Origin of the sequence: Rhodonellum psychrophilum GCM71 = DSM 17998, from assembly GCF_000381545.1 — a bacterium.
Lineage (GTDB): Bacteria > Bacteroidota > Bacteroidia > Cytophagales > Cyclobacteriaceae > Rhodonellum > Rhodonellum psychrophilum.
Window position 1 is genome coordinate 115,343 of the sequence record NZ_KB906682.1, and the last position, 57,671, is coordinate 173,013.

Annotated in this window: 44 protein-coding genes (2 of these 44 running past the window's edge); 16 read left to right on the forward strand and 28 right to left on the reverse strand. The window is 41.0% G+C overall.

Features of this window, described 5'->3' with window-relative positions; genetic code table 11:
* The 3 genes from F824_RS0115485 to F824_RS0115495 all read left to right on the forward strand — a co-directional run.
* On the forward strand, positions 1–366 hold the 3' portion of the coding sequence (locus F824_RS0115485) for a hypothetical protein (protein WP_019598832.1). Its footprint begins 192 nt before the window's first position; 366 of the gene's 558 nt are visible here — the last part of the coding sequence; its start codon lies beyond the left edge, outside the window; its stop codon occupies positions 364–366.
* A gap of 64 nt (positions 367–430) precedes the next feature.
* Entirely contained in the window at positions 431–754 is a 324-nt protein-coding gene (locus F824_RS0115490; protein ID WP_019598833.1) for a DUF3817 domain-containing protein, read from the forward strand.
* Positions 755–764: 10 nt separating this feature from the next.
* Positions 765–1,787: a hypothetical protein gene (locus F824_RS0115495; protein ID WP_019598834.1), complete on the forward strand. Its 1,023-nt coding sequence runs from the start codon at positions 765–767 to the stop codon at positions 1,785–1,787.
* 96 nt (positions 1,788–1,883) lie between these two features.
* Here the strand turns inward: F824_RS0115495 and F824_RS0115500 are convergent, their stop codons facing one another.
* The 7 genes from F824_RS0115500 to alaS all read right to left on the reverse strand — a co-directional run bounded on the left by F824_RS0115500 (position 1,884) and on the right by alaS (position 11,794).
* The gene (locus F824_RS0115500) at positions 1,884–4,331 is read right to left on the reverse strand and encodes a leucine-rich repeat domain-containing protein (RefSeq protein WP_019598835.1); all 2,448 of its coding nucleotides are present in this window, start codon (positions 4,329–4,331) and stop codon (positions 1,884–1,886) included.
* Positions 4,318–5,157: a hypothetical protein gene (locus tag F824_RS0115505; RefSeq protein WP_026333744.1), complete on the reverse strand. Its 840-nt coding sequence runs from the start codon at positions 5,155–5,157 to the stop codon at positions 4,318–4,320. The genes F824_RS0115500 and F824_RS0115505 overlap by 14 nt, the downstream gene beginning before the upstream one ends.
* The gene (locus tag F824_RS0115510) at positions 5,154–5,732 is read right to left on the reverse strand and encodes a hypothetical protein (protein WP_022582219.1); all 579 of its coding nucleotides are present in this window, start codon (positions 5,730–5,732) and stop codon (positions 5,154–5,156) included. Before F824_RS0115510 ends, F824_RS0115505 begins: the two co-directional genes overlap by 4 nt.
* Before the next feature lie 27 nt (positions 5,733–5,759).
* A complete protein-coding gene (locus tag F824_RS0115515; RefSeq protein WP_019598838.1) occupies positions 5,760–6,227 on the reverse strand; it encodes a hypothetical protein in 468 nt (155 codons plus the stop codon).
* Positions 6,228–6,494: 267 nt separating this feature from the next.
* Positions 6,495–7,607, reverse strand: a complete 1,113-nt coding sequence (locus F824_RS0115520) for a TlpA disulfide reductase family protein (RefSeq protein ID WP_026333745.1) — start codon at positions 7,605–7,607, stop codon at positions 6,495–6,497.
* Positions 7,608–7,612: 5 nt separating this feature from the next.
* The gene (gene gatB / locus F824_RS0115525) at positions 7,613–9,073 is read right to left on the reverse strand and encodes an Asp-tRNA(Asn)/Glu-tRNA(Gln) amidotransferase subunit GatB (RefSeq protein ID WP_019598840.1); all 1,461 of its coding nucleotides are present in this window, start codon (positions 9,071–9,073) and stop codon (positions 7,613–7,615) included.
* Positions 9,074–9,169: 96 nt separating this feature from the next.
* Complete coding sequence (gene alaS / locus F824_RS0115530; protein ID WP_019598841.1) at positions 9,170–11,794, reverse strand: alanine--tRNA ligase; 2,625 nt, start codon at positions 11,792–11,794, stop codon at positions 9,170–9,172.
* Between the two features lie 118 nt (positions 11,795–11,912).
* On the opposite strand from alaS, the gene F824_RS0115535 reads away from it, so the two are divergent.
* The gene (locus F824_RS0115535; RefSeq protein WP_019598842.1) at positions 11,913–12,890 is read left to right on the forward strand and encodes a M23 family metallopeptidase; all 978 of its coding nucleotides are present in this window, start codon (positions 11,913–11,915) and stop codon (positions 12,888–12,890) included.
* A gap of 497 nt (positions 12,891–13,387) precedes the next feature.
* Here F824_RS0115535 and F824_RS0115545 read toward each other — a convergent pair whose 3' ends face one another.
* The gene (locus F824_RS0115545; RefSeq protein WP_026333746.1) at positions 13,388–15,139 is read right to left on the reverse strand and encodes an ABC transporter ATP-binding protein; all 1,752 of its coding nucleotides are present in this window, start codon (positions 15,137–15,139) and stop codon (positions 13,388–13,390) included.
* 368 nt (positions 15,140–15,507) lie between these two features.
* Between F824_RS0115545 and F824_RS0115555 the strand changes: the two genes are divergently transcribed.
* From F824_RS0115555 to F824_RS0115575, 4 genes are all read left to right on the forward strand, one after another.
* Positions 15,508–16,062 carry a DinB family protein gene (locus F824_RS0115555; protein WP_019598846.1) on the forward strand — a complete coding sequence of 185 codons (555 nt, stop codon included), beginning with the start codon at positions 15,508–15,510 and terminating at the stop codon, positions 16,060–16,062.
* Positions 16,059–16,616 carry a sugar O-acetyltransferase gene (locus F824_RS0115560; RefSeq protein WP_019598847.1) on the forward strand — a complete coding sequence of 186 codons (558 nt, stop codon included), beginning with the start codon at positions 16,059–16,061 and terminating at the stop codon, positions 16,614–16,616. Before F824_RS0115555 ends, F824_RS0115560 begins: the two co-directional genes overlap by 4 nt.
* 477 nt (positions 16,617–17,093) lie before the next feature.
* On the forward strand, positions 17,094–17,672 hold the full coding sequence (locus F824_RS0115565; RefSeq protein ID WP_019598848.1) for a YciE/YciF ferroxidase family protein: 579 nt from the start codon (positions 17,094–17,096) through the stop codon (positions 17,670–17,672).
* A 796-nt stretch (positions 17,673–18,468) separates the two neighbouring features.
* Positions 18,469–19,599: a hypothetical protein gene (locus F824_RS0115575; protein WP_201769064.1), complete on the forward strand. Its 1,131-nt coding sequence runs from the start codon at positions 18,469–18,471 to the stop codon at positions 19,597–19,599.
* A 294-nt stretch (positions 19,600–19,893) separates the two neighbouring features.
* On the opposite strand, the gene F824_RS0115580 is transcribed toward F824_RS0115575, so the two are convergent.
* From F824_RS0115580 to F824_RS0115600, 3 genes are all read right to left on the reverse strand, one after another.
* The gene (locus F824_RS0115580; RefSeq protein WP_022582218.1) at positions 19,894–20,991 is read right to left on the reverse strand and encodes a glycerate kinase; all 1,098 of its coding nucleotides are present in this window, start codon (positions 20,989–20,991) and stop codon (positions 19,894–19,896) included.
* Position 20,992: 1 nt separating this feature from the next.
* Positions 20,993–22,339 carry an alanine/glycine:cation symporter family protein gene (locus tag F824_RS0115585; RefSeq protein WP_019598851.1) on the reverse strand — a complete coding sequence of 449 codons (1,347 nt, stop codon included), beginning with the start codon at positions 22,337–22,339 and terminating at the stop codon, positions 20,993–20,995.
* A gap of 316 nt (positions 22,340–22,655) precedes the next feature.
* Positions 22,656–24,275 carry a beta-N-acetylhexosaminidase gene (locus F824_RS0115600; RefSeq protein WP_026333747.1) on the reverse strand — a complete coding sequence of 540 codons (1,620 nt, stop codon included), beginning with the start codon at positions 24,273–24,275 and terminating at the stop codon, positions 22,656–22,658.
* 305 nt (positions 24,276–24,580) lie between these two features.
* On the opposite strand from F824_RS0115600, the gene F824_RS0115605 reads away from it, so the two are divergent.
* Positions 24,581–26,050, forward strand: coding sequence for a Gfo/Idh/MocA family protein (locus F824_RS0115605; protein ID WP_019598855.1), 1,470 nt, complete (start codon positions 24,581–24,583; stop codon positions 26,048–26,050).
* A gap of 527 nt (positions 26,051–26,577) precedes the next feature.
* On the opposite strand, the gene F824_RS0115610 is transcribed toward F824_RS0115605, so the two are convergent.
* From F824_RS0115610 to F824_RS0115640, 6 genes are all read right to left on the reverse strand, one after another.
* Positions 26,578–27,963, reverse strand: a complete 1,386-nt coding sequence (locus F824_RS0115610; RefSeq protein WP_019598856.1) for a TolC family protein — start codon at positions 27,961–27,963, stop codon at positions 26,578–26,580.
* On the reverse strand, positions 27,960–29,315 hold the full coding sequence (locus F824_RS0115615; RefSeq protein ID WP_026333748.1) for an HlyD family secretion protein: 1,356 nt from the start codon (positions 29,313–29,315) through the stop codon (positions 27,960–27,962). The genes F824_RS0115610 and F824_RS0115615 overlap by 4 nt, the downstream gene beginning before the upstream one ends.
* 12 nt (positions 29,316–29,327) lie before the next feature.
* Positions 29,328–31,028, reverse strand: a complete 1,701-nt coding sequence (locus F824_RS0115620) for a peptidase domain-containing ABC transporter (RefSeq protein WP_022582300.1) — start codon at positions 31,026–31,028, stop codon at positions 29,328–29,330.
* On the reverse strand, positions 31,018–31,698 hold the full coding sequence (locus tag F824_RS0115625; RefSeq protein ID WP_026333749.1) for a TetR/AcrR family transcriptional regulator: 681 nt from the start codon (positions 31,696–31,698) through the stop codon (positions 31,018–31,020). The genes F824_RS0115620 and F824_RS0115625 overlap by 11 nt, the downstream gene beginning before the upstream one ends.
* Before the next feature lie 158 nt (positions 31,699–31,856).
* Positions 31,857–32,222, reverse strand: a complete 366-nt coding sequence (locus tag F824_RS0115630; protein ID WP_019598860.1) for a DUF2237 family protein — start codon at positions 32,220–32,222, stop codon at positions 31,857–31,859.
* Between the two features lie 248 nt (positions 32,223–32,470).
* Positions 32,471–32,863, reverse strand: coding sequence for a DUF983 domain-containing protein (locus tag F824_RS0115640; protein WP_022582298.1), 393 nt, complete (start codon positions 32,861–32,863; stop codon positions 32,471–32,473).
* A 171-nt stretch (positions 32,864–33,034) separates the two neighbouring features.
* On the opposite strand from F824_RS0115640, the gene F824_RS26900 reads away from it, so the two are divergent.
* Entirely contained in the window at positions 33,035–33,352 is a 318-nt protein-coding gene (locus F824_RS26900) for a hypothetical protein (RefSeq protein ID WP_139189862.1), read from the forward strand.
* Between the two features lie 52 nt (positions 33,353–33,404).
* A complete protein-coding gene (locus F824_RS0115650) occupies positions 33,405–34,292 on the forward strand; it encodes an HAEPLYID family protein (protein ID WP_019598864.1) in 888 nt (295 codons plus the stop codon).
* 35 nt (positions 34,293–34,327) lie between these two features.
* Here the strand turns inward: F824_RS0115650 and F824_RS0115655 are convergent, their stop codons facing one another.
* From F824_RS0115655 to F824_RS0115680, 6 genes are all read right to left on the reverse strand, one after another.
* Positions 34,328–34,540 carry a hypothetical protein gene (locus tag F824_RS0115655; RefSeq protein ID WP_019598865.1) on the reverse strand — a complete coding sequence of 71 codons (213 nt, stop codon included), beginning with the start codon at positions 34,538–34,540 and terminating at the stop codon, positions 34,328–34,330.
* Positions 34,541–34,548: 8 nt separating this feature from the next.
* Positions 34,549–35,055 (reverse strand): DUF4920 domain-containing protein, encoded by a 507-nt coding sequence (locus F824_RS0115660; RefSeq protein WP_019598866.1) that lies wholly within the window; start codon positions 35,053–35,055, stop codon positions 34,549–34,551.
* Between the two features lie 92 nt (positions 35,056–35,147).
* On the reverse strand, positions 35,148–35,804 hold the full coding sequence (gene msrA / locus F824_RS0115665) for a peptide-methionine (S)-S-oxide reductase MsrA (RefSeq protein WP_019598867.1): 657 nt from the start codon (positions 35,802–35,804) through the stop codon (positions 35,148–35,150).
* A 42-nt stretch (positions 35,805–35,846) separates the two neighbouring features.
* Positions 35,847–36,098, reverse strand: a complete 252-nt coding sequence (locus tag F824_RS0115670) for a DUF3253 domain-containing protein (protein ID WP_019598868.1) — start codon at positions 36,096–36,098, stop codon at positions 35,847–35,849.
* A gap of 10 nt (positions 36,099–36,108) precedes the next feature.
* A complete protein-coding gene (locus F824_RS26030) occupies positions 36,109–38,322 on the reverse strand; it encodes a DUF4838 domain-containing protein (protein ID WP_019598869.1) in 2,214 nt (737 codons plus the stop codon).
* A gap of 4 nt (positions 38,323–38,326) precedes the next feature.
* Positions 38,327–38,869, reverse strand: a complete 543-nt coding sequence (locus F824_RS0115680; RefSeq protein WP_019598870.1) for a class I SAM-dependent methyltransferase — start codon at positions 38,867–38,869, stop codon at positions 38,327–38,329.
* Positions 38,870–38,962: 93 nt separating this feature from the next.
* On the opposite strand from F824_RS0115680, the gene F824_RS0115685 reads away from it, so the two are divergent.
* Complete coding sequence (locus F824_RS0115685) at positions 38,963–40,990, forward strand: LTA synthase family protein (protein ID WP_019598871.1); 2,028 nt, start codon at positions 38,963–38,965, stop codon at positions 40,988–40,990.
* 161 nt (positions 40,991–41,151) lie between these two features.
* Here the strand turns inward: F824_RS0115685 and F824_RS0115690 are convergent, their stop codons facing one another.
* The 5 genes from F824_RS0115690 to F824_RS0115710 all read right to left on the reverse strand — a co-directional run bounded on the left by F824_RS0115690 (position 41,152) and on the right by F824_RS0115710 (position 47,023).
* The gene (locus F824_RS0115690; protein WP_019598872.1) at positions 41,152–42,351 is read right to left on the reverse strand and encodes a hypothetical protein; all 1,200 of its coding nucleotides are present in this window, start codon (positions 42,349–42,351) and stop codon (positions 41,152–41,154) included.
* Positions 42,351–43,592 carry a YaiO family outer membrane beta-barrel protein gene (locus F824_RS0115695; RefSeq protein WP_019598873.1) on the reverse strand — a complete coding sequence of 414 codons (1,242 nt, stop codon included), beginning with the start codon at positions 43,590–43,592 and terminating at the stop codon, positions 42,351–42,353. Before F824_RS0115695 ends, F824_RS0115690 begins: the two co-directional genes overlap by 1 nt.
* A gap of 20 nt (positions 43,593–43,612) precedes the next feature.
* Positions 43,613–45,064, reverse strand: coding sequence for a glycosyltransferase family 2 protein (locus tag F824_RS0115700; RefSeq protein WP_031327211.1), 1,452 nt, complete (start codon positions 45,062–45,064; stop codon positions 43,613–43,615).
* Positions 45,057–46,487 (reverse strand): hypothetical protein, encoded by a 1,431-nt coding sequence (locus F824_RS0115705; RefSeq protein WP_139189866.1) that lies wholly within the window; start codon positions 46,485–46,487, stop codon positions 45,057–45,059. The genes F824_RS0115700 and F824_RS0115705 overlap by 8 nt, the downstream gene beginning before the upstream one ends.
* Before the next feature lie 173 nt (positions 46,488–46,660).
* Positions 46,661–47,023, reverse strand: a complete 363-nt coding sequence (locus F824_RS0115710; RefSeq protein ID WP_019598876.1) for a response regulator transcription factor — start codon at positions 47,021–47,023, stop codon at positions 46,661–46,663.
* 237 nt (positions 47,024–47,260) lie between these two features.
* Here F824_RS0115710 and F824_RS0115720 point away from each other — a divergent pair, with 237 nt between their 5' ends.
* The 4 genes from F824_RS0115720 to F824_RS0115750 form a co-directional block, all read left to right on the forward strand.
* On the forward strand, positions 47,261–48,922 hold the full coding sequence (locus F824_RS0115720; protein ID WP_019598878.1) for an amidohydrolase family protein: 1,662 nt from the start codon (positions 47,261–47,263) through the stop codon (positions 48,920–48,922).
* 11 nt (positions 48,923–48,933) lie between these two features.
* A complete protein-coding gene (locus tag F824_RS0115725; protein ID WP_019598879.1) occupies positions 48,934–50,316 on the forward strand; it encodes an amidohydrolase family protein in 1,383 nt (460 codons plus the stop codon).
* A gap of 33 nt (positions 50,317–50,349) precedes the next feature.
* Positions 50,350–51,651, forward strand: a complete 1,302-nt coding sequence (locus F824_RS0115730; RefSeq protein ID WP_019598880.1) for an amidohydrolase family protein — start codon at positions 50,350–50,352, stop codon at positions 51,649–51,651.
* Positions 51,652–53,227: 1,576 nt separating this feature from the next.
* On the forward strand, positions 53,228–57,671 hold part of the coding region annotated (locus F824_RS0115750; RefSeq protein WP_211218921.1) for an MBG domain-containing protein (this coding region is incomplete at its 3' end). 5,326 nt of the annotated region lie beyond the right edge of the window; 4,444 of 9,770 annotated nt are visible.

Below are 57,671 nucleotides of genomic sequence, written 5' to 3' on the forward strand. Positions count from 1 at the left end.
GGTAATTTCGAAAAAGGGATCTTAATCGTCTACCAAGGAGACCACTTGGAGAGCACACATCGAGAATTTTTGTTTAAAATCCTTCAAGCTGTCAATTGTTCTTTGAAAGATATTGCTTTGAGTTCTTCCGAAATGGTGGAAGAAACCAAATTATCTTCCATTCAACAAATGAATCCAAACAAGATTCTGATATTTGGGAAGCTGAGGCATGACTTGATGAAAATCATGCAGCACAAATATGAAATCCTGAATGAAGATGGCGTTGAATATTTCTTCGCAGACGACTTAAGGGAGATTTCTGAAAATGTTGAACTGAAAAGATCGCTCTGGAATAAACTCCAAATCCTATTCGGAATAAAAAAATAAGGTAAATATTCAAATTCAAAATACGCTTCCGAAATTGATTTCTGAAGTCTAAAAACAACTTTTAATGATTCAAAAAGAAGAAAAAATAAAATGGTTGAAGCGGTTCAGAACCATTAGTTTTATAGAGGGAATATCCTTTTTGGTACTTTTATTCATCGCCATGCCACTAAAATACACGATGGATTTACCCATGGCGGTGACAGTGGTTGGCTGGATTCATGGAGCCCTATTTATGGTTTACATCTATGTGATTTTTCCAACCGCCTATAAATTGAAATGGAATTTCAGCAAAACCTTTTTAGGTTTGATTTGCTCCATTTTACCATTCGGCCCTTTTATTTTTGACAGAAACCTCAAAAAGGAAGAGAAACAAATGGCGGAACTCTAAGCAATCATCCATGGCCCTGATCAGTAAAAAGAAAATCATTTATCCCATCAGTTCAGGATTGAGAAAATACCTGAACAAATATGATCGGGAATCGGATTTCCCCATTCACTACAGTGATTTGATCAGGTACAATGGTTCCATTCCCCTTTATGACTTCAAAGGCAATGACACGCTATGGGAAACTGTATTGTTCAATGAATATGATCGGGAAGAAATCCATTACAGCGTCAAAAAAATATATGCCCTTCTGAAAGCAGAAGGAGATTTGTCGGTGATGAAGCATCTTTATGTGGACAGAATTGACCTTTGTGTTTATGGAAATACCCAGCCTTTTCGTGTTCGGATCGTCAATCGGATCAATGATAACTTTGATTATTTTTATGTCAAAAATGCGGACGCTTCAAGGGTCTATGGTCTGGAATTGGAGCACCTGCTTTCCCCAAACCGAATCAGCTACCTGGTCCATCAAAACACGCTGATAGAGGAGCATATTGCTGGAATTCCAGGTGAACAGTTTATGCGGCAACAAATCAATGATCCAATGCTCAATCCCATTCGGCTTGCAAAGGAATTCGTGAAGTTCAATGAGCGGTGTTTTGTCAGACTTTTGGGGGATATGCATTCCTCAAATTTTGTGGTGGATGTGACTCCGGATTTTGAGGAAACCCATTATAGAATCAGGGCGATCGATTTTGACCAACAATCTTATGAAGGCAAAAAATCCATTTATCTTCCGCAATATTTCAAGCAAAACAATGCTTTGATCCAAATGGGAATCACACATATCACTCCGGAGTCAATGGTCCAATACCAAAGAGAGGAACGTGCCTTGATCGCGACCAGACTTAAATCTTCGCACAGGGAAATTGAAGATTTACTCAGAAGCATGGAGCATGATACGATCTCCACAAAAGAAAACATTGCATTGCTGAAAAAGGAACTTGCCTACCATTATAAAAACGAAAAATTTCTTTCCTGCAAAAACATGGGAGCCATCCTTAGGGAGAGTTTAGAGCAGGTGATCAAAAGATAGCCTACAATTTTTAGAATGGGTTTTCAATAACAATTGATTTTAACCCAAAAAAACCGACTTTCGTCGGTTTTTTTGGGTTAAAATGGTTTTGATTACTCAATAGTATCGAACATCACATTCCGGATTTGCTTTCTTAAAGCTGGCCACTGCCCTACTGTTCAATCTGGTATTGAAGCAAGCCAGTTTTTTCAAGTTAGACAATCCCTGAACTGGTCTAAGAGACCTTACATTGGTACTGGCTACATCGAGATCTTTCAATGCATTCAAGGTTTCCAATCCTCTCAAAACCTTGATATTGGTTCCGGATAGATTGAGCACCTCAATTTTAGTCAAACCTCCCAAAGGCCTAAGATCCTCAATGCCTGTATTGGAAAGATTCAGCGAAACGAGCTCCTTCAAATTTGAAAATACAGACAAATCACCAATCGGAGCTTGTGAGATTTTCAATTCTTCCAAAAGAACCAATTCATTGATTGCCGACACATCCATAAGTGGGACATCGAATACAGACAGTTTCCTCAGGTTTACAAAAACCAAAAGCGGTTGCAAATTGGATATGGATATTTTTTCGATTTTCAATTCAGGACTTGCTGCTAGCTTATGTAGCATTTCGGTGTTTGGATCACTCTCCATATCGAATTGATCCATAAATATCTTTTTCCAATTATTGTCCAGCATTCCCCACCAGCTTTCAAGCGCTGCTGTCCTATAAATGATATTGATTTCCGGATTGGTGTGAAGAAAATCAGGGATTTCAGTGGCATTCATTTCGGAAGAATCAACATTGAGATACGCTAATGCTTTCAGATCCCGGAGCATTTCAATTCCTGAGATAGGACTTCTCTCAAAATTCAAATGCGTGATTCCTTGAAGATTTACCAAAGGTTGTAGCGATTTGACTTGTGTATTCACTCCGGAAATTGAGGTCAAGGTGTTCATCTCCGTAAGGGGAATAAGATCCTGAACCCCAGTGTTATCGAAGGAAATATGGTTGATTTTCTTAAACTTCAAAAGCGGACCCAATGCATTGATTTGGCTGTTGGAAAGATCAAGGGAATCGACGCTTACCAAGCTGGAAAGATCCTCGATATTTGGGTTGAAAGGATCAAGCGAGGGATTTTTGGTAATCAAAACCTCTTTCCATGTTTCGGGTAATTCGGTCCACCATGTTTGAAGATTTTCTACATGGTGAATCAACAAAACCCTACGGTTTTTTCTGGAAAATTCGTTTGCATTGTCCTCCGATATTTCAGTTCTATCTGCATAGACACGTTGGAGCATTGATTTACCATTCAAAGGCGAAAGATTCTCTACCGTAGTTTGGTTTAAAGAAACAACCTTGAGACTGTTCAATGTAGCCAAGGGTGAAAGATCAGAGATATTGGTTTCATTCAAATTGATTTCCTCCAAAGCCTCAAGCTTGCCAAGCAAATCAAAATTGATAAGAAAATTCTTACTGATGTCCAAGCGCAGCAAGCCTTTCAATTCCTGAATGTTTTCAAGGTTATTGAATCCACTTTCACTCAAGTTAATAGACTTCAATGCCGAGAAAGAATTCAAAACTTCAAAACTCATCACCGGTGTTTTCACTGCTTTCAGTGTATGCAATTGCTTGAGATTGCCCAGCTCACTGAGATCTTGAATATTTGTTCCTGAAATATCCAAGTATGTCAATCTATCGGAATATTTGATAAATTGAATATCCTGCGTTGGCGTATTGGCGATGTTCAAATAAGTCAGAAATGTCACATTGCTGATAGGGTTCAGTTCTACTATTTGCGTATTGCTGATATCCATATATTTCAAATCCCGCAAAACTTCAATGGGTTCCAGGTTTTGAATGATTTGGTTTCCCGAGATATTGATGGAATCCAAAGTGCTGATTTTATAGAGTTGATCAGCAGTTAAAGTATCATTTGTGAAGCCGAATTTCCCTCTAAAATACGATGCCCATTCCAAGGAAATTGAACTCCACCATTCCGCCAATTCTTCGTCTCTGCTCAATTTGGTCGTATAAATACTGGCAATTTTCAACTCATTGGTTTTTTTATCCATGTTGATTTCCACGAATCGGGGCTTGGTATTGGATATTTTCTCCTTATTCAAACCTGTAGCCGTAATCGTTCTGTCCATGGATACAACAAAGGACAATTCTCCATTATCCCTCAGGAAGGGTTTAACTTCCCTCACCTTGAATTTAAACCCCGCTTCTTTGAAGAAAAATTCAATATCTTTCAGATAAGCGGTAACATCCTTGTTGGTGATTACTTTTCTATCCAGCAACAGGTCATCTTCCACTTGGACCTTATCATCTCGGAAAATCTTTTTATAGCTTTCCCTGATGATTACATCTTTGTCTCTTGCGGAAGTTTCCTTACTGCCCAGGGTATTTAGAAAATACTCCAAAAACCGGATTTGATCATCAACTTTTTGGGAAAGTTCTTTGATCTCCTGTTTGGAATAATCGCCAATATTTTGAGAATATCCTTCAGAGGAAATACCCAACATCACGAAAAAAAGAAAGAAGTATTTATTTCTGGTCATAGATATATTTCAAAATTGCGTTTTTGTCACCAGGCTTTAGTCTCACCAAGTTACTGATCAACCAGCCTGTATTGTTGCCAGGTCTGTTGAATTGATTAAGCTCAAAATACCAATTGTTGATTTGGAAGAAATGGAATTTGACATTTTTAATCGTTTCAAACTTGAGGGAACCTTTCTTCATTTCGTAAAGAAAAATCGTCAGGTAATCCGGTTCATACTCTTTTGCTGTATAGGCTTCAGGCGTATTGGAATCCTGAAAAGCTCTTCTTAAATTCATAAAGCCCAGTTCGTGGCTCAAAGGATGTAAAAATCCTTTGTCATTGCCTTCGGGTTTATTGAAAATATCTTTAAATGGTGCAAAATTTACCTTATCAATCACCCATTCATAACCCAGTCCTTCGGGTTGGAGTTTTAGGAAAAGAGTGACGTTTTCTTGTTTGCCTTTATAATTGAAAATGGCATTTACCTCAGAAAACCATCCTTCTTTGTGGAAATTTAAATACTGAGGTAATCCTTGGGCAAGTACTTCTTTTGCAAACTCAGATTTGAGATCATTAGAAACTGAGGAAGTTTGATTGTCGAACAATATGCTTAGAAATTGACTTCTCAATTGTCTATCTCTAAATAGAGGATCGCCTTCATAAAAGCGCTTGGAGCCATCAACACTTTCCTCTGCATTGAACCTTCTAAAAAATTGATTGACTTGTTTGGTGGAAGCGGCGAATCTTCCGTCATCCTTAGGTTGGCCGGGGCTGTATAAACCTTGCCCCGGTACCAACTGTAAAGATGTGATAATAGTTAATAGTACTAAAATTATTTTTCTCATGCTGCGGTTTCAGTCACACGGATATCGCCAAGCATCACATCCCAGAATTCGATGGTTCTACCTGCAATTTGTGTTTGCTTCTTCTCTACATAAATGGTGATATCTTTTTTAGTCGTATCTTTGTAGTTTAAGCCACTTTCAAGGGATGTCCCTTCAAATCTTTGGTAAACTGTTACTACACCTACGTATCTGCCATCAGGCTGTCTTTCCAAATCACTGATATAGTGAATGTCATACCAGCTGATGTTCACGCGGTCATAGTTCAAAGCCATCAATCTTTCGAAATATCTTCTCACTTTGTAATAAGCGATTTCAGTTCTGTTAATTGAGGAAACACCCATCTCAGCGTCTGGTGCAAATAGCTCTTCAGCCCTGTCCATTACACGGTTTGCTTCAGAAAATTGCGTCTCTTTGCTTCCGATGATGCTGATGTATTTGCTCAAATCTTTTACCTTTTCCAAAGCCAAAGAGTCAATTGCCTGCTTTCTGGCTGGGCTGATGTTATCGGATTGTGCTATTGATAGCGTGGCAGTTGCCAAAAACACAATCAGGAAAAGAGGAATATATTTTGTCATGATCTCTATTTTTATCTTATTGAGTGATTATTTACGACGAAGTTCAAGTTCTGAAACCCTTCCGTTACCATCAAGTCTGATATCACTGATGAAATTAAGGTTCTTTTTGGTGTCCTTCAGATAATTCAAATATTTCGCAATAGTGGTCGGTTCATCATAATCCTTGATTCCGCTTTCTTCGTGAATAACAATAAGAATAGGAGTTTCCTGATTTGAGAACATGCTTAATGCTTCCTGAATAGAGCTGTTTGCCATTTGTACATTACTGGAATTGGCAATGCTATTGAAATAATTTTCAAGTTTACTTACAGCCAACTCTTCAGCTGTGGCCACTGGGGCAACGGGTCTGGCAGGTTCAACTCTTTCTACTGGAGCAGGCTCTGGTGCAGCTACAACAGCCTTCTTCTTGCTCTTACAAGCACCCATGGCCAAAAGGCCAAATAATGCGATGGTAAGGATCCTTGTTAGGGGTGATTGGGAGGTTCTTTTTTTCATTTTCTGTTTTTATAGATTAAGTTAATTGTAAACTGCTCGAAAGGTGAAACAAAAAGCATTCCACATAGGTATCTTGAACGAAATTTATTTTTTTTAAATTTTGATTCGTAACATGCCCATTTGTTTAAATCCCTGTATTAAAGGCGCAAATCTAAATTAAATTCTTAACATTAAATTCAAAATATTTGCATTGACTTCAATATTATTTTACATGATCTACATTCCCATAAAAATCATGAAACAAAAGTGGTTATTGGCGAAACGAAATTAATCAAATAACTCCTTGAGTTTATTTTCCAAACTTGGACCTCTTAAATCTTTGGCGATAATGTTGCCTTCTTTATCGATGAGATAAGTGGCCGGAATGGCATTGATTTGATAAGTGGCTGCGGCAGCGGAATTGAAATATTTGAGATCAGAAACATGCGTCCAAGTCAATTCATCATCTGCGATTGCCTTTACCCACGCCTCCTTAGTTCTATCCAATGAAACCCCAAAAACTTCGAATCCCTTATCTTTGTACTGATTATACAATCGAACTACATTTGGGTTTTCCTCTCTGCAAGGTTTGCACCAAGCGGCCCAAAAATCGATCAGTACATATTTTCCTCTCAAATCCGAAAGATTCACCATTTCTCCGTTTGGATCAGGAAGGGATATTTCCGGGGCGATTTGACCGATTGCCAATACCCTCATGTCTTCCAATTGCTGCATTAAAGTTGAAATGATCTTGGTATTGGGATAATCTGTGTTGAGTTGAGTCACCAAATTGTCCATGAATTGAAAATCATTTTTGGGGTTCAACATGCCGATTGCTGCCAAAGCCGCAAAACTCCCATCCATTTCCGTGATCACAGTTTTTACTTTTTCTCCATGATTCTGTTCCAGATGCATTGCCTTTTCTTGTATTGATTTTATGGCTGCCTGGTCTTTATTGGTCATGGCCTCATAATACGCAGAGTTCAATTGATTGATTTCCTCTTGGTATTCCTCCATCAGCAATTCCACCTTCAGCATGTTTTTTGAATCTTCTGACCCTTCGATTTTTAGGCTCTCAACATCATTGAAATCAAAATCCAACTGCACATCTTCTTTGAAAAGAGCTAACCTCACCACCTTTTTGTCCATTAAATTCAACTCATAGAATTCAGGACTATCCGAAGCAAGTACGTAATTGAAGACGCCATTGCTGTTCATTTCCAAAGTATCGACCACTTCGGACCTGTCTTCCACAAATTTTGATAGCGTGATGATTCCTGTCGGTGCATTGCTCAATTTCCCTGAAATATTCACAGTTCCATCGAAGCTATCTGAACCATTTTGACAACCAAAAACCGCAAAAGCAAGCAGGATAAAGAACATATTTTTTAAAGTTTGCATTGTTATCAATTGTCTAATAATTCCATTAATATTTTAGTCGCTACTTTTGGATCCGCTTTTCCTTGGGATTTTTTCATTACCTGCCCCATAAACATCGCCATTAACCCTTTTTTGCCGGATTTGTATTCTGCTACTTTCACCACATTCTCAGCCAAGACACTCTCGACAATTGGAATCAAGGATCCTTCATCACTGTCCTGGATGAGATTCAACTCTTGGGCAATTGCCAAGGGAGTTTTCTCAGCGTGAATCAACATTTCAGGGTAGACCTTTTGGGTGGCAACGGAAAAATTCACCTTCCCGTCATCGATCAATTGAATCAATTCCGCCAATCTCTTTGGACCAATTGGGAAATCAGAAATGTGTAGGGTAAGTTCATTCAAATAAGACTTTACAGGACCCATCATCAAATTGGACGCAGCTTTATAATTGCGGGTAAGCGTACACAACTCCTCAAAATAAAGCGCGATTTCCTTGGAATCGGTCAATACACCGGCATCGTATTCAGGAAGCCCGTATTCATTGACAAACTTATGGTGGAGTTCCCTCGGTAAGGAAGGCATCGCTCCTTGGATACTGGACAACCATTCCTCTGAAACGATGACAGGGCTCAAATCCGGTTCAGGAAAATACCTGTAGTCATTCAAATCTTCTTTGGTCCGCATGCTTGCCGTCAAGCCGGTGGCCGCATCAAATGTCCTTGTTTCAGAAATGATTTCCTCTCCGGACTCAATCAACAAAATCTGCCGTTCAAACTCATGCTCAATTGCCCTGGCTACATTCCGGAAAGAGTTCATGTTTTTCACTTCTACTTTCTTGCCATATTCCTCAGCACCCCAAAGACGCGCCGAAACGTTGGCATCACAGCGCAAGGAACCTTCTTCCATATTGCCATCACAGATATCCAAATATTTCACCAGTTTTTTGACTTCAGAAAGAAACACATAAGCTTCTTCAGAGGACCTCATGTCTGGTTCAGATACAATCTCGATCAAAGGAACACCGGCACGGTTGAAATCCACCAATGTATCCACTTCACCTGCAAGGTGCATGGATTTGCCCGCATCTTCCTCCATGTGAATCCTAGTCAGGGCAACTTCTCTTTTGGTCCCATCCGAAAGGGTTATGGGCACATTTCCACCAACACAGATCGGATTTTTGTCCTGCGTGATTTGATATCCCTTTGGAAGATCTGGGTAGAAATAATTTTTTCGGGCAAATATGTTTCGCCTGGTGATCGTCGAATCACAAGCCAATCCCATTTTAATGGCGAACTCAACAGCTTTCCTATTGACTTTTGGTAAAGTGCCGGGATGCCCCAAAGTGATGACAGAAATATGGGTATTGGGGAGATTTCCAAATTCGGTGGAATCGGAAGTGTACATTTTACTTTTTGTCAGCAATTGGGCATGTACTTCCAAACCGATCACCAATTCATATTTACTCTTAACTTCTGCAGAAAGCATATATATTTATTCTTCAGCTAAATAAAATTATTTTTTGACTCAAAAATGGCTTAGAAATCACCTAAAACCAAATCTGTATGTATAAAACCTTCAATCTCATGAAAACATCTCCTTGGCTTTTTGGATTACGCTCGGCAATCCACCAAGATTCTTCCCTCCTGCAGTGGCAAAGAAAGGTTGCCCTCCCCCACCACCTCCGATTTCTTTGGCCAGTTCCCTGACCATATTGCCCGCGTTCAATCCTTTTGAAGCGATCAATGCTTCATCGATCGTCACGGCTATTTGTGGCTTCCCCTCAATATCAGCAGCCAAAACCACCAATGCATTGCCCAATTCATTTTTTATTTCAAAGGACAATTTCTTCAAGGCATCAGCAGATGGTACTGAGATTTGTGCGAAAACACAATTCATTCCATCAATCGAAATTGCTTTTTCAAGTAATTCTTCTTTGAGTGCTCCTGTTTGGCGGTTTTGAAGGACTTCGACTTCTTTCTTCAACTCGTTTCTTTCCTTCAACAAAGCTTCCACTGATTTCTTCAAATCCTTTGGGTTTTTAAGCATTTCCTGAAGATCCTTCACCAAATTCAGCTGTGCGTTCAAAAAGGATTCCGCAGCATCCGCAGTGATGGCTTCAATCCTTCTGACACCTGATGCAACCGAACCTTCAGAGACGATTTTGAAGAACCCGATCACACCTGTGGAAGGTACGTGGATGCCGCCGCAAAGTTCGACGGAAAAATTTTTGTCAAATGTGATCACACGCACGAATTCGCCATATTTTTCCCCAAAAAGCGCCATAGCTCCTTGATTTTTAGCCTCTTCGATAGGCACGTTTCTTTGTTCGATCAAAGGGATGTTTGCCCTTATTTTTGAATTGACGATGCTTTCTATTTTGGCAATCTCCTCATCCGTTACTTTCGCGAAATGGGAGAAGTCAAAACGCAGCAACTGATCATTGACCAAGGAGCCTTTCTGTTGAACATGGTCTCCCAAAACTTGTTTCAGGGCTGCCTGCAAGAGATGCGTAGCCGTATGGTTGTTGATGATCAGCCTTCTTTTTTCACTTTCCACTTTACAGTGGAAAGTCATTTCAGGAGCTGATGGAAGTTTGTCTACAAAATGTACGATCAGGTCATTTTCTTTTTTGGTATCGAGTACCCTGATTTTTTCCGCCCCTGAAATCAGCCATCCCTGATCACCGACTTGCCCACCACTTTCCGCATAGAAGGGGGTTTTGTCCAGAACCAACTGAAAGCGATCTCCTTTTTTATCCGTGATCAGACGGTATTTGATGATGTTGCTTTGGGATTCCAAATGATCGTAACCGATAAAATCCACGCCCTCATCTTCATGCACCATCACCCAATCGCCGGTTTCATGCTCCGCCGCAGCTCTGGATCTGCTCTTTTGCTTTTCCATTTCTATTGCGAACCCTTTTTCATCCACTGAAATCCCGTTTTCCCGAGCAATCAGTGAAGTAAGGTCCAAAGGAAAACCAAAGGTATCATAGAGTTCAAATGAAGTCTTGCCATCGATGATGTTTTCATTTTTCTCCTTCAAATCCAATTTTATCTGATCCAGGATCTTCAGGCCGTTGTCCAATGTTCTTAAAAATGAAGCTTCCTCTTCCTGGATCACCTTGGAGATAAAATCCTGCTGCATGGCAATTTCAGGAAAAATCTCACCGAAATTCTCGGCAAGCAAGGGTAGCAACTCAAAAAGGAAAGGCTTTTGCAAGTCCAAAAAAGTATAGCCGTATCGGACGGCTCTTCTCAATATCCTTCTGATCACATAGCCAGCTTTGTTATTGGAGGGCAATTGTCCATCAGCAATCGTAAAGGAAATGGCCCGGATATGATCCACGATAACACGCATCGCAATATCCGTTTTTTCATCTTCACCGTACTTTTTACCTGATTTTTTTTCAATGGCCTGGATGAAAGGCATGAAAACATCCGTATCATAATTGGATGATTTGTTTTGGACAGCCCTCACCAGACGTTCAAACCCCATACCGGTATCCACATGCTTGGCGGGAAGTTCTTTCAGGCTTCCGTCGGAAATCCTGTTGAACTGCATGAAAACAAGATTCCAAATCTCGATTACCTGTGGATGATCATTGTTGACAAGATCATATCCTGATTCCTTTTCCCTTTCTACATCTGTCCGCAAATCCACGTGGATTTCGGAACAGGGACCGCAGGGACCTGTATCACCCATTTCCCAAAAATTGTCCTTTTTGGAACCGAAAATTATCCGATCCTCTGAGACGATGTTTTTCCAAATGTCAAAAGCCTCATTGTCCCGATCCAATTGGTCCCCTTTGTCCCCGCCAAAAACAGATACATAGAGTCTATCTTTTGGCAGTTGATAGACAGTCGTCAATAATTCCCAAGCCCATTCAATCGCTTCTTTTTTGAAATAATCACCAAATGACCAGTTTCCCAACATTTCAAACATCGTATGATGGTATGTATCCACCCCCACTTCTTCAAGGTCATTGTGCTTACCGGAAACCCGCAAACATTTCTGGCTGTTGGCCACTCTTTTTGCTTTAGGAACCTCATTTCCAAGGAAATAATCCTTGAATTGATTCATGCCCGCATTCGTAAACATCAAGGTAGGATCGTTTTTTACCACGATCGGTGAAGAAGGGACAAACTGATGTTGTTTTGACTCAAAAAATTCAATAAAAGTACTTCTGATTCGTTTGGCTTCCATGTAAGCTTTTGACTATGTTCGGATTATATGTTTTTATGACTATATTTGCAAACTTGAAACAGAAATTTCCAAGTCCATCAAGGGCTACAAAATTATAAGATTTACCCTGCAAATTGTAATGAGTAGAATAAAATATTACTACGACCCCAAAACCTGCAAATACGAAAGATATACCCGGAGCAAATGGGATATCCTATTGAATACCCTTGGATTCCTTTCTTTGGCCTCCATCCTATCCGTCGGTATTTTGATTGTTTTCAATTTGTATTTTGACAGCCCAAAGGAATTGCTCCTGAAACGTGAAAACAAAGAATTGACCTACTACTACAAAATGCTTGAGGAGCAGGTTGGCAATATGGACCAAATGCTTGCCGATTTGCAGCAACGGGATGATAACCTGTATCGGGTTATTTTTGAAACAGAACCCCTACCTCTTGCCATAAGGAATGCTGGAATCGGAGGAAGTGATCGTTTTAGTGAAATCAAGCAGAAGGGCTTAAATAAGGAGAAACTCATTGTCGATGTTACCGGAAAGGTGGAAAATCTTAAAAGAAAGATGTATGTTCAATCCGTTTCCTATGACGAGGTGTATCGACTCGCCTCGAGCAAAGATGAATATTGGGCTTCAGTTCCCGCCATACAACCTATTTTCAATGAAGATTTGAACCTTCTTGCATCAGGATATGGAAATCGTCTCCATCCGATCCTTAAAGTAATCAAAATGCACAATGGAGTTGATTTTGCAGCTCCCAAGGGAACTCCGATTTATGCCACAGGTGACGGAGTCATTCAGAGTGTCAAAACGGAATTTGGAGGTTATGGAAAGTATATTGAAATCGACCATGGTTTTGGATTTGTGACCAGGTACGCCCACATGAATGATTTCAAAGTGAAAAAAGGACAAAAAGTCAAACGGGGTGACCAAATCGGTACCGTCGGAAACACGGGGTCTTCCACCGCGCCTCACGTGCATTACGAAGTGATCAAAGACAATATCTTCATCAACCCGGTCCATTATTTTTACAAGGATTTGGATCCAAAAGAGTATGATAAAATACTGGAATTGGCTTCCCGGGAAAACCAATCTCTTTCATAAATTTTCTTTGTAGAGTTCATCAAGAATGCGAAAAGGTGCAAGCCAGAGGGGAAATTAAAGTCCCATTGGTTTGCACCTTTTCTTATACCCCAGTTTTTGAAAGATTGTGTCCTTCTTTTGCATTTCCAACTGGAATACATCCTGAATGAATATGGTATCAGTCTTTGTTTGTAGTTTTCGAATTTACCCTATCGGTAATACGCCTTATTCACCACATAACCTGATTTTTTGAGGTGTCGATCCCTTCAAAAACACAATGCATATTTCGGATTGAACTGATTTATGGTTTATGGAAATTCGTTTCCTTATCAATCATTGCGGCATGGATTAAACTCGTTTTTTGCTTTACAGACTCAATCCAATATTGTAATTGACTGACAACCAACTGTATGTTGACTATTCTTGATTTCACCTTATTGGTGTCAGGAATTATTCTTCCAATAGGCTGATTTCCTTTCAGTTTCAATCCCATTTGGAAACCTATTGCATGTTTCGGGTTAAATCCTGGCTTGGTAGGTATAGAGTTGATAATAGCGCCCTTGTTTTTGGATAAGCTCCTCATGTTTTCCTTGTTCGACAATCTCTCCCCTCTCAATGACCAAGATTTGATCTGCTTGCCTGATCGTACTGAGTCTATGTGCGATCACAAAGGTGGTTCTCCCTTGCATCAATTTCTTCAAACTCAATTGTATAAGTGATTCACTTTCAGTATCTAAATTAGACGTCGCTTCATCCAAAATCAGCACTCTTGGGTCTGCCAAAACCGCTCTTGCAATCGCAATTCTTTGCCGCTGACCACCTGAGAGCTTCACGCCCCTTTCTCCTATCAGCGTGTCCAATCCATCCTCAAACCTGTCCGTGAATTCCTGCACGTGTGCAGCGTGAACTGCCTGTTCCAATTGCTCGGCAGTGGCATTGGGTCTGGGGAAAAGGATGTTTTCCTTGATCGTGCCTTCAAACAAGAAATCATCCTGTAATACCACCCCCAACTGGGAGCGGAAACTTTCGAGTGAGATTTGCTGGAGATCGTGCCCATCTACCGTGATCAATCCTGAATCAGAGTTCAAAAATGAAGCTGCCAATCCAGCAATTGTTGTCTTTCCGGATCCTGAGGTTCCGACCAGAGCAGTCACGGATCCAGCAGGTGCCTCAAAACTGATTCCTTTCACCACTTCTTTTCCTTCCTCATAGGCGAAGGATACATTGTCAAAGCGGATATCACCTTTTATATTCGGCAAACGAAGGGTTCTTTTTCCACCAGCATCTTCCAATGGAGTATTCATGATCTCTTCTGTCCTATCCAATCCTGCAAAAGCTTCAGTCAACTGACTTCCGATATTGCTCATCTGAACGATTGGCGCAATCATAAATCCCAGATAAAGCGTAAAAGCAAGGAAATCCCCAAAGGTCATTTGATTGTCCATAATCATGTATCCCCCCATTCCCATGATCCCGGCAGAGGCTAGACCCAGCAATAAAGTCGCGGCAGAGGTGACGAAACTGGTAGAAGTCAAGCTGGCTTTCACATTTAAAAACAAACGTTCCACACCTTCTTCAAATGTTTTTATTTCCTGGGCTTCTGCGTTGAATCCCTTGATCACCCTGATTCCTCCGAGTGTTTCTGTCAATCGACCGGTAACTTCAGCGTTGATTTTCCCCCTTTCCCGAAAGATTGGGCGGATTTTACTGAAAGCTTTCAGCGAAATAAAACCAAATACGATCACAGGCAACAGCACATATAGCGTCATGAGTGGACTGATGGCGATCAACAAACCAAGGGAAACCGCGGCTGTAAGCACTCCACCAATCATTTGGGCGAATCCCGTACCGACCAAGTTTCGGACGCCTTCCACATCTGTCATGATTCTGGATACCAATTCCCCTGTTTTGGTGTTGTCAAAAAATCTGATGGGAAGCTTGATAATGTGGCTTTGAACCTGCGCCCTAAGCTTCGATATCAAGTTTTGGGCTTCTACACTTAGAATCTGGGTCAATGCATAGGAAGTTGTGGATTGAATCACAATGGCGGCCACAACAGCTAAGATCAGCCATTTAAGCATTTCCAGGTCATTGCTGGGGATTACGTCATCAATAAGGTACTTACTCGCCCCAGGAAGAATCAATCCCGAAAGTCTACTGATAATGATCAGGAACAAGCCAAGAAACAATTGTTTTCTCCTTGGCCAAATGATGGTTTTAAAAACGGAGGCCATCGTGACTCTCTTTTCTGCCGTATTCTTCTTGGCCATGTTGTGTTGGTGGTTTTTATTCAAAAGTTTTACGACAACACCCATTGGTGACGGATAAGTTCTAATTTCAAATATCTTTTTGGAAACCAAGAACAAAGGGCCTTTAAAAACATAAAGGTTCTTTTCCGAAACCAATATTCGGTGGGACTTGCACAAAACATGATTGTACGAAAAAAATGGTGGTCACTTGTCACATTCAGAATTAAATATCTGTGGTTTTTTGGGAAATCCGATCCCAAAATGGCGCTGCTCCTTGAGATTAACCAAAACTCAGGGAGAGCTAATATCAAATCCCACTTTATCTTGGAAGAAAAACTTCCTAAAAAATCATTATTGTAGTAACTTGGCCAAAACACAGGAATAAAATAATGGATAAAAAAAACCGTTGGATCAATGAACTGAATGCAGTTACCGAAGCTGTAACAAAGGATTTTGGAATACTTTCATCCGAAATCCTTCTCCTCAAAGCCAATCCAAATGAGTGGAGTATCTCGGAAAATCTAGATCATCTGATCAAAGTCAACAGCAGTTATTTCCCTATTTTTAAAAAATTGAAAAACGGGACATTTAGAGGCGCATTCATTGGGAAATTTGGCTTTTTCACCAAAATGTTTGGGGATATGATTTACAAATCAGTTTCCGATGGAGGCAAAAAAAAGATCAAGACATTTCCACTTTGGGAACCAAATTTGGCAACTTCTTCTGGAAACATCCTTGATCAATTCAAAAGCCACCAAGCAGAATTGATCGACTGGATAACGCAAATGGCCCCCTTTATTGACAGTAAAGCCATCATCCATTCACCTGCCAATAAGCTGATTGTCTACACATTGGAAAAAGCCTTTGAAATCATCGTTGCCCATGAAAAAAGACATCTTGAGCAAGCAAAACGAGTACTGACCAAAATCCAAGACCAAATATGAAATCAGAAAAACAAAAAATGCTTGCCGAAGAGCTCTATCTCGCAGCTGATCCCGAGCTCAGTGAGGAGCGGCTGAAGGCTAGAAAATTGATCAAGGCATTCAATGATTCTCAACCGGATGCAAATGTAGAACGTGCAGCGCTATTGAAGGAATTGTTGAGAAGGACAGGGAAGAATTTTTGGATTGAACCTCCATTTTTTTGTGATTATGGTTACAATATCAGGGCTGGAGAAGATGTTTTTTTCAATTTTAATTGTGTTATTTTGGATGTGATGCCCGTCACATTGGGAGATCGGGTTTTGGTGGGACCAAATGTTCAAATCTATACAGGAACCCATCCAGTAGAATTTAAAGTTCGAGGGTCCTTGTTGGAGTTTGCAAAACCTGTAGAGATAGGTTCAGATGTTTGGATTGGAGGAGGAAGTATCATCTGCCCGGGAGTAACGATTGGAGACCGATCTATCATCGGAGCCGGATCGGTGGTGACGAAAGACATTCCGAATGATGTATTGGCGGCCGGAAATCCCTGTAAAGTGATTCGTACCTTGAATTGATTGGATTTTAGGTAATGATTGTTGAGAGGTTTGCTTTCAGCATGCTCTTTTTTTTTCAAATTCTAAAGATTTTTTTGAATAACGAATATTTTTAAATCATAAATTAAGTAAATAATTTCTCAAAATATAAATATTTTTTTCATTTTATTTCGTTATAATGTTGTTATTTAACTTTAAACATGCAATAGGTTTCCCAATGGGATTGAAACTGAAAGAAAATCAGACTATTTGGAGAACAATGTGTTTTCCAAAATGGTGGAGTCAAAAACAGTCAACAACCAACTGATCATTAGGTAATTTCAGACCGGGTTAGAATTGGTAATGCATAAAACGGGTTCAACATTTTCGAACCATCAAGGATTTTACGAAGACAACTGATTCAAAAATCAACCAGGAAATCCGATGACCTTTTATAATTTGAAATCCAAGAGGCAATGGAATCAAAAACGAATGATTAACAACTAAACCACATCAAAAATGAAAACATCAAAATCAAATACAGGAAGCAGTCATTCTGCTGCCAGTTACACAACGAGTGTTTCAGGCAAAAAAGAGTTGCAATCCTCACAACTCATGGAATTATTTGAGGACGAGTTGAAGGATATATATTGGGCTGAAAAAGCGCTAACCAAGGCCATCCCCAAGATGATCAAAAAGGCGACATCCGAAAAATTGGTGAAAGCACTGACCACACACCTTGAAGAAACCAAAGAGCATGTGACAAGAGTGGAAAAGGTTTTTGAAACCTTTGGCAAAAAAGCCAGTGCAGTGAAATGTGATGCCATGGAAGGCCTGATAGATGAGGCGGAAGGAATTATGGAAGAGTGCGAAAAAGGAGCCATGTGCGATGCTGGGATCATTTCGGCTGCTCAAAAAATTGAACACTACGAAATTGCGAGTTACGGAACACTGCGTCAATTTGCAGAAACGCTTAAGTTGACCGAGGCTGTTACCTTATTGGAAGATACATTAGAGGAAGAAAAAGCCTCGGATTCATTGCTCACCGAAGTGGCTGTTTCAGCAGTAAACAAACAAGCGGCAACAGAGAAAGCATAAACCATTGGCCTTCATTTTCAGAAAGTGCAGCAATTTTCATTGTTGCACTTTCTTTTATTTCTACCCCTTAATTGGAAAACAAGGGGATATCCTGATTAATTTAAACCCTTAATAATTGAATATGACTTCTAATATGTTTCCTGCCAATAGTTTTCTAACATCCTTGAGAATGCCCTGCATTTGGAGAGTATGACATCAAGTAATTTATACATAAATAAACATAAGTTACTTTTATTTAATAATTTATAAAACTTTAAAACGAAGCAACTCGGAACAAGGCCATTTCCACCTTGTTGGCGAAAAATGATTCCGCAATTACCCTAAATATGCCTTAAGCTTCCTGGTTAAAATAAAATCAATTTCAAATTTTCAGCATTCAGGAGAATTACCTGTTAGGTTGATTATTTCATAAGATCCATTTGGGAAATAGATCGCATTTCGGAAAAGAGCATGAATCTTTGGGGGAAAACCTTCTTTTTTCAACCGAAGAAAACATCACAGATTAAACTTTTGAAACAATCTTGATTTTCCCGAAAAATTCACTCTGATTTCTGAAAACAAATGAAGCAGGTTTTCCGTACTTGCAACATGTAATTATTCCTAAACGGATAGTGATATATGGATATGGCTTATTGAATCCATTTATTGTGCCTTAAGAGAATACATTGACACCCATTCACCATTTCTACCGCAAATGAAATCCGTTTTATTTTCACTCCTCATTATATGCTCAGCATGGGAAAGTTTTGCTCAAAGCGAAACCGACTCCAGCAAAATCGTCCTCATAAACAAAGAGATGGAGTCTTTGAGGAATGACAACGAGGCATTGCTCAACAGCTTGGATCTTACCAACAGAACCCTAAATGACCTGATCACGGACAAAAAAGTTTCTGATGAAACAAAATGGGAAACCATAAAATCCAATATAAACCATTCCACACAACTTTATAAAGTGCTCAGCGATGACATCATAGATTTGAAATCCAGGCTTACCGATGAAGATTATCAGGGATTTATCAAATCGCTTAGCAGCATCCAGGAGGGACCACTTGGCTTTTCTTTTCAGGACATCATCATTGAATCTGCCAACAAAATCGTGCTGTTTCCCACCAAAACCCAAATGGATCGGTTTATTGATATTTCAAAAAGTATCATCAGCAGTCCTATCATCGCAAGCATTCCTTTTGTTTCCAATGCTGTATCAGCATCCAGTTCAATCCTCAACATCGCCTACAGTTCATCCCTAACGGATAAAAAAAGTGATCTCGGGAAATTAAAGACTTTCGAAGGAGAACTCAACCGATACATTTCCTATTACACTACATTGGACAAAGCCAATGTCCTGAATCAAACTTCCAATAGTGACAGAAGAGTTTTATTGGAAAACCTTCAGTTGGATCTACTGGCCAAATTGAAAAAAGATGCTCCCAAATTGAATTTCACTGTGTCCGACAGGTACGATGGAGAAACCATTGACAGTTATTTCAATAGAATTTTAGGCAGCTTCAATAGGGACTGGAGTGAAAAATACCTGAGAGATTTAGAAAGAAAATTCCAAAACAACCGAGGAGAAACCAATTATTCAGCGCTTCTCCAGAAGGAATTCGATGTGAAGTATTACAACAACAATGTGAATGGCTTAGTCGAAATCTCCAAAAAATACTTGTTGTATTATGACAATTTCTTTGAGATTGCCAACAACTATCAGTTCAGGATCATCGAAGCCGTTGACCTCGCAAAAGCGAACGGCATCATCAAATCTAAAAAAGCAAATGGTGGAGACCTTTCTCCAAATCAAGTGTATGAGGGAATCGTGAAAAGTCTTCATGACAAGAAAAACGCAAGAGACAATGGGATCATCAACAGCATCAATATAGGAGAACTCAAACAGCAAATAGAAAGAGTGATGGATTACAAAATCATCTGATTTGGTTTTGGGCTCTTCATTTGAAAACTTGTTTTCTTTTCAAGAATGCCCTTCGGAAATATCAACAATACAGAAATGAAATGTATAAAGTTTATATATCCCGAAACACACGTTCCGTTCATTTAAGGGGGTTGAAACTGCAAACAAAAATAGACTTTTTGGAGAAGAAGGCGTCCGACCGATAGGGTAAAGTCAAAAGCAATAGGCAAAGACTGATTATTAGGAGATATCAAACAGGAATGAAATTGGCAATGGTTAACAGGAGTTTAAACCCCTATTTAATGACTTTAATACTTACAACTTAAATGCATTAAGCACAGCATCATATAAATAGTTTTTTGCTTCGGAAACAAAGGTCGGTTCGTTGAAATTGAGTTCTGGAAGGTGTATGACCTGATCGAAACCACTGCCATCTCCCCCATTCCCGGAGGTAATCAATACAGTGTGTTTCCCGAATTTTTTGGCCATTTGAAGCAATTCATAACTACCCTTTCCTCCTGCAGATTGGCTGTCATATCGTCCCTCCCCTGTAATGATCAAATCAGCATTCTTGATTTTGCCCTCCATACCTGTTTTTTCAAAAAACCAATTGGCTCCCATTTTTAGGTCCATGGGAAAGAAAGCAGACAAGCCAAAGGCAATTCCCCCAGCAGCGCCAAAGCCCTCTTGGTCAAGGATGGTCTTTTTGGATTTTTTCTCCAAGTGACTGGAAAAATGTTTGCAGGCATTTTCATAAGGAATAATTTCGGTTTCCTTCAATCCCTTTTGCGGGCCAAAAACGGGAATGGCGCCCTGGGAACCCCAAAAATAATTGTTGACATCACAAAGACAGGTGAATTTGATATCTGGCTTTGGGATGGGATTCTGGATATGGGCAATTTTTCCCATGATACCTTCAGAAAACATTGAGATTTCTCGACCTTTTTTATCCAGAAAAATAAAACCCAAAGCCCTTAAAATCCCCAGGCCCATATCCATCGTCGCGCTGCCACCCAGACCCAAAACGATATGCTTTGCCCCGCCATCAATGGCTGACCGAATCAACTCCCCCGTTCCATAGGTACCTGTAGTCCATGGATTTAATTCGTAAGGTTTCAAGTTTTTTATACCAGAGACTGTGGAGACATCGAGGTATGCCGTTTGGTGTTTTACATCCAAATAATAAAACCCAAGGATAGGTCGACCCAAAGCATCCAGAGCCATTTGAAATGTTTGGGGCAATCCCATTGCCTTTCCCAATAAAAAACAAGTCCCATCGCCACCGTCGGCAATGGGACTCAAAATGCTTTCAAAATCCGGTCTCACTTCTTTCAAAGCCAGTCCAATAATGACGGATGCCTCATCCGCTTCCACGGTCCCTTTGAATGCATTGGGAGCAATGAGCACCTTCATCTTATTCGTTTTTGAATCTTTCAAAATAATCCTTACTGGCAGCCTTCACTTTTGGCGCCAAATAAATCGTGGAAATCATAGTTGGAATAGCCATAATCGCATACATCCCATCTACAAAACTCACGACAACTTCCAGGGAAACCACAGCCCCAGCCACAATGGTCAAAAGATAAAAATAATTATAGTAATCCGCTTTGTCTGCCCCAAAGAGATAATTGAAACACTTGTGCCCATAATAGGAATAAGTGAACATGGTCGAAAGTGCAAATACCAAAACAGCCAACATCAACAAGTATTTCCCAAATCCAGGCAGCGCCATTTCAAAAGCGGAAAGTGTCAATCGAACGCCATCGTTCTCGGTGGTTTCCCAAACACCAGTCAATAAAATCACCAAAGCCGTCAAGGTACAAACCACGATCGTATCGATAAATGGACCCAACATAGCGATCAGACCTTCACGGATGGGCTCATTGTTTTTGGAAGCCCCGTGAACCATCGGTGCTGTTCCGATTCCTGCCTCATTTGAGAAAGCAGCTCTTCTGGCGCCGATTACGATCACTGCTCCAACAGCTCCTCCCATGACGGCATTACCGGTAAAAGCATCTTCAACAATCAGCCAAAGCGTTGCCGGTACTTCTCCTAGGTATTGAAAAACAATAATAACAACCGTAATAAAATACAAACCCACCATAAAAGGAACCAAGCGGGAAGCTACTGCGGCTATCCTTTTGATACCACCCAAGATCACCACTGCGACGATCAGCATCATGCTGATTCCCAATATCCACTTGGTGCTTTCACCCTGATCCCATCCATTGGGTTGGAAAATGACGGATCTGAGCACAGCCGTCAATTGGTTTGCTTGGAAAATGGCCAGAAGGCCGAGAATTCCCGCTACTGAAAAAAGAACTGCAAGGGGTTTCCATTTTTTACCCATTCCCTCCTCAATCACATACATGGGACCTCCTTGGATTTCTCCAGAACTGTCTTTTCCCCTGTACATGATCGCAAGGCTACAAGTGAAATATTTGGTGGCCATACCCACAAATGCGGACATCCACATCCAAAAAATGGCCCCGGGACCACCCATATTGATCGCAATGGCAACTCCACTGATATTTCCCAGTCCAACTGTAGCTGCAATGGCTGCTGACAAAGCCTGTCGGGAAGAAATCTGTCCAGGAAGATTCTCATCGTATTTGCCACGCACCACCTTTAGCGCATGGCCAAAACGTCGGAAAGGAACAAATCCAGAATAAACAAATAAAATCAAACCGCCTCCCATCAACAACCCCAACATTGGGGTATCCCAAATCCAATTGCTAAAACCAATGATGTATTCTCCCATTCTGTATGCCTAATTCGTATTTTAAAAGAAAGAGCATATTAACAGCATTTTTCGGTAAAAACAAAATCCCAACCAGTCAGGATTCATGAAATTCATGATTTGGTCGAATTTGCTTCGGGAAATTTAGGGAATCATTTTTTTCAATTTTCTGAAATCCCAGAATTTCCTTCTCAAAAAAAAAGCCTTGGGTTTGACCCAAGGCTTTAATGCTCAAACAAATTGACTTTTTTATTCAAAAATCCAATTTTCATAAAGCCTGAAACAACAAAATGCTTTTGACTTAAAAAATGGTATTTGTTGCGGTGGAGCTTCCTTTTTATTTTCCCCAATCCACCAAAGGAGATTTATAGTAGTTGATACCCATCAATTCCCATCTTTTCCCATGATCGATGAGCCTTTTCTTGTAGGAATCCCAATCTTTCGACTCTTTCGGAACCCAAGCAATCTCAGCAATGGCGGTGATCCTCGGGAATACCATGTACTCCAATTCTGATCGGTTGGTGATCGTCTCGGTCCAAAGTGGCGCCTCAATCCCCAATATATTTGACTTCCCTATTCCATCCACCATTGCGGTCGGTTCCCAATTGTAAGCGCTATCCAACTCGATGTAAGCAGCCCAATGAAGTCCCAAAACCGTCGTAGAATCATATTGCATGTCAAGATAAGCCTTGGTTGCAGGAGACATGATGACTTGCGCACCCTGATCCACCGCCATTTTGGCATTTTCCGCCACTGCCCAATACTGCGCAACACTTCCGGGAAGCAAGGTCGCATGTGCAATTTCATCCCATCCAATGGAAGTTTTTCCGTATTTGGCTACAATTTCCTGAGCCCTATTGATAAATGGAATGTAATCCTTCATTTCCGTCACGTGGGACTCATCTCCACCGATGTGGATGTATGGACCTGGGGTCATTTCTGCCAATTCCCGGATCACATCATCCACGAATTGATAGGTAATTTCCTTGTCCGTGGCCAAAGTACTGAATCCAACCACAATACCTGTGTAAAGCTCACTGGCCAATGGATCCAATCCTTCCACTCCTAAGGCAGCTCGGTCCACTTTGACGCTGTGTTCTTTAGGAACCGTGATCCCTGGGTTCAATTCACCGTAAGACGCCAAAGCTGAATTAGTATGGCCTGGCATGTCGATTTCCGGAATGATGGTGATGAACCTCTCCTGGGCGTACGCTACAATGTCTTTGTATTGTTCTTGGGTATAAAAGCCACCCTTTCCTCCCCCTACTTGGGTGCTGCCACCTATTGTCGTCAAGTTTGGCCAGGATTTGATTTCTATCCTCCAGCCTTGGTCATCGGAAAGATGCAAATGCAACATGTTCATTTTATAGAATGCGAGGAGGTCAATGTAATGTTTGACATCTTCTACGGAGAAAAAATGTCGGGCAACGTCCAACATGGCGCCTCGGTAAGCATATTCGGGAGAATCCGTGATGATTCCAGTCGGGATTCTCCATTTCACGCCTGAAACTTGGCTCTTGATTTCCAACTCGGCCGGAAATAATTGTCTAAGGGTTTGGATTCCAAAAAACAAACCTGCTTCTGAACTTGCCGACAATTTGATGCTTTGCTTCGTGATGTCCAATTGATATCCTTCGTTTCCCACGGAAAGCGAAGGATCCAAAGCCAACACAATCGCTCCTTCACCCGGTTCTGTTTCTGTATTCGTTTGGAGGTCAAATGAGGTAGCGTTTTGAATTAATTGTTGAAGATATGCGGAGATCTGTGTCAATTGTGCACTGTCTCCTACCAGATGGATTTGGGTATTTTCAACCAACTCAAAAGAATCTCCCGTTCCAACAACCGAAATCGGCTGAGGAATAATGGCATAATCTGTCATATTTGGTGTTTTTTCTTTGGAACAAGAAGTGAACAATATCGCCAATAAGGCGAAAAAAAGAAAAGGAAACGATTTCATAAAATTCAAATTTTGGGAAAACAAAGGGAATATTATCAAGTAAACTTAATTAAATTTTTCTGCTATGTGGCAAATCTTTTTAGAATAGTTTAGGAATTGAAGAAACAAAATCAAAAATTGCATATCCGTAATAAAAATTACACTCAAATCCTTTCATGAAAATATTGGACACCCATTTATCCCATTAAAAATCCATTCTCCCTAAAGAACAATTGAAAAAACCAGAAAACTATTTAATTTGAAGAATAGAAAAAAGAGTGCATTTTCTGAATGAATCCATACAATTAAACCTAAAAATATACCTAATGAAAAAGAAAGATTTACCCGGGAAGCCAAATGCCAGAAGGGATTTTATAAAAACCTCGGCGACGGCTCTTGCTGGGTTTTATTTTGTACCAAGACATGTAATTGGGGGACCTGGATTCATTGCTCCCAGTGACCGATTGAGAATTGCCGGAATAGGTGTTGGAGGGATGGGCCAAGGCGATGTCCGTGGGGTTTTCAACAGTGGCAAAGTGGATATTGTGGGCCTTTGTGACGTGGATGACACCAGGGCAAAGGCCAGTGTAGAGGCACATCCAAAAGCCAAGTACTACAAGGATTTTAGGATTATGCTTGACAAGGAGCACAAAAACATTGATGCGGTGACGGTTTCCACGCCCGACCATAACCATGCCGTCCAAGCCATGGCCGCGATGCAATTGGGCAAGCACGTGTATGTCCAAAAGCCACTCGCACATGACATCTACGAAGCCCGAATGTTGACCCAGGCTGCTGAAAAATACAAAGTGGTGACTCAAATGGGGAATCAGGGTTCCTCAGGTGATGGAGTAAGACAAATGATGGAATGGTACAATGCCGGCCTTATCGGCGAAGCTACAAAAGTACATTGCTGGACCGACCGTCCTGTTTGGCCACAAGGTCTGCCTTGGCCAACACAAGCCGCAACACCTCCGGCTGATCTGGACTGGAACCTTTGGTTGGGAACGGCACCCTACAAAGATTATGTCCCAAATCTACTGCCCTTCAACTGGAGAGGCTGGTGGGATTATGGAACGGGAGCATTGGGCGACATGGCCTGCCATATTATAGAACCTCCATTCAGGGTTTTGGGACTCGGGTATCCCGATTCCGCAGAATGCAGTGTTGGATCCGTTTATGTCGGGGAATTCAAACGTGGGTATTTCCCGGAAAGCTGCCCTCCTTCTTCCCATATCACTTTGCGATTCAAAAGGGAAGGAAAAGAAGAACTGGAATTCCATTGGATGGATGGAGGAATTCAACCTACCCGTCCGATTGAATTAGAAGCAAATGAAATCATGGGCGATGGTGGAAATGGTGTCATCATTGAAGGAACCAAAGGGAAAATGATGTGTGGTACCTATGGCGTAAATCCAAGATTGCTCCCCACTTCCAGAACCGCTGAAGTTTCTGTACCACAAACCCTCTACCGTGTACCGAATGGAGACAGGGGGCATTACAACAATTTCGTAGAAGCTTGTATTGCAGGTCACGGCAGCAAGGAATTCCACCAATTGAGTTCCCCTTTCTCAGTTGCAGGTCCATTGACTGAATCCGTATTGATGGGTAATTTGGCCATCCGAAGCTACGACTACCGTGAACCAAGAGCTGGCGGGAACGAAAACCAATTTGACTATCCCGGTCGGGGGATCAAATTGCTTTGGGATGGTGCCAATATGAAAGTGACCAATTTCGATGCTGCCAACCAATTTGTCAAACGGGAATACCGTGAAGGCTGGACTTTGGGCATCTAAAAGAATAATCCCCAATTGGTAGGAGAAATTTCTTGCCAATCACAATGGAGCATGTACACCAAATCCTGTTTTAGGATTTTGGAGATAAAGAAGAAATACCCCCAGAAAGTATCTGGGGGTATTTCTTCTTTTAACCCTTCCTATACCTCATCAATTTTATTTCAGCTTTTAACCCGTTTTATGCAAAGCGGATTCAACTCAATATTGTAATTGACTGACAATCAATTGGGTGCTGACTATTTTTGATTACACCCTATTGGTGTTAGGAATTATTCTTCCAATAGGCTGATTTTCTTTCCGTTTCAATCCCATTTGGAAACCTATTGCATATTGCGGGTTAAACTACTTAATAATCTGTCGGTTGTTTGCCGATTTTGACTGCATCATATCGGCAATTGACCTTATTTTATAAAAGTCTGATTTTCGTGCAGTTTCAAGCCCTATCTGCAAATGCAACGCCTATTTCCATCTAACTTACCTTAAGTTTGATGCTTTACGTTACTTTTCCGCTGTCTTAGAATTCGGACTTAAAAGTCAAAACCCAAACCAGCAGCATTCAGCATTTTGGAATAGGCTATTTTTCTATTGGCCTCCAAATCATTCAGGATCAATCTGGAATCCAAAAGTGTCACCTCCCTTGCATTGATCAGGAAAAGTGAGCTTTCCCCCATTTGAAAACGGGTTTGCTCGCCTTCTAGAAGTCTGGTCAAACCCAGAATATTGGCGTTAAAAACGCCAAGCTGTCGCTGCAAGGTTTCAAATTTGTTGATTTCACTTTCCAACTTTGTCCTGAGCTGAATCGATTTCAATTCCCTATCCGACTGTTTAAAATCAAGTTTTGCCTTGACCAATCCCAATCCTCCTCGTTCTTTTCTTAAAAACAGGGAGGTTTGGAAAGTGAAACCCCATTTGTAATTGTTTTCAAAGAAGGGAGAGGCATTCAGAGGTCCAACCGCTTCAGAAAGGAAATTATAATTGACTTTCATCACCGGCTTTAATTGTTCCGCTTTCCATCTCCTCTCGATCTCCAAAGTATTCAATTCAAAATCCGCCAATCTCAGCAGAGGGTGATTGTTGATCAGCGCCCTCATCTCTTCCTTGTCAAAATCCAATTCGATGAACTCCAGAACATTTTGTGGAACTGAATTTTCCGCAATATCCAAGGGGACATTTTCCGGATCCCACAAAAACGTGTTCAGTTCCTGGGTGGCATTGAAATACGCAATTTCGGCGGATTGAAGTCTAAAAGCTCTGTTAAGGACTTGTGTGTAGGCTTCTATCGTATCAATGGCCGCCAAACTTCCTTCAAAAAAACTTTCCTTCACTGCCTCAAAACGAATTTCTGCCAACACAACACTTTCTTCCAACAGATTTTGGTTCTGAAAACTAGCGGCCCAATACCAATAAACTTGTGTGGCCTCCAAGTAAAGATCATTGAGGATCTGCTGTCTCTCAGCTTGCGTAGCATCGATATAAACCTCTGCTTGGCGCAATGCAGCCCTTCTTTTGTCTATAAATAGTCCTTGACCCAAATTTACTGAGGCTCCAGCGGCAAGCAAACCATTCCCGGGAACAGTTCTCTCGGCATTGAGGTAAGTACCAGTGTTTTGTTCAAAAACACCTTTCAGTTCGACCCCGCCAACGGTGGGAACAAGAAGACCTGCTTCCTTTTTACGATAATATTCAGTTTCGCTGAACTCTTTTTGGTCATAATTACCATACAAAAGAGGATCAAACCCCCCTCTCGCAATTCTCATTTCCTGCTCCCCAAAACGCAAGGTAGTTTCTGCTTGCTTGGAAACAGGATGAAAATCCTTCACCAACTCGAGGAAATATTCATAGGTAAGCAACTCCTGCCCAATGGCCCCAAAAGAGAAGATTAAGCACAAAACAGTCAATGAAATTTTTCTCATTTCTTGCTGTCTTTAATGGCCTGCTGTTCCCTTCTGGTATAATAATCAGCTGGAAAACCGTTCAATTGCCGCCAGATTTCATACCAAATCGGCACATCGTTTAATAAGGCAATGCCATCGGCACCGGAGCCGATTTTAAGTGCATCAGGCCATGGATGCTCTTCTGGATCTTCTACCACCAAAACGCGATATCCATCTGAAGTACTCGTAAATCTATCTATGGCTACCACAACGCCTCCAAAAGTCCCGTTCGAAAGCTGTGGCCAACCCGAAAATACAATCGCTGGCCAGCCGTCAAAAATAAACCGAACCCTATTCCCTTCTTTTACCAAAGGCAAATCTACGGGAGCAACGTACATTTCAACAGCCAGTTTAGCATCGGCTGGTAGGATACTGATAATTTCGGCACCTTCACTGATGGTTTCTCCGATTCCTACCCGTATGGCTTTGGTGACATATCCGGTTTGAGGTGCAAGTATATATCTGTAGCTACTTCTAACCTCATAGTTTGAGAACTGGTTTTCCAACTGTGATGCTGTAGCCTCGGCATCGTATTGAGACGACATTGCCGAATACATATCGGCCTCGGTTTTAGCCATTTTATCCCTAAAATCATTGTCGATCGCCTGCAACTCAATTTTGGCAGAAATAAATTCATTCTTACTGCTCAAGAGCGTATTTTCTGCTGAAATCAAACCGGATTGAACTTCCTGAAATCTCAATTTCCTTGTTTCAAAATCCGTAAGCGAAGTCAAACCTTCCCTATAAAGGTTTTCTGCCCGCTGGAGTTGCTCGACCCCAACCTGGAAATTCACTTTGGACTGTTCAAACCGAATGCTATCAGATTTCACCTTCAACTCTGACATTTTGAGTTTGTTTTCCGCCTGCTCTTTCCTGAGAATATTATTGGCCCTAAGAGCCTCAAATTGATTCTTTTGGGCCACTACCCTCCCTCCATAGGATTTTGCGGCCATGTTTTTGGCATCTACCTGAAGTTGGGTCCTTTCCAATAAAAGTGGATCAAAGAAATTGTCCTTGATTTCAGAAACCTGCAGAATGGTATCTCCTTTCTGCACATAATCCCCTTCAGCCACATACCATTCTTCAATCCTTCCCGCGATGATGGAATTCACCGTCTGGGGCCGCTGATCGGGTCTCAAGGCTGTGACATATCCATAGCTTCTGACATTTTGAGTCCAAGGCAAAAACACAAACAATACCGCCGCAGCCAGCAACCACAACAATACCCTGATCCGGTTTTTCCTTTCATCTTCGGGCAAGGTCATTCGATAACTCTCGTAACCTTCAAATGACAATTTTCTCCCGATCTTATTCTTCGAAATGTTTAACATACCTTTAGAATTTTAGGAGTTTTTTAATCGTAAATAATCTTGACTACTTCCGTCGAAAACGACTTTTCCTTTTCCCAATTCGATAACCCTTGGAAAAAGTTTTATAATCTCATTGTCATCAGAGATCATCATCACTGTCCATAATCCAGCAGAGATATATTGCTTTACCCGTTCTTTGACTACTGGTGAAAAATCTGAAAACAAAGCCTCTAAAAACAAAACCTTAGGTTTACCAACCAGACATCTTGCCATGATAAGACTACTCACAACGGCCTTGCTTAGCCCTTTTCCTTCCGGCATTAGTTCAGTATTCAAATCGGCTGGAAGTTCATATACAAATGTGTTCAAGCCCACTAGGTCTACAATCTCCCTTAGAAAATTCTCTTCTATATCCCGGCCAAGCACAATGTTTTCCCGAATGGTACCACTGAAAATGGATTCATGGGTAAGACTGTCACCCACAAAGCTCCTGAACTTTCCTAAATCCATGGTGTCGATCGGCAAACCATTGACAATAATTTTCCCTCTATACTCCGAATAAAGGCCAGCCATTAAATTCATCAAGGTACTTTTTCCACTTCCACTTTCTCCAGTAAGCACCACCTTTTCTCCAGGTTGGAGGGAAAGAGATACATCGTTCAAAATTTCTTCTTCAGAACTCCTTGCCCTAAACCTCAGGTTTTGAATGTCAAATTTCAACCCTGTTTCTTCGGGACTGAGAGATTTTTCGGTTCCAGCTTGCATTTCCATCGGCAAATCCATGATTTGACCTATTTTCTCAAAAGCAGTTAGGGTATCATAAACGGTTTCCAAGGACAAAATTATTTTTTCTACCGAATTCACCACCAGAATAATGATGATCTCAGCGGCTACAAATTGGCCAATACTGATCTCATTGTTGATCAACAACAAACTTCCTGCTACCAAAAGGGAGGAGACAATCAGTACTTTGAACACGATCAGGATTTTGTATTGGAACACCAACACCCCAAAATGCTGATTCCTGTATTCCACATATGATTTGAGTAATTTATCCACCTTGATAAAAGGTAGATTTGAATTTCCCGCCAACTTAAAAGTGGCCATGGTTCTGCCGATTTCCTCCAACCAATAGGCAACCCCATATTTTGCTTTTGATTCATTCAGAGAGGTTTCCATTCCCTTTGGGCTTGTATAATAAAAAATCAGAAACAAAATTATGATCAGAATAAGCCCAAAAATGATGAAAAACTGGTGGTAAAAGGCCAAGAGTAACAAGCCAAAAAACACCTGAATGGTTGCTGTGGTAAAATCGGTCAGGATCTTTGCCATGCCTTTTTGAAGATTCATCACGTCAAAGAAACGGTTGACGAGTTCGGGGGTGTGTTTATCATGCAATTCATCTAATTTCAACATCGGCAAGCGGAAAGCAAAGCCAAAACCTGTCTTGGTGAATATTCTTTGCTGCATTTTTTCTGTGAGGTACAATTGATTGATTTGTAGATATCCTCCAAAACTAATCCCGGCGGCAACTACAAAAACAAGCAAAAGCCAAGAAGTGCTTACCCTTCCTCCCAAGATAAAATTAAAGATCGCTTGGATACCAAGCGGAAGACTGAGGGATACAAGACCATTGAGAAGCGCATAGAAATAAATCGAATACACTTCTTTTTTTTCCTCTTGAAGAAATTTCCAAAATCTTTTGATTGGGGTGAGGGCGATTTCAATATTCATTTTCAATTGTTTTAAAAACCATGTTTTGGAAAAACTCCATTCGTTTTTCATCTCCGTTCTTGATTTCTGTCAATCCCGGTAGATGTTCGGAATAGTAGGATTGCATTAGACCGGAACCCATTACTGTGGACACCAATGCCTTTGGAAATTCATAATCCGGGTTGATCTCCGTGATAAATGACGCTATCCTATTTCCAATTTTATGATAATAATGGAAAAACCCATTTTGATATTCCTGATCAATTTCCTTGGTCATAAATGCCTTCGTTGCTTCATTTGTCAGCAGATGCTTTAAGGAAACCGGATCTATGTAATCATTGACTTTATATATTGGCCCGTTCACTAATATTTCTATTGCAATCTTCAGTCTTTTTTTTGGATCAGGCAAATTCGCAGTAGATATGATGAGATTGTGTTCCAAATATCCCCAGTACCAAACCATAAGAAATAGCAATAGCTTGTGTTTATTTTCAAAATAACGATAGATGGCAGATTCTGTGCAATCGACCTTACCTGCCAGTTTTTTGAAAGTAAATTGTTCAAGTCCCAGTTCTGAGATCATTTCAATTCCCTTGGCAACAATCACTTTTCCCAAATCAGAACTGAAAGGATCTTTCAAATAGATATTTTTGTTGACGTCAACCCTGATTTTCTTGAAGAGAGATTCCATTGGCATAAATTTAAATCAAATGCTTAAACCGACATCTTCTGAAAAAAGTTTACTTTACTTTTAAAAAGTTTGTATTACAAACAAATTAAATAGACGAAGAATGTAGCGACTCGGTCTTTGAAGCAAACAGGCTTCATTAAATCCTGTTTTTACAGATTCTATTTGACCACCATGGCATATTTGACCAACTCTTCCAAAGAAATAAAGTCCAATGTTTTTTCATGTGTTGCTTCTAGATAAATATTGGGTGCAACCCCTTGATGATGGGCTTGCATCCACCTGCTGGCGCAAAGGCACCAACGGTCTCCGGGTTTCAAACCTGGAAATGCAGCTGCGGGAATCGGGGTAATAAGGTCATTTCCCATTTTCTTGCTGAAATCCAAAAACTCCTGCGTCATCACAGCACATACTGTATGCGTTCCCACATCATCCTTTCCCGTCTCACAACATCCGTTTCTATAGTATCCTGTAAGTGGAGAAGTACTGCAAACCATGAGCAACTCCCCAAAGACATTATTCGCCATTTTTTTATTTGTTTTGTTTGATTATTAGGAGAAGTAAGAAGGATTTATGCATATCCACTGCTGCATAAGTCATTTTCACTTCTGAGAAATGGGCGTGATATCACCGATAGACATCGGGGCCTTTGTGAAAAAGACCGAAGAAATCAAACCCCCTGTGTTTTTTGGGTTTTCAACTGGTCCATTGGTTTATGGACAAAGTAGCGGAAATACACATACGAATTTAACAAAAGGATTAAATCCCAATCCATTCAAGCCTTGAGTTTCTTCCAATCTGGGTCATATTTCAGTTTCCCCACCAAATTAAGATAGAGAACTTTTGAATAACGCAACATAATAGGCACCAACAACAGATTTCCAATCAGGACGGTCGTCACATATACCCAAACATCCGGATCATCAAACAGATAGTTGAGCACAATAAGGACATTGACGACTAGGGCTACGGAGAATGCATAGCTGATGTACATGGCACCATAGTAAAAATCAGGCTCTGGGGTAAGTACAGCATTACACGTGGGGCAATGGTTGTGCACGTCTGAAAGCTTTCTATAACTAATGATCGAGGTAGGGAAGATTTGCCCCTCCCTGCATCTTGGGCATTTTGCAAGGACCATTGCTGCTCCTAAACTAACTTTTTTCATAACTAAAATATTGTGACCTAAAGATAAACAATCCAAAAGAAAGACTCTTGGTTATGTAACACATTAATGGAAGATTTTGATTCGGGGTTGAAATGGTTTTCTTAACTTTGAAGCATGTTCAAAAGATTGAGGATACATAAGCTAACGCGGTGGATAAATTTCATCCTGCTGATGAACTTTCTGAATCTATCTGCAAGTTTTTATCAATCAGCTGAATCCCAGTCGATTTTCATTCAGTCCCAAGACCCTTTGGATACACTTACAGAACTGGTCTTGGAGTATTTTTTGGAAATGGATGACGACACTGTTCCCGACACTGAAGTACCGGGAGGAAAAAGGTCATTGCTCGATCTGAAGATGAATCTTCCCCACAATTTCTGGAAACTTGAATCTGTAAAGATTAATCTCTGGCATAAACACAATACTTTTTACACTGATTTTTCCGAGAGCCTGTCACAGGAAATTGACTCCCCACCACCCAAAAGCTAGGGTTCTTTTTAATGTTCTAACTTAATTCAAACAAAAATTTCCATTTATTTAGATGAAAAAAATCCTTGCAATGCTCGGGCTTTGCCTGTATGCCTTACCTTCAATTGGCCAAAATCTGTCTGACAGCCTTAAAATCCAAAAGAGAATTTTAGATAGCCTTTTCCTTGACGAGATAGAAGCGCCACAATCCAAAGAAAAGGCCAAAATCCTCCATGCAGAACCCTTATACATCGATTTGATTCGTGATCTGGGCGCCCGAAAAGGAGAAAAAGAATGGAATTTTGGCTTCGGAATGACCGATAAAAATGGTTTTGATGAATATGAAGCCTTGGTGGAATACGAATGGGCTCCAATCGATCGCCTTGGTTTTGAGATTGAAGTTCCTTTGACTGTCTTTTCCTCAAGAGGAGAATTGTCACAAAACCTAGAAAAACCCTCCAATAGGCTCGAATCCATTAAATTGGCGACTCAATGGACCTTTTTGGTTTCTGAAAAAGCAAAGACCTCACTTGCATTGGGCTATATTCACGAATTTGAGTTTGTAGACCTCAACAATCTCAGTTTTCGCCAACTCTTCAAGGGGAATATTTATAACCCGATTTTCATTGCCGCAAAAAGATGGGGGAGCAATTACCACACCCTAATCTATACTGGGCCAAGGATTGAGAAAGAATTCAATCAAAAAAGCCATGTCAGCTATGACATCAATACGAATTTTCACTACATGATCACCGGAACCAGGAATTTTATAGGACTGGAAGTCAACAAGGAAATCTACCAGGGAAAAATGGAAACCGTATTGAGACCACAGATGCGGATTGGCTTGTCAGAAAGCATCATGGTGGGGATCGTTACAGGCATCCCGCTTAGCCGTCAAAACAATGGCATCAGTTCTTTTCTTAGGATCATCTATGAACCCGGATTCAAGGCAATGCATTGATCAAAAAAGCCTTTGGGGGAATCCCCAAAGGCTTTTTATTCTTCTGGATTCCATTCGTCCAAATCATAATCCTTTCCCCTGCCCCACCGAAGCAATTCTTCAATGGTGTAAACCTCAGTTGTATCAAGGTCTTTGACTCTAAAATCCTCACTGGAGATCCTCGCCAAGATCTGAAACCTTCGATTTTCCCCAAGATTGGTAAATTCGTAAGTCCTGCCCACGCGTAAGTTGTCCAATGCTATTGCCATATTTATTTTTATGCGTTTTCTTTTATAATCACTCCTACTGCCTCAAATTTATATTCTTCCTTGTCGGAGGTGATTGCATCAATTTCTTCTTTGGATTTTCCTGCATCCTCAGCATAATGCTTTTGTGAAGCCACATCTGTGATGGATCTGGTGGCGACACCATCCATAATTACGGGATAACCCATCGCGTTTTTTGGAACAAAGAAACCATAATCCTTAAAGGTCACCCGCATCAACTGCCCATCTGGCAATTCCACCGTCATCCAGCATCCTTTATGGGCACAAACCTCTTTGATCTCTCCTATCACTTTCCCTTCAAAATCTCCTTTTGTTTCCAAGGTTTCATACATTTGGGCAATGGTATAAACATTGGATTCTTCAACTTCGGCACCGAAATTCCCAGTGGCAACAGCCTCTGTCGTTTCAGTTAACTCCGAAGCCTCCTCTTTTTCACTCGGTGCGGGATTACAAGACCAAAGTAAGGTGGCAATTACAAAAACAGCTGATTTTTTCATGTATGGTAGCGTTTAAAATATTTCCTAAAAGTAAATAGAAAATAGTATATCGTCAAGAAACAGTTTTCAACACCTTTCCATTCCAGCAAATCTTATTTCAATTTTTCAGCAAACACCTTCTTGAATTTCTCCACTTTGGGTCGGACCACTATTTGGCAATAAGGCTGCATGCCATTGTCTTTGAAATAGTTTTGATGATAATCTTCAGCAACATAGAAATTGCTAAAAGGTGTAATTTCCGTGACAATTGGTCTGTTGAAAGCCCCAGCGTCATCCAATTTCTTTTTGAAAAACTCCGCTTCTTGTTTTTGGGAATCTGAATGATAAAACACTGCCGATCTGTATTGTGGACCTACATCCGCACCTTGCCTATTGAGCGTTGTCGGATCATGGGTGGACCAGAATATTTCCAGAATCTCTGAAAATGTGAGGATCTTCGGATCAAATAGAAATTGAATAACCTCGGCATGTCCTGTGGTACCGTTGGTCACTTGTCTGTATGTTGGACTGGCAATGTGTCCCCCACTGTATCCTGATTTTACCTTGTCTACACCGTTAAGTTCTTGATAAATGGCTTCAATGCACCAGAAACAACCTGATCCAAGTGTGGCTATTTCGTATCCTTCCGGGATTTCAACATTGGTTTTGGGTATTTCTAGCATATTTTTTTCGTTGTATTGATTTTGGGACTGGCCGTTGGCCAGCAAACTTGTAAATGAGAAACTCAACAGGATTAAAAGGAATTTCATGTTTTTTTGGGATAACACTAAAAAGTACCGATAGGTTTATGGCTAGGTCTTTATTCTAAAAAGGGTTTGTGGCAAAAAATACTTGGGGACGCTTCCTTCCTCCTGAGAAAGGGAAACCCTTCCCTCTTCAAGAAGCCGCATCATTTCATCCATTACCTCGGGAATAAAATGTTCCCAAGACTGCGGGAAAATCCATTGGATAACTTCACTCGGGCTAAAAGACTTCTCACCTTTTAATCTTCCCATTTCCAAGATCGCCGTTTCTAAAATAGATATTGAATCCTTTTTTACCACGATTGATTTTTTATTTCAACAAAATTTCATCCAACATGACCATGGGCATTTTATCTTTGCGATATGTCCAATGGGGAAGCCGGGCTTGGTTCTTGATCAAGATTTTGAATTCCTCAAAACGATGCGCCTTTTTGATTTTCAAATCAATGGTTTTTCTATCAACTTCTGGATGCTCCCGAAGTGACGCCAAATGCTTGACCGAAAGCAATTTCCATTTATTTTTTCGCCAACCAAAAACCCGAACATTCTCAGGCGGGAAAATCCATTGCCTCTGATCTTCCAAAAACCCAATTTGTACCGTCTTAAAATCGATCCCTCCGGTCTTGATCACCAATTCCGGATCTGTTTCATACCAACCCACCCACTGGATTTTAAAATCTAGAAATCCCCTGATCCCATTGACCAAGTCCAAGGGACCATTTCCTTGGTATTCCGGTGAAGGGAATGTCAAATAGGTAACGTAAAAATTCTCTACCTTATTTTCCAACAAGGCATTTTCAATTATATGCTCCCATTCATGCACATATAAATCAGGGCTGGGTCCATTCTCCCTGATTTCATAAATACCTCTTTGATTGGCATCCTTTGCAAAGCTCTTAACTCTTAAAGGAAGGTGACTGGGGACAACCCAATCTCCATTTTCCTTTTGAAACATGCCAAAATCATTTTTTCCATAATATTTCGCCTGCTCCAAATACACATACTCCAGGGATTTCCTGACTTTGGCCACACGGCTGGCAAATAGTGGGTCGGATTCCGTAGCCTCTTCCGCCTTTTTGATCAACTGATCGTATTGGTCCATATAGGAAGGAGCCAAAAAAGTCTTGGATTGGGCAATCGGGCCTGAATAAATATCCAATATTTTATCCTGTGCCTGTTGCCCGGCTTGCAAAAGGCTGAGGTAGGCACTGATGTACTCCGAAGCATTTCCATAAAAGCGCAAGAGGAATTCTTCCATTTCCTTCTCAAAATCCAGGTGAACATCCCAAAGCAATTTTGCCAAGAGATATTGCCGGAGTTCATAAAAATCACCAGGGATATCTCCATACCCTTGGACAAATAGCCCCTTCACTCCTTTGGATTTGTAGAATTGGAAGTTTTTCTGCAACACATGCAGATTCGGAAATGGGGATAAATAATGGCTAAACTGAACGGTATAATCCCAAACAAAGGTTTTGGAATTTACCGATTGCCAATCCTCCAAGATATTTCCCACAAATTCGCTTCTGCTGTCTTCAGGAATGGCTTGCCCACGATTGATTTCTATGGGACAATAAATCGTCGTGACATTTGTCAATGGTTTGATCTCCGATGGCGGCAAAACAGTGTGTTGATAGGCGAGTGTGGCGAACTCCTGGTCGGGGAATTCGGAGGCCAATCGATTCACAAAATGGACCAAAGCTCCTGTGGGCCCGCCGTTGGCATCATTTATACTTTTGCATTGCCCACAGACACAATGAATCACACCATCATTCTGACTGATGGAAAAATACCTTGCTCCGGGATTTTCTAAAATCAGAGTTTCAAGATTCTTCTTTGCAAGCGCAAACACTCCATCATTGGTCATGCAGATGGATTCTGATCTTCTTTTGCCTTCATACAAGGCAAAGTACTCAGGATGCAAATCGAAATGCTCTTTGGTTGAAATCAATTTAGAAAAGGAATGTCCCCAGAGCCCAAAATCATCGATGTGCCAATCCAATTTGTGCCAACCCCTGAAGGATTGATCGTAGGCCTCGGGATAAAAAAGTGCCCTGTAGTCAAAATCTGGCTGATAGGATTTGTCAAAATTCTTCGGGAAAACAATCGTTTTGTCTTCGGGATAATAAGTGAAATCAGCCGTATATTTTCGGATTCCCAAGATTTCCAAAAATGTGGACACCGAAAATGACAGTGCTAACTGGTCTTTTGCAACCAGTGAAATTCCGCTATCAAGAGATTGGATTTTGAAATACGTGTTCTCAAAACCACTTGGATTTATTTCAAGTTTGAGAAAAAAACTTTTGGGTGCTGATGGTCCAATATATATTGGAAGTGATGCATCGAGCCAATTCAGAAGTTCTGATTGAAGGAATTCAGCCTGCTCTCTTTCAATTTCGGAAGATGCCCAAATCAGCGGAAGACCATGTTTTTGCGAGAATTGAAATTGTTCTTGCCTTGCAAAAACATGGCCACCAGCAAATAGCAACAATAGCCAACAACCGAATAAAGGCTTTAGCGGCATTGCTTCAATTGCAGACCATGATAAAAGCTGGCGGGAAATTTTTTAGGGTGAATGAAGTTTTGATTTCGCTAAAATGATTGGCAAACTGAAATTTCAACGCGTAAGAATAACAGATCTGGATAAACTTACCTGAATCTGAAACAGATTCTTTACTTTTTTTGTAGATCTGATGACGATTTGATTTTGGGATCAAGCTCAGTGGCAATGACGAGAAGATGAAGTCTGCTTTTTTCCCATCCAAATACTGGTCAATATTTTCTGCTGAATCACAAATGACATGAACATTGTCTTGAGGAAAAACCTTTTCAAGGTTGGTGCAAAAATTCTGGCTAATTTCAAAAACCAACAACACGGCGTCAGCATCCATTCTTTCCACTATTCCTTGGGTAATACTACCATCTCCCCCTCCCAATTCTACAATTAATTTAGCACCCTTAAAATCGGCGAATGACAACATTTTTTTAACGAGTGCTTTGGAGCTGAAAGTTACTGCGCCAGTGGTGGACAAATTTGTGAAGAGCTCCTTCAAAAGTGTACTTTTGTTCATATAGGTCTTGTATAGTCGTGCAATATAGGTATTTTCGAAAAAAATAATCGATAAAGTACGTCGCCCCCCTGCATTTAAGTCAGAATAATAAATATGTCCCACCAAGCTGCGATCAATTCCAACTTTCTAACCACGATAAAAGACAATTTCAAAAACTTTTGGCTGATCGCAATTCCCTATCTTATTCTGATGCTGTTGTTGAGACTGGTGGAAGTCATCTGGGTTTTCAAGATTCACCCATTGGATTTCCAACCGATCAATATCATCCTCGGAGGGCTCATTAGGGATTTCGAATGGATATTCTATCTATTGGGTTTTTTCTTGCTGCTCAATGTATTGATTGGCTTTTTTCTACCCAGAACCATCGAAATAATCACGCGGATCATGATCACTTTTCTTCTGATCATCCACGGAGGTTTGATTTTTTATTTTACCAAATCTCTTTTCCCGTTGGGAGATGATCTTTATGCCTACTCAACAAAAGACATCATCGCCACACTAAAAGCTTCCGGGGTGATCAATGTCCTAAATGGAGTCGTGATCCTTGTTTTGGTTTCCGTTATCTACTTTTTTACAGGATTGGGAAAACGGATTAGGATTTCCTTCAATACGGCTTTGGTACTCAGCGGTATTTGTTATGGATACCTCCTTGTTTTCAACCTGATTGCCATCCTTTCCCCAAAGCCTATTTCTGGTATGGAAACCAACCTGAAGGCCAATAAATCCTTCTACCTCTACGACCAGTCCTACAGCCACTTCACAGCTGAAAGCAACCTCTATTTTGATTTTTATCTTGCAAATACCAATGATGAAAATCAATTGATGACTAAAAAATATTTGAATTCAGAATATCCATTTTTGCATGAAAACAATTATCCAGATGTTTTGGGGCCATTCTTCAATGAATTTGACTCCATTCCAGATTTGGTTTTCATCATTGTAGAAGGCCTGGGAAAAGCTTATTCTGGGGAGGACGCTTATTTGCGCAGCTTTACCCCTTTTTTGGATTCGTTGGCCAACCACAGTCTTTATTGGAAAAACAATCTTTCCACGACCGGTCGGACCTATGGGATTCTGACCGGCATGTTTGGGTCATTGCCTTTTTCTAAAAATGGATTCATGGAGAATGCGCCCAATCTCCCCAAACATTCCAGTTTGTTTTCACTGCTGAAACACAATGGTTACTACACCAATTTCCACATCGGAGCGGATATCAATTTTGACAAAGTAGGTTCTTTCCTTAATTATCAACAGGTAGACAGAATCCTTGACCTCACTTCTTTTGATCCTGACTTTGAAGTCACTCCTTCCACTTCAGGATTTTCATGGGGTTATCCAGACAAAGCTGTGTTTGAAAATGGAATGCGAAAGCTTCCCCGAAACCATCCGCAGCCGCAGATGACTGTTTTCCAGACGCAGACTTCTCATGATCCTTTTATCATCCCCAATGAAGAAAAATACCAGGCGATGCTGCTCACCCATCTTACCAATACCCTCAAAGTAAAACCCAGTGAGATGGCAAGTTACCTGAGTTATAAAAGTCTTTACGCGAGTGTTTTATATGTAGATGAGGCAGTGAAGGAGTTTTTTGAGGAATACAAAAAAATGCCCAAGTATGAAAACACCATTTTCATTATCACCGGTGACCATCGACTTCCTGAAATTCCAATGGCCACACGAATAGACAGATTCCATGTCCCTTTGATGATTTATTCCCCAAAACTTTCCCGTACGAAGCGAATCCATGGCGTCAGTACACATTTTGATATTGCCCCCAGTATCCTTTCCTTTTTATCTTCCAGATATCCGATGGATTTGCCGTCAGCGGTGGCTTGGAAAGGTTCAGTCTTAGATACTGCTGCTAATTTTCAATCCTTCATTTCTGTTCCGCTGATGAGAAACAAAACCCAACTTAAAGAATACATCAGTGGTGAATATTTGATTTCTGAAAATGAGCTTTATAAAATATCCGACAACATGAATATAGATATTGTCCAGGAAATTGGATTGAAGGACAAGATTTCCGGGAAATTCGAAAACTACAAGAATTCCAATACCTATTCCATCGAATCGGACCGGTTGTTGCCGGATTCCCTGATGATTTATAATCGGAAAAAATAAAAATCTGAAGCTTTTTGGGCTGTTTTGATGGCATTAGGCTACGTGTATCCAGCACATTAATTTGTTATCCATCCCCAAACGGGACCCGGACTTATGCTCCAAATGGTCTGATTTTTTTGCAGTTTCAGCTCCTACTACGAAACAGAATGCATAGATCAGTTTCAATCCGTATTTTCTTTCTTGTTCACGTCATCAAGAATATAGCGCATCAATGGAAAATAGTAATTCCAGAAAAAGCTGTTTCTCTGTGAATAATCTTCAGCATCCATAAACATCCTCCAAAGTTTTGCGATTCCATAGAATCTAAAGGAACTGTTGGAGATCACATTGTCTGCAAAGTCTCCGGAAAAATAATAGAATTTCCCTTTTCCATTGGGTTTCACTACAACTGCTGGAAAATACCTGGGCAATCCCATTTCCCGAAGCATCTCTAGCCCTTCTCCTGTAGGATTGATGTCATAATAAGAAATGACCTCAAAATCCCTGTCAATCAAAACAATATCGAACCAATAGGGGTACCAAACAAATTCAGGAATCCCTATTTTGTTTCGAAAAGCCGTTCCGGTGGTAATGATAGGCACCTTGTTCAGCGTGTGTTTCTCATATTCCAAGATCTCTATTTTTCCTGTATCCTTCAGAAATACCAAGCCAGAACCTTTCAAATCCCATTGCTTGTCATGCTGTTTGTTGTAAGAATCAATCATCCAAAATGGCAATTCATCATTTAGCAAAGTATCCAGTTCATCAAAATACCGAACGATCCATCCGGTCCATTTCAACCCGACCAGGGTTTCAAATTCATTTTTGATCGCTTTTGGGGTAGGTGAGGCAATGGTGTTGAATTCAGAAATGATTGTTATTTCTTCTGTATAAGCCTTTTGTAAAAAATTGAGGTCTGCCTTGTCCATTCCTCCATAAATTTTCTTTGAAGGTCCCTGAAGCGCCTCTTTTTCAAGATCATTTTCATAAACGCCATAGGTGTCCGAAAAATAGATCAGTTCGGTCTTCTCTACCAATTCATCTATTTTTTGATCCGTCAAGCCGTTTAAGTCCTTGATGGAGTACGGACCATCTTTGGCCGGAAAAAAACCAAGATAATCTTCTTTGAAATTGAAGAAATCCCCGTTGGGTTTAACATACCTGAGGTGATTGAGCGTCCAATGGATGGAAGAATGTTCTTGGAAGTCAAGGTTGACCACGGTTTTATCTACAATGATCACGTTCAAAGTTGCTTTTGGCACCAAATTCCACAGCAAAAAGGCACCCAAGGGTATCGCCAAAAAAATGAAAAGGAAGGAGAATATCCATTTTAGCAAAACCCTAAACTCCTCTGGAATCAATTTTCCCAATTTATTTCCCATCAGAATCTAAATTCAGTTCCTATGGAAACATTCAGGTTATTCCTGAATCTTCCCGCATTGATTTCATCCTTGGAATAGCCGACAAACCCAAAGCCCATCCAACGTTCGGTCCATAGGTGTTGGTATCCCAATCTGGCCCTATACGAATTGAGCAATTGGGATTGAAAATCCCTGTTTTCTTCATCCGGAGACACGCCAGAACTGAATTGGATGCTGATAAAATCCTCCGCTCCCTTGAAGTAATAGCGGGTTTGGAAATTTCCACTCACCGAATTTCCCTCTTGGCCAGGGATCAAATTCATTCTGAAATTAAACCACCAATTGCTGACATACTTCCCAAGGGAACCCGTGATGATATGTGTCGTTTCTGAAAATTGTAAATACCTGTAACCAGCGTCCAATTCAAATGCTTTTGGAAGATTCCAATAGATACTTGATCCGAACCTGAATTTTGGAAAAAAAGAAGCTCCCGAATACCCAATATTGAAATATCCATAGGAATTTTTCCCCAAGGAAGGATAGGCATCCAACTCTACCTGGGTTCCGTTGCCATCAAACCTAGAGGAATTGGTGACCCTTGCAATCAAGGTTCCGGTCAGTTTGGTCCTGGTCCTTCCATAAATTGAATAGGTATTCCAGGGCGAAATTTGTCCTTCAAAAGAGTCATAATCATATGTGAATCCTACTGCATTTACCCTGCTGAGCCTTCGGAGAATTTGGATATAGTTCAGTAAACCTTCCAACTTTGGTGCTTTTTGGAAAACCGAGTTCGCCAATTTAAGCGCCGTTGCATAGTCTTCTTTATAATAATGTATTTTAGATTGTCTGTACTGGATTGCATTGGCCTGAGGGCCTATCTTTTCCAATGCCATTTTCAGGATTTCATCCGCTTTTTCCAAATCTTCCTGCCACAGAAGATTGTCAATGTAACCCAAATATCCATCCTCATATTCCGGACTGGCCACAATCGCCCTTTCGAAATAAAGGGATGCCGAATCATATTTACCATCCCAGCTGTAAGACCTGCCGACCAAAATCAGGACATCTGGATAGGTAGGGTATTTCTCCAGTACCTTGAAAGCTATTTCCCTACCCTCCTGCCTTTTTCCATCTAGAATCAGTTTTCTGGCTTCAATGAATAGTTTGTCCGGGTCAAAGCTTTCTTGCCCAACAGCCGGAAAAGCAAATATCCCCCACAGGAGTAGAAAAGAACACTTGATTTTGAGGTATCGTTTAATCATCGGTGGAATGGTTTGGCTTTTCAGGTATTGGAAACTTTTTGTTTGTCAGTAGCTTTATTGAAGCCTGCACGAATCATGATTCCCCAACCACCTTTGCCCCGGATAAAATCCCAATGGCCTTTCAATCCCCAGAATACGATTTTGGGATGAATCACAAAAGGTTCCAACAACACGGTAATGAGGAGTTTTCTCAGGTCTTTTTTGTCCTTGTAATTATTGTAGGCAATTTGCTCAAACAATATACTGAAGGAAGAAATCATGATAGAAAAGAAGTAAATCACCACAAACAAAACAATCAGGTAAATTGCACTGCTGTCTCCCGAAATGATCAAAAGTAGTGTGTAAAGTACGCCGAGTGTTTCCATAATGGGTGCTGCCTTTTCAAACAAAGACCAAAAGGGATAAGAAACCATGCCCATGACGCCATATTTGGGATTGAAACTGATTTTTTGGTGGAGTTGTAGCGTCTCAATGGTACCCCGCATCCATCGGTTTCTCTGTCTGGATAGGATTTCCTCGGATTCTGGCACTTCCGTCCAGCACAAAGGATCAGGAATAAAACCAACTTTATACGGGACCTTGATTTCTTCCATGTATCTCCGCATCCTGACGACAAGTTCCATGTCTTCCCCTACGGTTTTAGGAAAATAGCCTCCTACCTTGAGCACCAGCTCCCGGTCAAAAAATCCAAAAGCACCGGAAATAAGCATCAGTCCATTGAGTCTCGTCCAAGCCATCCTTCCCATCAGAAAAGCCCTAAAGTATTCGATCACCTGAAACCTTCCCAAAAGGGAATCCGGAACCCTGTATTTGATTACTGTCCCATCCTTTACCTCACAATTATTGGCAACACCGATGACGCCACCCACTGCAATGACTTTCCGATTGGTTTCTTCCATAAATGGCCGCATCATCCGGGTGAGGGAATCGCTCGAAAGAATACAATCCACATCTATACAGGCTATTATTTCTTGGCAGGCGATGTTGATTCCCACATTGAGCGCATCTGCTTTTCCTCCGTTTTCCTTGTCGACAAAGGTCAGTTTGGAATAACTGGGATTTGTGGATTTATAGATGGCCCGAACGGGCTTGGTCTCAATGGAGGGATTGTAAGCGTATTTTGTTTTGACCAAGTCAAAATTGTCAATCATCACTTGGATAGAATCATCTTTTGACCCGTCATTGATGATGATTACTTCAAATTTGCCATAATGCAATGACAAAAGACTCTTTGCATTTTGCACCAAACTTTTGGACTCATTGTAGGCGGGGGCGATCAAGGAAATCCCAGGAGCAAAGGGACTGGTAATGATGTCTCCATAATCCGAGAATTTATTTTTCCGCAGATGGTCCCGCATTTCCAGGGCGGAGAGAATGGTGGTAGACAGGTAAATCAAAATGATTGAAAAACTGTAAAGCAGGAACATAATCCCCAACACATCCATCAGTATACTGAACAATAGACTATACATGGGTCAAAATGGGGTCTTCTAGGTGTTGACAGATTCTTATTACTTCCTCTTCTTCCACACCCTTCGTCATTTCATGAAAATTATCTTTATTTAAAGTGTACATGGTGTCCATTATTGCCTTTTTGGATTCAAAATCAGTCAAAACAGCAAATCTTTCGATTAGAAGCGCTTGAGACTGGATATCTCCTAAATTCTTCAGTACAACCATGGCCTGAATCCTAAGGGCGTGAGAGTCGGAAAACAAAGCATGATGGATTTGCTCCAATTCACTTTCGGCATTCAGCGCATCATAGGTTTTCAGGATTTGGATTTTCTCAAAATCACCAGCTTTATAAAATATTCCTGAAAGACTTTTGATAGCCTCCATTTTACCCATAATCTTCACCAGCTTGATTCCAAAAATCCGAACAGACTCATTTTCTGAATCAAACAGATTTTCGATTTTTACGACTTTCTGTGAAGTCAAGAATTTGATTATCCTAAGATAAATCATTTGCTGCCATCTGGAAAGCGGATATTTTTGATTGACCAAGACTTGGAGATCACTGTCATTGGAAAGGTTCAAAATGGTCGCGACGGCATTGGATCGAATGTAAAAATTTTTTTCCATGGCAAAATCCTGAACTCGTGAAAGGGCCTCGTTGACATCCATTTCATTGATTTCAGTGATTCCCGTAGCGATAATGTCCCAGCGTTTGCTTTCCAGTTTTTTCATGGAAAAAACATGAAGATCAAGTTTTCGGTATATCAATTTCAATTTGGCTTTGAAATCCCCCTTCATGTTCTTGTTCAAACTGATGATTTCCTGAATCATCACGTTTCGAAAAAGTGATTGTGACAGGTAATTTTTCGGAAAAAACGCCTCTAAATCCTCCGTAGAATAGGCTTGGAGTTGCGCAAACTCATAATCAAAAAGCAAAGTCGAAATGGGCTCATAACATAATTTCTTGAATCTTTTGGTCAGGATTCTTTCTCTGTTTTTGCGCATTTTTACGATGACCATAATCAAAACCAAAACCACGCAAGACACCAAAAAAAAGAAAAGAATCCCAATCAAGAGAATCATCTTAATGTCATTCAAAATCTTGATTTTAATTTTATAAAGAGGTTTAAAGGGTATTTTGGCTCCTTTCAAAATCAACTCTCCTTGGTCATCAAGGCTTTGATTTCCTAAAGTCATGTCATTCAACAACAACTCATTCCGACTAAGATTGTCCAAATATTCCTCAAGCGCTGAGGTGGTGACTTCATCGTAGTAAAGAAAATAGCGAACGAATGAAGTGGAGTTGCGTGTTTTGAGAAGAGAGTCCTGCAAAAAAAGAACTGCACCATAATCAGGTAAAGAAGCGGAAGTCCACTTATTGTCGATTAGAGGCGATTTTGTAAACCCTAAATCGGTTAAATTTAGGGTTGTATCAGACACCTCCAAGTCAATTTGGTAGGAAACCCCCTGAATGATTGAATTGGAACCTAGAATTCTGCGCGAATCTTCTCCTAAAATCCCAGGAGACTGTCCAAAAGAAAAATCGGTGAAGCAAAGATTTAAAAATAAAAGTAAGTATAAATGCTTTTTGTAAAACTCTACGTTCATTGATACTAATTCTTGATTAACCTTCTTACTCTTATCGCCAACTCATTGGGATTGAATGGCTTGGGGATAAAATCAGAAGCACCTAGATTAAAGGCTTCCAACACAGTGCTTTCCTCTTCACCTAAAGAACTCAAGACTATTATCGGGATATTTGGGAAATATTTCTTAGAGTGATTGATGATTTCAATACCATTTTTGAAAGGAATCATTACGTCTGTAATGATCAAATCAAGTTGATTGTTATCAATAGCATGAATCCCTGCCAAACCGTCCTCAGCCGTTGTAACATTGTATCCATCTTTCTTTAGGCGAAAACGCACCAAGCTTGATATCAATAGATCGTCTTCAATAATTAAAACATTTTTCATATTAATATCATTTAATGATATCGAAATATACAAGATAAGAATTATAAAAAAAGTGATATTTCCCGCTTAAAAAAAGCTCAAAAATCATCAATTGATTTTGTATTATGATAATTGACGTCCAATTCCAATTAATTGCCGTTCCTACCTTTTTAATCCCTAGAAAAAAAAAAACTTTTTTCAGAAAAATATCTTTTGTTAGCTTACAAGCTTATAAAAAACCAATAACAGAAGGTACAAATGAATATCAACCCAAATATTAAGCTTTTTGGTAGCTTATTGATTTTGGTTCTTTGCACTTCCCTTTCACCCTTGATTGCCCAAAGTGATCCTACCGGAGAAAAGAGAGTTACAGGAACCTATGCCATTACCAATGCCACCATCACCACAGCGCCAGGAAAGTCAATGGCTGGTGCCACCATTCTCATCAAAGATGGATTGATTCATGCGGTAGGCACCAATCTCAGTTTACCCGCTGAAACACAGCTGATCAAGGCAGATTCACTTTTTATTTATCCCGGATTCATCGATGGTGCCAGCAATTCAGGCATCACAAAACCCAACGATCCACAAAAAGGCGAAAATTTCAACCCTTCTGATCCCTCCGATGAATTGGCTGGAATCACCCCCTGGAGACAGGTGATGGATCATTTTGATCCCAAAAGCAATCAAATCGCAGATTGGAGAAAAACAGGATTCACCATCGCACAATTGATTCCCGATGGTGGGATGCTTACAGGCAAGTCGGCAATTGTCGTCTTTGGCAACAGCAAGTCCTCCAATGTGTTGGCGCAAAACACTGGCCTTTATGCCAAATTCAGAGGGTCAAGAGGGACCTATCCTGCCACAACCCTTGGTGTCATGGCCAAATTCAGGGATCTCTACAAAAACGCGGAATTGTCTGCCCAACACGCTCGGATTTTTGCTTCCGCAGCGGGTTTGACCAGACCGGAAATCAACAAAACCTATGAGGCATTTTATCCAGTTTTGGACAAAAACATCCCGATCCTTTTTGAGGTAGCGGACGATCTTGAAATCCGCAGAGCATTGAGCTTACAAAAAGAGCTTGGATTTCGGATGGTTCTCGTGGGCGTCACCGATGTGGATCGCGTCATCGATGAGATCAAAGGATCAGATACCAAGATTTTACTCAGCTTGAATTTACCGGATGACAAAGCTTTCAAGGACAAAAAAGACAATGAAAGTGAGGACATCAAATCCAGGTTGGACCGCGTCAAGGCTGCACATCAGAATGCCTTGAAACAAGCTGGAATCCTCGAAAAAGCAGGGGTCAAATTCGGATTTATCACCTTGGGTGCCAAATCAGGAGACATGATGAAAAACATCCGACTTATGGTTGCCAATGGACTCAGTGAGGATGCTGCTTTGGCCGCTTTGACGATCAACAATGCCGAAATACTGAATATTCAGAAATTCACCGGAACCTTGGAAAAAGGGAAATTGGCCAATTTGATCATTTCCACCAAGCCAATATTCGCTGAGGAAGCTGAAGTGAAATATGTGATGGCTGATGGATACTTATTTGATTATGACTTGAAAGCCAAAAATAAAGGAAATGGGATTGAAGGGGTTTGGGAATATACTTCGGAAACTCCCGCCGGCAGTTCTGGCGGAACAATCGAAATCAAGAAAGGGGATGCAGGATATACCGGTACCATCACCTACGATGATCCAGCCGGGACAGGGAAGGCGAGCACAGGAATGAATTCCATCACCTATTCAGACAATACCCTGAGTTTCAATTTTGAGGTCCCCGTAGAAGGGAATCTCCTTAAGGTAAATGTGACTGGAGAAATTAAAGGCGGATCGTTCGAGGGCAACCTATCCATTGCGGAATATGGAAGTTTTCCAATGAAGGCCAATAAAAAACCAAACCTTTAATCACCAATCAGATGAAGAAATTTACCTCAATAATAGCTGCTTTATTGGTCTTGGGAAGCATGCCATCAATGGCCCAAACCCAAAAAGGATCAATCCTGATCAAAAATGCAACCGTGATCACCATTACCAATGGGACATTGGAAGATACAGATGTGCTGGTTGAAAATGGCATTATCAAGAAAGTCGGGAAAAACCTCAGCGCTTCGAATGTTCAAACCATAGATGCCACTGGCAAATTCCTTATGCCAGGAATCATAGATGCCCATTCCCATGTGGGCTTAGATGCCGTCAATGAAGCCACCTCCCCCATTACTTCAGAAGTGAAAATGGAAGATGTAGTCAATCCATATGATGTGGGAATTTACCGCGCATTGGCAGGTGGCGTGACCATCTCCCATGCAATGCACGGTTCTGCGAATGCGATCGGTGGTCAGAACATTACCCTGAAACACCGATTCGGAACCAGCAATCCCCAAGATCTATTCATGCAGGACGCAGCCCGAACGATCAAGTTTGCCCTGGGGGAAAACCCAACGAGGGTTCACGGTCGAGGCAACAACAATCAACCCCGAACCAGAATGGGTGTTGAGGCAGTTATCCGAAACGGTTTCAATGAGGCCATCCAATACAAAAAGACCTGGGAAGACTACAATGCCGCTTTGAAGAAAAAAGGAGCCACTCCCATTCCTCCTAAATTTGATACGCGCCTGCAAACCTTGGTGGATATCCTTGACGGAAAGATCATCATCCACTGTCATTCTTATCGTGCCGATGAAATCTACATGTTGATCAATGTCTGCAGGGAATTCAACATCACAAACATTGTTTTCTCCCACGTCAACGAAGGCTTTAAAGTCGCTCCGGAACTGGCCGAATACACTATGGGTGCTTCTATTTTTGCGGATTGGTGGGCATACAAGTTTGAAGTTTATTATTCCACAGCTTACAATGCGGCCATACTGACGAAAAATGGAGTGGTCACTTCCATCAATTCTGATTCAGGGGAATTGATCCGTCACCTCTACCACGAAGCGGGAAAAGCACAACGCTACGGAGAATTGACAGATGACCAAACACTCGCATTGATTACGATCAATCCTGCCAAGCAATTGGGGATCGCCGATAAGGTCGGGTCCATCGAAGAAGGAAAACAAGGGGATTTGGTGATTTTCAATGAACATCCACTCTCTGTTTATGCCATTCCACAAATGACTTTCGTCGATGGGGTCAAATATTTTGACATCAATACCGATGCGAATGACATGCGGATCAAGGTAAGTGCAACAGACGCAGTTGAACCGATCTTTCTCAAGGAACATGATGAAAGATGCATGCATGGTGTTGATTTCTTCTTCACCAACTTCGGTAGGAATCTATTTGAACATTCCCATTAAAAGAACCTTGGATACTCCAAAACACTATTCAACATGATGAAATTTAGAGCAATATTATATACAGTTGCATTGGCCTTGTCACCGATTTTGGCGCAGGCCCAATTTGACGGAGAATTCATAAAGCCCAGAAATGGAAGGTTTCTTCTGCAGAATGCCACCATCGTCACAGTGACCAAAGGAACGATTCAAAATGGAAGCGTCCTGATCGCCAACGGTAGAATCGAAGCCGTGGGAACCAATGTGGCAGCAGGAGATGCCGAAGTAATCGATTGTTCAGGCCAATTCATTTATCCCGGAATGTTTGATGGAGGAAGTCAATTGGGCTTGGTAGAGGTTGGTTCACTGGCCGAAACCCAGGATTATGCCGAAATCGGTCAAGTAACCCCAAACATGCAAGCCCTTGTAGCCGTCAATCCAAATTCAATAGCGATACCCGTGACACGTGTCAGCGGGGTGACGACGATATTGGCCACACCTTCGGGTGGAATGTTTCCTGGAACAGCCGCATTGATCAATCTCAATGGATACACGCCAGATCAAATGTATGCTGGTTTTAAAGGTGTGATCCTTAATTTCCCCTCCTCCGCTAGAAGAAGCACTTGGGACAGAAGAAGCGACGAGGATGTCAAAAAAGATGCTGAGAAAGCACAGAAAAACCTAAACGATATCTGGGAAAGAGCCACAACTTATCATCAATTGGTAAGCGCAAAAGCAGCTTTGCCTTATTACCCAGAAATGGAGCAATTGGCAAAAGTGGTCTCCGGTGAATTGCCGCTTTTGGTAGAAGTGAATGCGGCTAGTGACATCGAGTTGGCCATCAAATGGCTTGAAAACAAAGAAATAAAAGCGATTCTGACAGGTGTGGCCGAAGGCTGGAGAGTAGCCGATAAAATCGCAGCAGCGAATTTGCCCGTGATCACTGGACCGATGCTCGCCATACCGACCAGACAATCAGACAGATTTGATGCTTCCTACACCAATCCAGGCAAAATGGCGAAAGCAGGGGTAAAAGTGGTGATTCGCTCCAATGATTCCGAAAACACCAGAAACCTTCCCTTCAATGCCGGCTTTGCCGCAGCCTATGGAATGGGAAAGGAAGAAGCCTTGAAAGCGGTGACCATCAATTCTGCCGAGGTCTTTGGCGTAGCCGATAGATTGGGTTCCATTGAAGTGGGAAAAGATGCCACGCTTTTCGTTTCCACAGGTGATCCTTTTGAAACCAGATCACAGATCCGCCATGTATTTATCGACGGATTTAGGGTTCCGATGAGCAACAGACACATTCGATTCTATCAGGAGTTTTTGGAAAGAAGCCCGGGATTGGAGAAAAATTAAATTGTTCAGCCCTTCTAAAAAATCCGGATCTGTTTGTTCAGGTCCGGATTTTTTTTGTTTTTTAACCCGTGTTATGCATTGCGAATTCAATTCAAGATTGTAATTAACTGATGGTCGGTTAGATGTTGATTTTTATTGACATCACCCTATTTGTGTCAGAAATTAGTCTCCAAATAGCCTGATTTTCCGGCAATGTCAATCCCAATAGGAAACCCATTTCAGACTCCGGTTTAACCAGTCAAAACGCAGGATCTGAAGTTTGCTTTTTCGCTAAATTTTGAATCCGATTTTTTAACAATCTTTGAAAAACCTCAACCAACAAAAGGCCCAGAATACTGTAAAAATTCACCTCGATTTGCTCAATGAATTTCGCTGGGACATCCAGCTGTTTTTTGTTATGGATTCGTAATAATTATTGCCTATGAATGGTGTGTTTTTATTCAATTGCATGCTAAGTTTGATAAATTTTAGGATAGCAATAAAATAAAAATCCAGCTGATTTTTTGAGGAAAAAAAAACCGAGAAAATTCATAATGCTATTCAATATCGTCTCTGAATGGGTTTTCAGTTCTACTCTTCGGACCTGAAAAATCAGGATTTTTATTTTTTGGACAATTATGCATTATAATTTTTGACGTTTTCGTCCATTGATTTTTGAAGTTCCCAATAGGCAAAAAGAAGTTCCCCGGGTTCATGTTTCAAAAACGTCTTTCGGAACATAGTTTCCTGACAAAATTCAGGAATTTTCCCTTCATTACAGCTCCTACCGTGAATTGTTCAATTTTTTGAACTGTTCAAAATCACCCAAACCGTTAGCGACATATGAAGAAATTCTACCCAACCGAATCACCAAGCCACCTATTCAATCGCTTATTTTTCTCAAGTCTGAGGAGAGCGCAAGGCCAGAGTTTTGAATCCAAAAACCAAGCCTTGAAAGCTGGGAGTTCTCTTTCTGAGGAAGAAGGAAAATCCAGATTCCAACCTTTTTTAGAAAATCATTTCAGCCGAATTTTCATCAATTTTTTCTGTGTTGAAACCGTGAAGTCGTTTGCAATTTCTTTCACTACATCCCACTCATTTCTTCCGGATTTTGCGGGAGAAGTTGGGACTGAATTTGATCCCTATCAAATCCAAAATCAGCATCAGCCAAAATCAATCGGGTCATTTTGTTACTTCCATTTCATCCTCAACAATGACCTCGAGGAAATTTCATTAAGATGCTCAGAAATCCAATCATCCACTGCAAATCACATTTTCTTTTACCGGAGAATTTCAAAATGCCTACGCCTCTAAAGGCAGCTTTTGAAATTTTACCCTTGTTGAATTATTGACGGGTCTGTAAGTGTGTTTGAAAAAAACATACTGTGAAAAAACGCAATGGCCCACCCAAATCTCTGATTTTATGGAATACTTATTTATTAAAAATTTGAAAATGGCCAAATCAAAGCTGTTCGAAAGGTTGATACAAAAATTGAATCTACGATCCAGTTTAGTGCTCCCTATCCCTACCCCTTCAAAAATACATGTTGTTCTTGCATGTTTTTTCTCTATTTTAATGGGTTTACATTCACCTACAGTGGGACAAACAATTGTCCCACAGGCTGGTATAAATAATGGTATTGTTACAGCCATTGCTGAAGATGACAATAATTTCTATATCGGGGGAACATTTACATCAGTGGGTGGTTCCAGACCCGGTAGAATTGCAAAAATCTCCACAACAAATGACCAAGTTACAGTCAATCAGCCTTTAGCTGATCGAAATGTAAACGTAGTGGTTCCTGACGGTTCAGGCGGTTGGTTTATTGGAGGGTCGATAAGGCTAATTGACGGATTACAAAGGTTAGGGATTGCCCATATCCTCAGCGATGGAACATTAGACCTCGAATGGAATCCAATTATAAGTGCCCCCGCTACAGTCAATTCTATTGCAGTTTCCGGAAGTGATGTGTATGTGGGCGGATCGTTTTCCACAGTCGGCGGGCAAACCCGTAATAGATTAGTCAAATTAAACAAGACAACGGGCGAGGTTGATCCCGATTGGAATCCTAATGCTAACAGTATTGTCAATACTATTGCTGTATTGGGAAGTGATATTTATGTTGGCGGATTTTTTACCACAGTTGGAGGACTAACCCGTAATAGAATAGTCAAATTAAACAATACAACAGGAGAAGTAGATGCTTCTTGGAATCCAAACCCAAATAATTTAGTTCAAAAAATTACTATTTCCGGTGATGATATTTACGTGAGTGGTGATTTTTCCTCAATTGGAGGTCAAACACGTAATGGATTAGCCAAATTAAACAAGACTACGGGTCTTGCAGATGTCACTTGGGACCCTGGTATTAAACCTGTTATGGATATCGCTATATCGGGTGATGCTATTTATGTGGGAGGTAATTTTACCTCAGTCGGAGGAGAAACACGCAATCGCTTAGCCAAAATAAACAATACAACGGGAGAAGCTGATCCTTCTTGGAATCCCGATTCCAATGGTATTATCAATTCGATTGCAATATCAGGAAGTGATGTCTATGTAGGTGGGAACTTTACAACGGTCGGTGGGCAAAGTCGGAACCGACTCGCAAAGTTAAACAATACCACTGGGACTGCGGATCCTAATTGGGATCCTAAAGCTAACAATACTGTAAATTCCATAGCGATATCTGGAAGTGATGTCTTTTTTGGTGGAGCGTTTACTATTTTGAACGATATAGCTAGGAATCGAGTCGCTCGAATCTCCAAAATAACCAATGAGATAGACCCTGATTGGAATCCAAATGCTAACAATTTTGTCAGTACGATTGTGGTATCGGGTAGCGATATTTATTTGGGGGGAACATTCACAAATGTGGGAGGTCAGTCCCTTAACCGATTGGCAAAGGTAAACAATACCACAGGAGATGCTGATGCTGATTGGAATCCCAATGCTAACGGTGAGGTCAGCACGATAAAAATAGCCGATAGCGATATTTATTTGGGAGGAGCATTTACTACCATAGGGGGGCAAACCCGAAATAGAATTGCCAAAATAAACAAAACAACAGGGGCATTGGACCCTGACTGGAATCCTATTGCTAACGGTACTGTCCGTACTATAGCCATATCGGGTAGCGATATTTATTTAGGAGGAGCATTTACTACTACAGGTGGCCAAATCCGAAACAGAATCGCCAAAATAAATAAAGCAACAGGAGCTTTAGATCCCGATTGGAATCCCAATGCAGGAAGTACTGCTGGCAATGAGGTCTTTTCAATTGCTGTATCGGGAGATGATATTTATGTGGGTGGAATTTTTAATTCTTTGGGAGGACTGCCCCGTAGCCGAATTGCTAAATTAAACAATACGACTGGGGCTGCGGATCCCGTTTGGAATGCAAATGGTGCCAACGGTGTTAATTCAATTGCCATCTCTGGGAGTAATATTTATGTTGGTGGATCTTTCACCACCATTGGAGGCGCATCCCGTCTTAATTTGGCCAAACTTAATAATACGGATGGGGCTGTCGATCCCATGTGGATTGCAGATGCAGGAAATATCAGTCCCACCGCCTCTTCCGTTTCAGTGAATATTGTTGTAGTTTCCGCTAATTACCTTTATGTAGGAGGATCCTTTTCCTCAATCCAAGGAAAATCAATAGCTAGATTTGTGGTCTTGAAAAATACAAATGATCCACCAGCGGCCCCATCTGCTCCAATTGATCTCGCTGTTATCCAGAAGAATGGCGAGGTAGAGATGACCTTCACCGCTGGTCCGGATGGGGGAAGTGCAATTACAAACTACGAATACTCACTTGACGAAGGAGACACATGGGTGACACTGGATCCAGTCCAAACCACCTCACCCCTTACCATCACCGGTATTGACAATACTGTTTCCTATACTATTCAGCTTCGTGCAGTCAATGCCGCAGGAGCGGGAACGGCGAGCAGTTCAGTTGCTGTCCCTGCTCTATTTGCAGGAGGAACAGGTACAGAATCAGACCCTTACCAGATTGAAAACTGGGAGCAACTTCAAAACATAGGAGTAACCATCAGCTCTTGGCTGTATTATGAGCTAACGACAAATCTGAATGAATCTTCATTTGGATATGAGCAGTACGCAAGTGAAAATGCCAACTCAGGATTAGGGTGGGTCTTGGAAGGTGATTTCATAGGACGCTTTGACGGGAATTTTCATACAATCAGCGGTCTACATATCAACCGGCCAACCGAAGATAATATTGGACTTTTTAGGACCACCTATGGAAGCGCTCGGATAATTAATCTAGGTCTTTTGGATGTTTCTATTGTTGGGAAAGATTTCGTGGGAGGAGTCACAGGATTGAAATATGCCGGAGAGTTTAGTAAAGTGTTTGTGACAGGAAGCGTATCTGGAGTAAATCAGGTCGGAGGAATAGCAGGTCGCGGTTATAGTGGTGGCTCAATAAATGACTCGTATACTGAGGTGACAGTTACTTCTACAGGTAATAATGTCGGGGGATTTGTAGGACTAAATCATGACGGAAGTTCCATTTACAGAAGTTATTCGGCAGGGACAGTTACAGGTACTGGTACCAATATCGGAGGATTTACTGGATTTATGGAAAATGGAGGAAGAGCTGAAAATTCCTTCTGGAATACAGATACCTCAGGATTGTCAACCAGTGCCGGAGGAATAGGCAAGACTTCTGCAGAGATGAAAACCTTGTTCACTTTTACAGACTGGGATTTCGAAACAACCTGGAAAATTAATCCATCCGGTTATTTGTCTTATCCTTATTTACAGGGGATCAGTTATGATGAACCTGAAGCCGATCCCTCAGTAAATCCGATTCCCGGATTGGAAGAAGTTCTCTATGCAGGAGGATCAGGTACAGAATCAGACCCTTATAAGATCAGTGATTGGGGACATTTGCACAATGTCAGAAAAAACCTTACTGCTTTTTTTATCCTGAATAATGATTTGGATGAGAATTCAACTGGATACTCGAAGTATGCATCTTCTACCGCCAATGATAATGCCGGATGGTTGCCGATCAAAATGGGAAGTAGTTATTTTTCTGGAGAGTTTGATGGAAATTTGAATGAGATCAAAGGGCTTTACATCAATCGGCCAAGTGAACGGGTTGGCCTATTTGAACAAATTCGTGATGGTGGCCGGGTAAAAAATATTTACTTAGTTGAATTTAATTTCATAGGAAGCAATGGAGGGAGTTTAGCAGGTGGATTAGCCGAAGTTTCTATCTCTAATGTGCATGTTCGGAACACCTCCATTTCAGCGACTTCAAACGTTGGAGGGCTTTCGGGTAGTATGTCAGGAGGATCAATCATTTCAGGATCTTCCAGCTCTGGTTCTATTTCTGGCACAGGTGTGCAAGTAGGAGGTTTGGTCGGTACGATAGGCAACTCTCAGGTTATTTATTCTTTTAGTTCTGCCTTGATATCAGGGGGAACCAGAGTAGGCGGTTTGGTTGGAAGTTCGTCATATGGTACCATCTCAAATTCATACAGTATTGGAGATGTAACAGTCACTACTGATTTAGGTGGAGGTCTGATTGGATATGTGCTTGGTGGGACTGTTGCAAACTCCTACGGTGCAGGTGCTGTAAGTGGTGCCGGAACCAATCAGGGAGGCCTGGTTGGTCAAGCACTGGATAATCCAACTTTTACCAATTCCTTCTGGGATACCGAAACCTCAGGTAAGGCGACTTCAGCAGCTGGTACAGCCAAGACTACTGAGGAGATGAAAACCCAGTCCACGTTTACCGGCTGGGATTTTACCGCTGGAACCGGCAATTGGTCTATCAATCCAACAGGATATTTTTCTTATCCTTATTTACAAGCTATAACATATGATGAACCTGGTTCTGAACCAGAAGTCAACCCGATTCCTGGATTGGATACTCCTCCATTTGCAGGTGGGAAAGGTACCGAGTTGGAACCTTATCAGATTGAAGATTGGGAGCACCTTTATAATATCCGCAATTTTGAAACGAATTATTTCATTTTAAATAATGACCTCAACGCTGCAAGTT

Coding starts and splice junctions, on each gene's coding strand:
- F824_RS0115610 (WP_019598856.1), bottom strand. CDS start 27,963: ATGAGAAAAATTTCATTGACTGTTTTGTGCTTAATCTTCTCTTTTGGG.
- F824_RS0115510 (WP_022582219.1), bottom strand. CDS start 5,732: ATGACAAAATATATTCCTCTTTTCCTGATTGTGTTTTTGGCAACTGCC.
- F824_RS0115620 (WP_022582300.1), bottom strand. CDS start 31,028: ATGAATATTGAAATCGCCCTCACCCCAATCAAAAGATTTTGGAAATTT.
- F824_RS0115720 (WP_019598878.1), top strand. CDS start 47,261: ATGAATATCAACCCAAATATTAAGCTTTTTGGTAGCTTATTGATTTTG.
- F824_RS0115640 (WP_022582298.1), bottom strand. CDS start 32,863: ATGAAAAAAGTTAGTTTAGGAGCAGCAATGGTCCTTGCAAAATGCCCA.
- F824_RS0115560 (WP_019598847.1), top strand. CDS start 16,059: ATGAAATCAGAAAAACAAAAAATGCTTGCCGAAGAGCTCTATCTCGCA.
- F824_RS0115660 (WP_019598866.1), bottom strand. CDS start 35,055: ATGAAAAAATCAGCTGTTTTTGTAATTGCCACCTTACTTTGGTCTTGT.
- F824_RS0115575 (WP_201769064.1), top strand. CDS start 18,469: ATGGAGTCTTTGAGGAATGACAACGAGGCATTGCTCAACAGCTTGGAT.
- gatB (WP_019598840.1), bottom strand. CDS start 9,073: ATGCTTTCTGCAGAAGTTAAGAGTAAATATGAATTGGTGATCGGTTTG.
- F824_RS0115625 (WP_026333749.1), bottom strand. CDS start 31,698: ATGGAATCTCTCTTCAAGAAAATCAGGGTTGACGTCAACAAAAATATC.
- F824_RS0115730 (WP_019598880.1), top strand. CDS start 50,350: ATGATGAAATTTAGAGCAATATTATATACAGTTGCATTGGCCTTGTCA.
- F824_RS0115520 (WP_026333745.1), bottom strand. CDS start 7,607: ATGCAAACTTTAAAAAATATGTTCTTTATCCTGCTTGCTTTTGCGGTT.
- F824_RS0115500 (WP_019598835.1), bottom strand. CDS start 4,331: ATGACCAGAAATAAATACTTCTTTCTTTTTTTCGTGATGTTGGGTATT.
- F824_RS0115655 (WP_019598865.1), bottom strand. CDS start 34,540: ATGGCAATAGCATTGGACAACTTACGCGTGGGCAGGACTTACGAATTT.
- F824_RS0115680 (WP_019598870.1), bottom strand. CDS start 38,869: ATGAACAAAAGTACACTTTTGAAGGAGCTCTTCACAAATTTGTCCACC.
- F824_RS0115585 (WP_019598851.1), bottom strand. CDS start 22,339: ATGGGAGAATACATCATTGGTTTTAGCAATTGGATTTGGGATACCCCA.
- F824_RS0115535 (WP_019598842.1), top strand. CDS start 11,913: ATGAGTAGAATAAAATATTACTACGACCCCAAAACCTGCAAATACGAA.
- F824_RS0115615 (WP_026333748.1), bottom strand. CDS start 29,315: ATGTTAAACATTTCGAAGAATAAGATCGGGAGAAAATTGTCATTTGAA.
- F824_RS0115545 (WP_026333746.1), bottom strand. CDS start 15,139: ATGGCCAAGAAGAATACGGCAGAAAAGAGAGTCACGATGGCCTCCGTT.
- F824_RS0115710 (WP_019598876.1), bottom strand. CDS start 47,023: ATGAAAAATGTTTTAATTATTGAAGACGATCTATTGATATCAAGCTTG.
- F824_RS0115495 (WP_019598834.1), top strand. CDS start 765: ATGGCCCTGATCAGTAAAAAGAAAATCATTTATCCCATCAGTTCAGGA.
- F824_RS0115490 (WP_019598833.1), top strand. CDS start 431: ATGATTCAAAAAGAAGAAAAAATAAAATGGTTGAAGCGGTTCAGAACC.
- F824_RS0115515 (WP_019598838.1), bottom strand. CDS start 6,227: ATGAAAAAAAGAACCTCCCAATCACCCCTAACAAGGATCCTTACCATC.
- F824_RS0115685 (WP_019598871.1), top strand. CDS start 38,963: ATGTCCCACCAAGCTGCGATCAATTCCAACTTTCTAACCACGATAAAA.
- F824_RS26030 (WP_019598869.1), bottom strand. CDS start 38,322: ATGCCGCTAAAGCCTTTATTCGGTTGTTGGCTATTGTTGCTATTTGCT.
- F824_RS0115690 (WP_019598872.1), bottom strand. CDS start 42,351: ATGGGAAATAAATTGGGAAAATTGATTCCAGAGGAGTTTAGGGTTTTG.
- F824_RS0115725 (WP_019598879.1), top strand. CDS start 48,934: ATGAAGAAATTTACCTCAATAATAGCTGCTTTATTGGTCTTGGGAAGC.
- F824_RS0115605 (WP_019598855.1), top strand. CDS start 24,581: ATGAAAAAGAAAGATTTACCCGGGAAGCCAAATGCCAGAAGGGATTTT.
- F824_RS0115555 (WP_019598846.1), top strand. CDS start 15,508: ATGGATAAAAAAAACCGTTGGATCAATGAACTGAATGCAGTTACCGAA.
- F824_RS0115700 (WP_031327211.1), bottom strand. CDS start 45,064: ATGTATAGTCTATTGTTCAGTATACTGATGGATGTGTTGGGGATTATG.
- F824_RS0115650 (WP_019598864.1), top strand. CDS start 33,405: ATGAAAAAAATCCTTGCAATGCTCGGGCTTTGCCTGTATGCCTTACCT.
- F824_RS0115630 (WP_019598860.1), bottom strand. CDS start 32,222: ATGGCGAATAATGTCTTTGGGGAGTTGCTCATGGTTTGCAGTACTTCT.
- msrA (WP_019598867.1), bottom strand. CDS start 35,804: ATGAAATTCCTTTTAATCCTGTTGAGTTTCTCATTTACAAGTTTGCTG.
- F824_RS0115580 (WP_022582218.1), bottom strand. CDS start 20,991: ATGAAGGTGCTCATTGCTCCCAATGCATTCAAAGGGACCGTGGAAGCG.
- alaS (WP_019598841.1), bottom strand. CDS start 11,794: ATGGAAGCCAAACGAATCAGAAGTACTTTTATTGAATTTTTTGAGTCA.
- F824_RS0115695 (WP_019598873.1), bottom strand. CDS start 43,592: ATGATTAAACGATACCTCAAAATCAAGTGTTCTTTTCTACTCCTGTGG.
- F824_RS0115565 (WP_019598848.1), top strand. CDS start 17,094: ATGAAAACATCAAAATCAAATACAGGAAGCAGTCATTCTGCTGCCAGT.
- F824_RS0115505 (WP_026333744.1), bottom strand. CDS start 5,157: ATGAGAAAAATAATTTTAGTACTATTAACTATTATCACATCTTTACAG.
- F824_RS26900 (WP_139189862.1), top strand. CDS start 33,035: ATGAACTTTCTGAATCTATCTGCAAGTTTTTATCAATCAGCTGAATCC.
- F824_RS0115600 (WP_026333747.1), bottom strand. CDS start 24,275: ATGAAATCGTTTCCTTTTCTTTTTTTCGCCTTATTGGCGATATTGTTC.